At 68.2% G+C, this 47,838-nt stretch carries 47 protein-coding genes; 17 read left to right on the top strand and 30 right to left on the bottom strand.

Going from position 1 to position 47,838, the window contains the following annotated elements:
• From lipB to Q0672_RS02250, 3 genes are all read right to left on the bottom strand, one after another.
• The coding region (gene lipB / locus Q0672_RS02240; protein WP_298619269.1) for a lipoyl(octanoyl) transferase LipB at positions 1-505 on the bottom strand (505 nt) is incomplete at its 3' end.
• Complete coding sequence (locus Q0672_RS02245; RefSeq protein ID WP_153162826.1) at positions 502-771, bottom strand: DUF493 family protein; 270 nt, start codon at positions 769-771, stop codon at positions 502-504. The genes Q0672_RS02245 and lipB, both read right to left, overlap by 4 nt.
• 137 nt (positions 772-908) lie before the next feature.
• Positions 909-2,033: a D-alanyl-D-alanine carboxypeptidase family protein gene (locus Q0672_RS02250; RefSeq protein WP_298619271.1), complete on the bottom strand. Its 1,125-nt coding sequence runs from the start codon at positions 2,031-2,033 to the stop codon at positions 909-911.
• A gap of 116 nt (positions 2,034-2,149) precedes the next feature.
• Here Q0672_RS02250 and Q0672_RS02255 point away from each other — a divergent pair, with 116 nt between their 5' ends.
• The 5 genes from Q0672_RS02255 (at position 2,150) to Q0672_RS02275 (ending at position 8,642) form a co-directional block, all read left to right on the top strand.
• On the top strand, positions 2,150-2,464 hold the full coding sequence (locus tag Q0672_RS02255; protein ID WP_298619273.1) for a hypothetical protein: 315 nt from the start codon (positions 2,150-2,152) through the stop codon (positions 2,462-2,464).
• A 103-nt stretch (positions 2,465-2,567) separates the two neighbouring features.
• Positions 2,568-3,848, top strand: a complete 1,281-nt coding sequence (locus Q0672_RS02260) for a TolC family protein (RefSeq protein ID WP_298619275.1) — start codon at positions 2,568-2,570, stop codon at positions 3,846-3,848.
• Between the two features lie 14 nt (positions 3,849-3,862).
• A complete protein-coding gene (locus Q0672_RS02265) occupies positions 3,863-5,086 on the top strand; it encodes an efflux RND transporter periplasmic adaptor subunit (RefSeq protein WP_228111959.1) in 1,224 nt (407 codons plus the stop codon).
• Positions 5,083-8,181: a CusA/CzcA family heavy metal efflux RND transporter gene (locus tag Q0672_RS02270; RefSeq protein ID WP_298619278.1), complete on the top strand. Its 3,099-nt coding sequence runs from the start codon at positions 5,083-5,085 to the stop codon at positions 8,179-8,181. Before Q0672_RS02265 ends, Q0672_RS02270 begins: the two co-directional genes overlap by 4 nt.
• A 131-nt stretch (positions 8,182-8,312) precedes the next feature.
• Complete coding sequence (locus Q0672_RS02275) at positions 8,313-8,642, top strand: P-II family nitrogen regulator (RefSeq protein ID WP_153162821.1); 330 nt, start codon at positions 8,313-8,315, stop codon at positions 8,640-8,642.
• A 12-nt stretch (positions 8,643-8,654) separates the two neighbouring features.
• Here the strand turns inward: Q0672_RS02275 and Q0672_RS02280 are convergent, their stop codons facing one another.
• Together Q0672_RS02280 and Q0672_RS02285 are read right to left on the bottom strand one after the other, a co-directional pair.
• Positions 8,655-10,685: a TonB-dependent siderophore receptor gene (locus tag Q0672_RS02280; protein ID WP_298619280.1), complete on the bottom strand. Its 2,031-nt coding sequence runs from the start codon at positions 10,683-10,685 to the stop codon at positions 8,655-8,657.
• 155 nt (positions 10,686-10,840) lie between these two features.
• Positions 10,841-12,355 carry a DegQ family serine endoprotease gene (locus Q0672_RS02285; RefSeq protein WP_298619282.1) on the bottom strand — a complete coding sequence of 505 codons (1,515 nt, stop codon included), beginning with the start codon at positions 12,353-12,355 and terminating at the stop codon, positions 10,841-10,843.
• 226 nt (positions 12,356-12,581) lie between these two features.
• Between Q0672_RS02285 and Q0672_RS02290 the strand changes: the two genes are divergently transcribed.
• Positions 12,582-13,502, top strand: a complete 921-nt coding sequence (locus tag Q0672_RS02290; protein ID WP_298619284.1) for a hydrogen peroxide-inducible genes activator — start codon at positions 12,582-12,584, stop codon at positions 13,500-13,502.
• Here Q0672_RS02290 and Q0672_RS02295 read toward each other — a convergent pair.
• Positions 13,489-14,118, bottom strand: coding sequence for a 5-formyltetrahydrofolate cyclo-ligase (locus Q0672_RS02295; RefSeq protein WP_298619286.1), 630 nt, complete (start codon positions 14,116-14,118; stop codon positions 13,489-13,491). The genes Q0672_RS02290 and Q0672_RS02295 overlap by 14 nt on opposite strands.
• Before the next feature lie 82 nt (positions 14,119-14,200).
• Between Q0672_RS02295 and Q0672_RS02300 the strand changes: the two genes are divergently transcribed.
• The 4 genes from Q0672_RS02300 (at position 14,201) to Q0672_RS02315 (ending at position 20,586) form a co-directional block, all read left to right on the top strand.
• A complete protein-coding gene (locus Q0672_RS02300) occupies positions 14,201-16,150 on the top strand; it encodes a lytic transglycosylase domain-containing protein (RefSeq protein WP_298619288.1) in 1,950 nt (649 codons plus the stop codon).
• Between the two features lie 78 nt (positions 16,151-16,228).
• Positions 16,229-17,185 (top strand): complex I NDUFA9 subunit family protein, encoded by a 957-nt coding sequence (locus Q0672_RS02305; protein ID WP_298619291.1) that lies wholly within the window; start codon positions 16,229-16,231, stop codon positions 17,183-17,185.
• Between the two features lie 34 nt (positions 17,186-17,219).
• The gene (locus Q0672_RS02310; RefSeq protein WP_298619293.1) at positions 17,220-18,476 is read left to right on the top strand and encodes a multifunctional CCA addition/repair protein; all 1,257 of its coding nucleotides are present in this window, start codon (positions 17,220-17,222) and stop codon (positions 18,474-18,476) included.
• Positions 18,477-18,546: 70 nt separating this feature from the next.
• Positions 18,547-20,586 (top strand): transglycosylase domain-containing protein, encoded by a 2,040-nt coding sequence (locus tag Q0672_RS02315; protein ID WP_298619295.1) that lies wholly within the window; start codon positions 18,547-18,549, stop codon positions 20,584-20,586.
• On the opposite strand, the gene Q0672_RS02320 is transcribed toward Q0672_RS02315, so the two are convergent.
• Together Q0672_RS02320 and Q0672_RS02325 are read right to left on the bottom strand one after the other, a co-directional pair.
• Complete coding sequence (locus Q0672_RS02320; RefSeq protein ID WP_298619297.1) at positions 20,551-20,748, bottom strand: DUF2905 domain-containing protein; 198 nt, start codon at positions 20,746-20,748, stop codon at positions 20,551-20,553. The genes Q0672_RS02315 and Q0672_RS02320 overlap by 36 nt on opposite strands.
• 78 nt (positions 20,749-20,826) lie before the next feature.
• On the bottom strand, positions 20,827-21,660 hold the full coding sequence (locus Q0672_RS02325; RefSeq protein ID WP_298619299.1) for a hypothetical protein: 834 nt from the start codon (positions 21,658-21,660) through the stop codon (positions 20,827-20,829).
• Between the two features lie 272 nt (positions 21,661-21,932).
• On the opposite strand from Q0672_RS02325, the gene Q0672_RS02330 reads away from it, so the two are divergent.
• Positions 21,933-22,736, top strand: a complete 804-nt coding sequence (locus Q0672_RS02330) for an alpha/beta fold hydrolase (protein WP_298619301.1) — start codon at positions 21,933-21,935, stop codon at positions 22,734-22,736.
• Positions 22,737-22,943: 207 nt separating this feature from the next.
• Complete coding sequence (locus tag Q0672_RS02335; protein WP_284187750.1) at positions 22,944-23,162, top strand: hypothetical protein; 219 nt, start codon at positions 22,944-22,946, stop codon at positions 23,160-23,162.
• A 79-nt stretch (positions 23,163-23,241) separates the two neighbouring features.
• Here Q0672_RS02335 and Q0672_RS02340 read toward each other — a convergent pair whose 3' ends face one another.
• Positions 23,242-24,402, bottom strand: a complete 1,161-nt coding sequence (locus Q0672_RS02340) for an SAM-dependent methyltransferase (protein WP_298619352.1) — start codon at positions 24,400-24,402, stop codon at positions 23,242-23,244.
• Positions 24,403-24,547: 145 nt separating this feature from the next.
• On the opposite strand from Q0672_RS02340, the gene Q0672_RS02345 reads away from it, so the two are divergent.
• The 3 genes from Q0672_RS02345 (at position 24,548) to Q0672_RS02355 (ending at position 27,266) form a co-directional block, all read left to right on the top strand.
• The gene (locus Q0672_RS02345) at positions 24,548-25,297 is read left to right on the top strand and encodes a pteridine reductase (RefSeq protein WP_298619303.1); all 750 of its coding nucleotides are present in this window, start codon (positions 24,548-24,550) and stop codon (positions 25,295-25,297) included.
• An 82-nt stretch (positions 25,298-25,379) separates the two neighbouring features.
• Positions 25,380-26,306 carry a tRNA 2-thiocytidine(32) synthetase TtcA gene (gene ttcA / locus Q0672_RS02350; protein WP_298619305.1) on the top strand — a complete coding sequence of 309 codons (927 nt, stop codon included), beginning with the start codon at positions 25,380-25,382 and terminating at the stop codon, positions 26,304-26,306.
• A 96-nt stretch (positions 26,307-26,402) separates the two neighbouring features.
• A complete protein-coding gene (locus tag Q0672_RS02355; RefSeq protein ID WP_298619307.1) occupies positions 26,403-27,266 on the top strand; it encodes an FHA domain-containing protein in 864 nt (287 codons plus the stop codon).
• Positions 27,267-27,338: 72 nt separating this feature from the next.
• Here the strand turns inward: Q0672_RS02355 and Q0672_RS02360 are convergent, their stop codons facing one another.
• From Q0672_RS02360 to Q0672_RS02440, 17 genes are all read right to left on the bottom strand, one after another.
• Complete coding sequence (locus Q0672_RS02360) at positions 27,339-27,638, bottom strand: PsiF family protein (protein WP_298619309.1); 300 nt, start codon at positions 27,636-27,638, stop codon at positions 27,339-27,341.
• 115 nt (positions 27,639-27,753) lie between these two features.
• Complete coding sequence (hprK, locus tag Q0672_RS02365) at positions 27,754-28,689, bottom strand: HPr(Ser) kinase/phosphatase (protein ID WP_298619311.1); 936 nt, start codon at positions 28,687-28,689, stop codon at positions 27,754-27,756.
• On the bottom strand, positions 28,658-29,143 hold the full coding sequence (ptsN, locus tag Q0672_RS02370) for a PTS IIA-like nitrogen regulatory protein PtsN (RefSeq protein ID WP_298619313.1): 486 nt from the start codon (positions 29,141-29,143) through the stop codon (positions 28,658-28,660). The genes hprK and ptsN overlap by 32 nt, the downstream gene beginning before the upstream one ends.
• A 155-nt stretch (positions 29,144-29,298) precedes the next feature.
• Positions 29,299-29,622 (bottom strand): ribosome-associated translation inhibitor RaiA, encoded by a 324-nt coding sequence (raiA, locus tag Q0672_RS02375; RefSeq protein WP_153162804.1) that lies wholly within the window; start codon positions 29,620-29,622, stop codon positions 29,299-29,301.
• A 16-nt stretch (positions 29,623-29,638) separates the two neighbouring features.
• On the bottom strand, positions 29,639-31,096 hold the full coding sequence (locus Q0672_RS02380; RefSeq protein WP_298619316.1) for an RNA polymerase factor sigma-54: 1,458 nt from the start codon (positions 31,094-31,096) through the stop codon (positions 29,639-29,641).
• A 15-nt stretch (positions 31,097-31,111) separates the two neighbouring features.
• The gene (lptB, locus tag Q0672_RS02385) at positions 31,112-31,834 is read right to left on the bottom strand and encodes an LPS export ABC transporter ATP-binding protein (protein ID WP_298619318.1); all 723 of its coding nucleotides are present in this window, start codon (positions 31,832-31,834) and stop codon (positions 31,112-31,114) included.
• Positions 31,821-32,270: a recombination regulator RecX gene (gene recX / locus Q0672_RS02390; protein ID WP_298619320.1), complete on the bottom strand. Its 450-nt coding sequence runs from the start codon at positions 32,268-32,270 to the stop codon at positions 31,821-31,823. The genes lptB and recX overlap by 14 nt, the downstream gene beginning before the upstream one ends.
• 28 nt (positions 32,271-32,298) lie before the next feature.
• Positions 32,299-33,333: a recombinase RecA gene (gene recA / locus Q0672_RS02395; RefSeq protein ID WP_298619322.1), complete on the bottom strand. Its 1,035-nt coding sequence runs from the start codon at positions 33,331-33,333 to the stop codon at positions 32,299-32,301.
• A gap of 174 nt (positions 33,334-33,507) precedes the next feature.
• A complete protein-coding gene (locus Q0672_RS02400) occupies positions 33,508-33,993 on the bottom strand; it encodes a CinA family protein (RefSeq protein WP_298619325.1) in 486 nt (161 codons plus the stop codon).
• Positions 33,993-34,472 carry a phosphatidylglycerophosphatase A gene (locus tag Q0672_RS02405; RefSeq protein ID WP_298619327.1) on the bottom strand — a complete coding sequence of 160 codons (480 nt, stop codon included), beginning with the start codon at positions 34,470-34,472 and terminating at the stop codon, positions 33,993-33,995. Before Q0672_RS02405 ends, Q0672_RS02400 begins: the two co-directional genes overlap by 1 nt.
• On the bottom strand, positions 34,469-35,437 hold the full coding sequence (gene thiL, locus Q0672_RS02410; protein ID WP_298619329.1) for a thiamine-phosphate kinase: 969 nt from the start codon (positions 35,435-35,437) through the stop codon (positions 34,469-34,471). Before thiL ends, Q0672_RS02405 begins: the two co-directional genes overlap by 4 nt.
• Positions 35,438-35,466: 29 nt before the next feature.
• Positions 35,467-35,943, bottom strand: a complete 477-nt coding sequence (gene nusB / locus Q0672_RS02415; RefSeq protein WP_284187734.1) for a transcription antitermination factor NusB — start codon at positions 35,941-35,943, stop codon at positions 35,467-35,469.
• Positions 35,940-36,410, bottom strand: coding sequence for a 6,7-dimethyl-8-ribityllumazine synthase (gene ribH, locus Q0672_RS02420; protein WP_153162795.1), 471 nt, complete (start codon positions 36,408-36,410; stop codon positions 35,940-35,942). Before ribH ends, nusB begins: the two co-directional genes overlap by 4 nt.
• A 31-nt stretch (positions 36,411-36,441) precedes the next feature.
• Entirely contained in the window at positions 36,442-37,542 is a 1,101-nt protein-coding gene (ribBA, locus tag Q0672_RS02425; RefSeq protein ID WP_298619334.1) for a bifunctional 3,4-dihydroxy-2-butanone-4-phosphate synthase/GTP cyclohydrolase II, read from the bottom strand.
• Positions 37,539-38,150 carry a riboflavin synthase gene (locus tag Q0672_RS02430; RefSeq protein WP_298619337.1) on the bottom strand — a complete coding sequence of 204 codons (612 nt, stop codon included), beginning with the start codon at positions 38,148-38,150 and terminating at the stop codon, positions 37,539-37,541. The genes ribBA and Q0672_RS02430 overlap by 4 nt, the downstream gene beginning before the upstream one ends.
• A 115-nt stretch (positions 38,151-38,265) precedes the next feature.
• Positions 38,266-38,700 (bottom strand): cyclic nucleotide-binding/CBS domain-containing protein, encoded by a 435-nt coding sequence (locus Q0672_RS02435; RefSeq protein ID WP_153162792.1) that lies wholly within the window; start codon positions 38,698-38,700, stop codon positions 38,266-38,268.
• Between the two features lie 87 nt (positions 38,701-38,787).
• Entirely contained in the window at positions 38,788-38,925 is a 138-nt protein-coding gene (locus tag Q0672_RS02440; RefSeq protein WP_153162791.1) for a hypothetical protein, read from the bottom strand.
• Positions 38,926-39,115: 190 nt separating this feature from the next.
• Here Q0672_RS02440 and Q0672_RS02445 point away from each other — a divergent pair, with 190 nt between their 5' ends.
• The gene (locus tag Q0672_RS02445) at positions 39,116-43,855 is read left to right on the top strand and encodes a PAS domain S-box protein (protein WP_298619339.1); all 4,740 of its coding nucleotides are present in this window, start codon (positions 39,116-39,118) and stop codon (positions 43,853-43,855) included.
• A 47-nt stretch (positions 43,856-43,902) separates the two neighbouring features.
• Here the strand turns inward: Q0672_RS02445 and Q0672_RS02450 are convergent, their stop codons facing one another.
• Together Q0672_RS02450 and Q0672_RS02455 are read right to left on the bottom strand one after the other, a co-directional pair.
• Positions 43,903-44,919 (bottom strand): zinc-binding alcohol dehydrogenase family protein, encoded by a 1,017-nt coding sequence (locus Q0672_RS02450; RefSeq protein WP_298619341.1) that lies wholly within the window; start codon positions 44,917-44,919, stop codon positions 43,903-43,905.
• Positions 44,916-46,022 carry an alkene reductase gene (locus tag Q0672_RS02455; RefSeq protein WP_298619343.1) on the bottom strand — a complete coding sequence of 369 codons (1,107 nt, stop codon included), beginning with the start codon at positions 46,020-46,022 and terminating at the stop codon, positions 44,916-44,918. The genes Q0672_RS02450 and Q0672_RS02455 overlap by 4 nt, the downstream gene beginning before the upstream one ends.
• 102 nt (positions 46,023-46,124) lie before the next feature.
• Between Q0672_RS02455 and Q0672_RS02460 the strand changes: the two genes are divergently transcribed.
• The gene (locus tag Q0672_RS02460; protein WP_298619345.1) at positions 46,125-47,015 is read left to right on the top strand and encodes a LysR family transcriptional regulator; all 891 of its coding nucleotides are present in this window, start codon (positions 46,125-46,127) and stop codon (positions 47,013-47,015) included.
• Positions 47,016-47,066: 51 nt separating this feature from the next.
• Here Q0672_RS02460 and Q0672_RS02465 read toward each other — a convergent pair whose 3' ends face one another.
• Both Q0672_RS02465 and Q0672_RS02470 read right to left on the bottom strand, forming a co-directional pair.
• The gene (locus tag Q0672_RS02465) at positions 47,067-47,621 is read right to left on the bottom strand and encodes a hypothetical protein (RefSeq protein WP_298619347.1); all 555 of its coding nucleotides are present in this window, start codon (positions 47,619-47,621) and stop codon (positions 47,067-47,069) included.
• Positions 47,622-47,630: 9 nt separating this feature from the next.
• The coding region (locus Q0672_RS02470) for a hypothetical protein (protein WP_298619350.1) at positions 47,631-47,838 on the bottom strand (208 nt) is incomplete at its 5' end.

Genomic DNA, 47,838 nt, shown 5'->3' on the forward strand with positions numbered 1-47,838 from the left:
GCCCACTATAGCCGCAGGGATTGATCCAGGTAAATGGTGTCAAGTCCATATCGACGTTGAGGGACAGACCGTGGTAGGAGCAGCCGTTCTTCACGCGCAGGCCCAGCGCGGCGATCTTCGCGCCGTCGATGTATACGCCCGGCGCGCCGTCCTTGCGGCGGGCGTCGAGGCCGTAGTCGGCGATGCAGTCGATGATGGCCTGTTCGAGCAGATTGACCATCTCGCGCACCTTGAGCTGGCGGCGGTGGAGGTCGAGGAGCAGGTAGCCCACCACCTGGCCGGGGCCGTGGTAGGTGATCTGGCCACCCCGGTCGATCTTGACCAGCGGGATCTCGGTGGCGTGGATCAGGTGTTCGGGCTTGCCGGCCTGGCCGAGGGTGTAGACCGGCGGGTGCTGCACCAGCCACAGCTCGTCGGGGGTGGCGTCGTCGCGGGTGGCGGTGAATTCCTGCATCGCCCGCCAGGTGGGCTCGTAGGGGGCGAGGCCGAGGCGGCGGACGATCACAGGACGACCTTCACCATCGGGTGGGACGACAGCTCGCGGTACAGGTTGTCGAGCTGCAGCTGCGAGGTGGCGTTGAGGGTGCAGGTGATCGCCAGGTAGTTGCCCTTGGAGGAGGGGCGCATCTGCATCGAGCCGGGCTCGAAATCGGGGGCGTGGCGGAGCACGACCTCCAGCACCGTCTGGGCGAAGTGATCGACCCGCGCGCCCATGATCTTGATGGGGAACTCGCAGGGAAACTCGAGCAGGGTCTGGCGTTCTTCAGTCATGGCCTAGATAAGGAGGCGTGAAAGGGAGGCGTGAGGGGCGTTGAAGCGGCATCCGCGGACACCGGATGATCTCAAGATGGGTGCGAGGAGCGGAAAGTTCAAGGCCGGGATGAATCCCGGCCTTGTTCAGCGCTGGCTCAGAGGTTCTTGAACCACAGGCGGATGGCGTCCCACATGCGGCCGAACCAGCCGGCCTGGGGCACTTCGTCGAGGGCGACGATGGGGTAGTCGCCGATCGGCTTGCCGTCGAGGGACAGCTGCAGGGTGCCGACGGGCTGGCCCTTGGCCAGCGGCGCCATCAGCGGCTGCTGGCTGATCACGTTGGCCTTGAGCTTGGCAGCATCGCCCTTGGGCAGGGACAGCACGAAGTCGTTCAGGAAGCCGGCCTTGACGGTGTTCTCGCTGCCCTTCCAGACGCGGAACTCATTGACCGCCTGGTTGGCGCCGTACACCTTCACGGTGTCGTAGGCTAGGTAGCCCCAGTTGAGGAGCTTCTGGCTTTCCTGGGCGCGCACGCTGTCGCTGGTGGTGCCGACGACCACCGACAGCAGACGGCGGTCGTTGCGCTTGGCCGAGGCGATCAGGCAGTAGCCGGCGCTGTCGGTGTGGCCGGTCTTGACGCCGTCGACGGTCGGATCAATGAACAGCAGGCGGTTGCGGTTGGGCTGCTTGATCTTGTTGTAGGCGTATTCCTTGATCGAGTAGATCGGGTAGAACTCGGGGAAGTCGCGGATGATCGCGGCGGCCAGGATCGACAGGTCGCGCACGGTGGTGAGGTGCGACGGATGCGGCAGGCCGGTGGAATTTTCGAAGTGGGTGTTCTTCATGCCCAGGCGCGCGGCTTCCTTGTTCATCAGCTGGGCGAAGGCTTCTTCGGAGCCGGCGATGGCTTCGGCCAGCGCCACGCAGGCGTCGTTGCCCGACTGGATGATCATGCCGTGGATCAGCTCATCCACCGTCACCGGCTTGAGCGGCTCGATGAACATCTTGGAGCCCGGCACCTTCCAGGCCTTCTCGGAGACCGGGATGGTCTGGTCGAGGGTCAGGGTCTTGTTCTTGATCGCCGCAAAGGTGAGGTAGGCGGTCATCAGCTTGGTGAGCGACGCCGGCTCGATGCGCTGGTCGGGCTTCTCGGTGGTGAGGATCTGGCCGGAGCCCACGTCGAGCAGCAGCCACGCCTTGGCGGCCACGGGGGGCGGCGTCAACTGGGCGAAGGCGAGGGTCGGAAGGACCAGCAGGAGCAGGATGATGCGTTGCAGCATGGCGAGGGGCAAAAGCGGAAAAGGTGCGATTATAGACGCGCCGTTCGTCACGTTTGCCGCGGAATTTTCGGTTTCGGCGGGAACTCCCGGTAGACTGTCCGGTCTTGAATGTTGCGATGCACACTGTTCATCTGGTCCTCTTTCGCCTGCTTTCCTTTGCCCTGGCTGGCCTCGTGCTGGCATGGGCGGGTGCGGCTACGGCTTCGGAAGCCTTCGATTCGGCGTCCGAGCTGGTGGAGCAGATCAGCGAGCAGGGCAATCCCACCTTCACCCAGGATCCCGGGGTGGATGAACCGCTCGACTGCCCCGCCTTCGTCAGCGGTTTCACGCTGGTCTCCCCGGCGCTGGTCGAAAGCCGCCCGGTGGAGGCTCCGCCACCTTTCCGCTCGATTCTTCCCCGCCCCACGCCGCCGCCGCCCAGGCACGCCTGAGTTCTGTCTGTCTGCTCCGGAAGGAGCCGGCGGCCTCTGGCCGTGGCCTTCCGCGTCCTCCGTGAATCGATACCAGCGGCTTGCCAAGCGCTGAAGGATCAAAATGTTCTCCAAGTCCGTTCTGGCTGTTGCCCTTGTGGCGACGGCAGTTCCGGCCCTGTCGGCGCCTGCCGGCCGGGCCCCTGCGGCTGCGCCTGCCCGGGCGCCGGCGCCAGCCGCCTCGACCCCGGTCTATTCCCTGCCTGCCCTGCGTGAGCTGGCGCGGACCGGCCACCCGTCCCTCGCCGCAGCCCAGGCGCTGGTGGAAGCCGGCAGCGCCCAGGTGACCGCCGCCGCGGCCTATCCCAACCCCGACGTGGAATTCCTCGCCGGCCGCACCCAGGCCCGCGTGCCCGGGGCGACCGGCGGCAGCGCCCAGACCCTCACCATCCAGCAGCGCATCGACAACCCGTGGCAGCGCGACGCGCGCGTCGCCGCCGCCGGCCACGGGCTGGAAGCCCGCCAGGCCGAGCGCCGCGGGTTTGAGAACGACCTGCTGGCGCGCCTCGATCAGCGCTTCTTCGAGGTGCTCCGGCGCATCGCCGAGCTGCGCGCCGCCCGCGAGGATCTCCAGCTCGCCGAGCAGATCCGCAGCAAGGTGGCGGTGCGCGTCGATACCGGCGAATCGCCCCGCTACGAGCTCATCAAGGCTGACACCGAGCTGCTCAACGCCCAGAAGTCGGCCGAGAGTGCCAACCTGCGCGTGGCCCAGGCCCGGGCGGCACTGCGGGCGCTGGTCGGCCCCGGGTTGCCGGCGGACTTCCAGCTCGACGGTTCCCTGTCGGGGGCGGTGAGCGTGTCGCCCCTCGACCAGCTGCGCGCCGAAGTGCTGGCCCGCAACCCCGAGCTGCTGCGCAACCAGGCCGAAGTGCGTCGCGCCGAGCGCCAGCTGGAGCTCGAACGCCTGCGCCGCCAGCCCGAGGTGGCCCTGAAGGTGGCCGAGGATCGCGACCACGAGCTGCGCGACACCCGCCTCGGCGTGGTGGTGTCGGTGCCGATCTGGGATCGTCGCCAGGGCCCGGTGGCCGAGGCCGGCGCGCTGCTCAACCGCAGCCGCAGCGAGCTGGCCGCCCAGGAACTGGCGCTGATCCAGGCTCTGGAGGGCGCCTACCGTCAGTACGAGATCAACCGCAACCAGGTGAGCGCCCTGGAGAACGGCATTCTGCGCGAAGCCGAGGCGGCCCTGAAGGTGGCCGAGGCTGCCTACCGCTTCGGCGAGCGGGGCATTCTCGATTACCTGGACGCCCAGCGCGTCTTCCGCGCCGCCCGCAACGAACTCATCGCCGCCCGCTACGAACTGCAGCTGGCCGTCATCGACATCGAGCGCCTGCGCGCTGCTCCCTGAACCGGACCGTTCCCATGAAACCCCACGCTTCCCTTCAATCCTTTGCCCTGGCCGTGATGACGGCCGCGCTGCTCGGCCTGCCGCTGGCGGGCTGCAAGGATGCAGCCTCGCCCGCCGGCAAGAACGCCGGCAAGGCCGCTGCCCCCGCCACATCCGCCCTCACCGAAGGCGCGCCCGAAGACCCCGCTGCCCCGGCCGACCCGCTGCTGGTGGCCGTGCCGGCCAACTTCGGCGCCGAGATCCGGGTGGCGCCGGTGGGCTCGGCGGCGCTTTCCGACACCCTGCGGGTGGCCGGCAAGGTGGATTTTGACGAACGCCGGGTGAGCCGCATCGGCGCCACCGTGACCGGCCGGGTGATCGAGATCGATGCACAGCTTGGCCAACAGGTGAAGGTGGGCGACCCCCTGGCGGTGATCAACAGCACCGAGCTGGGCCAGGCCCAGCTGGACTACCTGAAGGCGCGCGCCCAGGCCGACCTGCAGTCGCGCAGCGTCGAGCGGGCGCGCCAGCTGTTTGCCGCCGACGTGATCGGTCGGGCCGAACTGCAGCGACGCGAGAGCGAGCTGTCGATTGCCTCGGCCGAACTGCGCGGCGCGGCCGACCAGCTGCGGGTGCTCGGCATGTCGTCGGCGGCGATCAGCCGGCTTGGCGGTAACGGGGCGATCAATTCGGTGACGCCGGTGGTGTCGACCATGGCCGGCACGGTGGTCGAGCGCAAGGTGGCCCAGGGCCAGGTGGTGCAGCCCTCCGACGCGCTGTTCATGGTGGCCGATCTTTCGCAGGTGTGGGTGACCGCCGAGGTGCCCGAGCAGCAGGCCGCGCTGGTCAAGGCCGGTCAGGCGGTGGAGATCGAGGTGCCGGCCCTCGGCGCGCGGCTCACCGGCAAGCTGATCTTCGTGGCCGACACGGTCAATCCCGAAACCCGCACGGTCACGGTGCGCAGCGCCGTGGATAACGCCAGCCGCCAGCTCAAGCCGGCGATGCTCGCCACCATGCTGATCCAGGCCGCCCCTGCCCAGACCCTGGTGGTGCCGGCCCAGTCGGTGGTGCGCGAAGGTGACGCCGACAACGTATTCGTCGAGGTCGGCCCCAACCGTTTCCGCCTCACGCCGGTGCGTCTGGGGCCGGACGCTGACGGGCGCCGGCCGGTGTTGTCGGGCCTCAAGCCCGATCAGCGCATCCTGGTGGCCGGGGCCTTCCATCTGAACAACGAACGCAAGCGGAAGGAACTGGAATGATCGAGTCCCTCGTCCGCGCCGCCCTCCAGCAGCGTCTGGTGGTGGTGGTGGTGGCGGTGATCCTCCTCGCCTTCGGCCTCAACGCCGCGCGCAAGCTGTCGGTGGATGCCTTTCCCGATGTGACCAACGTGCAGGTGCAGATCGCCACCGAAGCCAAGGGCCGCTCGCCCGAGGAGGTGGAGCGCTTCGTCACCGTGCCGCTGGAAATCTCCATGACCGGCCTGCCCGGGCTGGAGGAGATGCGCTCCCTGAACAAGCCGGGCCTGTCGCTGATCACCCTCGTCTTCACCGACGCCACCGACGTTTACTTTGCCCGCCAGCTGGTGATGGAGCGCCTGCTCGAAGTGGGCGCTCGGATGCCGGAAGGCGTGGTGCCGGTGCTCGGGCCGGTGTCCACCGGCCTGGGCGAGGTGTACCAGTACACCCTCGACCACCCCGACGACGGCGACCGGGAGCTCACCGAGAAGGAGCTCACCGAGCGGCGCATCGTTCAGGACTGGGTGGTGCGCCCGCTGCTGCGCTCGATCCCCGGCGTGGCGGAAATCAACTCCCAGGGCGGCTACGCGCGGCAGTACCAGGTGCTGGTCAATCCCGACCGGCTGCGCCACTACAAGCTGACGGTGCGCGAGGTCTATGAGGCGGTTGCGCGCAACAACGCCAACTCCGGCGGCGGCGTGTTGCCCCAGTACGCCGAGCAGTACCTGATCCGCGGCGTGGGCCTGGTGAAGAGCCTGTCCGACATCGGCGCCATCGTGCTGAAGGAGGTCGGCGGCACGCCGGTGTACGTCCGTGACGTGGCGGAAGTCACCTTCGGCCACGAGGTGCGTCAGGGGGCGGTGGTGAAGAACGGTACCACCGAGGCGGTCGGCGGCATCGTGATGATGCTGCGCGGCGGCAACGCCAAGGAGGTGGTGAGCCGGATCAAGGCCCGGGTGGCCGAGATCAACGACAAGAACATGCTCCCCGACGGGCTGAAGATCGTGCCTTACTACGACCGCTCCGAGCTGGTGGACGCGGCCCTGTGGACGGTGAGCAAGGTGCTCATCGAGGGCATCTTCCTCGTCGTGGTGGTGCTGTTCCTGTTCCTGGGTGACGTGCGCTCGAGCCTGATCGTGGTGGCGACGCTGGTGCTCACGCCGCTCGTTACTTTCATGGTGATGAACCGATACCACATCTCGGCCAACCTGATGTCCCTGGGCGGCCTCGCCATCGCCATCGGCCTGATGGTGGATGGCTCGGTGGTGGTGGTGGAGAACGCCTTCGGGCGCCTCGGCCACGCCGGCAAGGGCGAGAGCAAGGTGCGGATCATCTTCGACGCGGTGAAGGAAGTGGCGACGCCGGTGATCTTCGGCGTGGGCATCATCATTCTGGTGTTCCTGCCGCTGATGACCCTGCAGGGCATGGAAGGCAAGATGTTCGCGCCGCTGGCCTACACCATCGCCATCGCGCTGGCGGTGTCGCTGTTCCTGTCGCTCACCCTCACGCCGGTGCTGTCGTCCTACCTGCTCAAGGGCGGTGCCGAGCACGACACCTGGCTCATCGCCAAGCTCAAGGCGCCGTATCTGGCGATGCTCCACTGGGCTGTGGCCAACAGCCGCAAGACGGTGGTGGGCGGTGTGGTGCTGCTGGTTGCGACGCTGGCGATGTTCCCGCTGCTGGGCACCGCCTTCATCCCCGAGATGAAGGAAGGCTCGGTGGTGCCGGGCATCAACCGGGTGCCCAACATCTCGCTGGACGAGTCCATCAAGATGGAAATGCAGGCCATGAAGCTGGTGATGGAGGTGCCGGGCGTCAAGTCGGCGATCTCCGGCGTTGGCCGGGGCGAATCCCCCGCCGATCCCCAGGGCCAGAACGAGTCGACCCCCATCGTGAGCCTCAAGCCCCGCGACGAGTGGCCGGCCGGGTGGACCCAGGACACCATCGCCGAGGCCATGCGCGAGAAGCTCAAGGTGCTGCCCGGCGCCCAGGTGGTGATGGCCCAGCCGATCTCCGACCGGGTGGACGAGATGGTCACCGGGGTGCGCTCCGACGTGGCGATCAAGGTCTTCGGCGACGACCTCGACCTGCTCAAGAAGAAGGCCGAGGAGATCGCCCGGGTGGCCGGCGGCATCCAGGGCGCCACCGACATCCGCGTCGAGCGGGTGAGCGGCCAGCAGTACCTGTCCATCGAGATCGACCGCGCCGCCATCGCCCGCCACGGGCTCAACGTGTCGGACGTGAACGACGTGATCGAGGCGGCCATCGGCGGCAAGCAGGCCACCGAGATCTACGAGGGCGAGCGGCGCTTTGCGGCGGTGGTGCGCCTGCCGGAGAACTTCCGCGACAAGGTCGAGAAGATCGGCAACATCCTGGTGAGCGCTCCGGGCGGCGTGCAGGTGGCGCTGGAAAACCTGGCGACCATCCGCGTGGCCGACGGCCCGGCGCAGATCTCCCGCGAGCTGGCCAAGCGCCGGGTGGTGGTGGCGATCAACGTGAAGGACCGCGACCTGGGCGGCTTCGTGGCCGAGTTGCAGAAGACCGTCGGCGCCCAGGTGGAGCTGAAGGAAGGCTACTACCTCGAATGGGGCGGCCAGTTCCAGAACCTGGAGCGGGCGATGGGCCACCTGACCATCATCATCCCGGTGACGGTGGGGGCAATCTTCTTCCTGCTGTTCCTGCTGTTCCGGTCGCTCCGGCTTGCCAGCCTGATCATCCTGGTGCTGCCGTTTGCCAGTGTGGGCGGGGTGATCGGGCTGCTGATCACCGGCGAATACCTGTCGGTGCCGGCCTCGGTGGGCTTCATCGCCCTGTGGGGCATCGCGGTGCTCAACGGGGTGGTGCTGGTGAGCTACATCCGCAGCCTGCGGGGCGAGGGCACGCCACTTGCCGAGGCGGTGATCAAGGGCGCGACCCTGCGCTTCCGGCCGGTGATGATGACCGCCACCGTGGCGCTGCTGGCGCTGGTGCCCTTCCTGTTCGCCACCGGGCCGGGCTCGGAGGTGCAGCGGCCGCTGGCGATCGTGGTGATCGGCGGGCTGATCACCTCGACCCTGCTGACCCTGGTGGTGCTGCCGACCCTCTACAAGTGGTTCGACGACACCCCCTACGAGGCCTGATCCCCCCGGGCAATTGAAAACCCCTGTGTGACGCAGCCCCCGGCCGGATGGCCGGGGGAATGAATGCAGAACCGCACGGTTCTGTCTGGAGAAGACCGGGCTGCCCGGCGACGTTTTGAGAAGGACATGCAATGAAGGAGATTCGCGCCGTCATCCGCCCCCAGAAGCTGCCCCGCCTGCGCGAGGTGCTGCGGGGGCTTCCCGGTTTTCCGGGGATGACCATCAGCAAGGCGGTGGGCTGTGGCGCCACCGTGCGTCACGCGCCGAGCAACATCCGCGAGGAGCTCACCGATTTCACCGACAAGGTGCGCATCGAGATCGTCGCCCCCGACGAGATCGCCGACGAACTGGTGGAGTGCATCGTCCAGGTGGCCAGCACTGGCCAGACGGGCGACGGGCTGGTGTGGGTGACCGACATCCAGCGCGCGGTGTTCATCCGCAAGACGGTGGGCGCTGGCTGAGGGTCGCCGGGGTCAGAGTTCGACCGAGAAGGACAGCCAGCCCATCGGTGCCACCGGATTGACCGGTGAGCCCAGGTGGGCTGGCAGACATTGCTCGGAGCGGTCGGTGATTTCCTGGTGGCGGCCGCCCAGGTTCATGCCGTTGATGGACACCTCGGCCCTGCGGCCGTCGAGGCGGAAGGCCCGGGCGATGCGCAGGTCGCCGGTGGTGTAGGCCCGCGAGGTGTAGTCGCAGCCCGGCACGTAGCCGTAGCCGCCGGCCAGCGGCCCCATCCGCAGCAGGCTGGCGGTGCTGCTCCAGCCGTTGCCGTAATCCTGCAGCCAGGTGAGGCTGGCGGTATAGGGCGCGGTGCGCTTGGCGACTTCCGGGTCGTCGGTGTGACGGTCGATCAGCGTGTGGCTGAACAGCACCTCGGTGCCGGCCCGGGGCTTGGTCCGCAGCTGGTATTCGACACCCCGCAGCACCACCGGTGAGGAGAGATTCACGAACTGGGAGCTGGGCAGCGGCAGCACTGCGCCGCCGGAGGGCACGATGCGGCGGATCACGAAATCGCTGATCCGCTCGTTGAAGATGCGCACGTCGAGGGTCGCATCGAGGGTGTGAAAGCGCCCCAGGTAGCCGATCTCGACGGTGTCGACCCGCGGCACCTTCAGGTTGGGGTTGGCCTGGTAGGGCCAGGCGAGGAGCAGGCCGGGCGTGGCGGGGTCGTAGGCGCGCACGTCGCCGTAGAGCTCGAACAGGTTGCGCTGCTGCCAGGCGCGGGCATAGCCGGCGCGGAAGGTGTCGCTGGCGGTGGCATGCCAGTTCACGAAGGCGCGGGGGATGAACTGGGGCGCCACGGCGCCGTTCTTCTCGAGCAGCCCGCCCAGGTTGAGCTGCCACTCGGGCGTCAGGCGCCAGTCGAGGTTCGAGAAGGCCCGGTACAGGTCCATCGGCTCGGGCCGCCCGCCGGCGAACAGGAAGGGCGCGCGGGTCTCGTCGCGGCGGCCTTCCAGACCCCACACCAGGCGCGCCTTGCTGCCGAGGGCGAAGCGGTGCTGCAGCTCGATGTTGGTGCGGTCGCTGGAGCGGTTGCGGTCGAGGGGCACCGCCGGATAGCTCGGGGGCGCGGCGGCCAGCCAGCGGTCGATGCTGCGCTCGCGGTTGCGGTAGAAGCTGAGCAGCCATTCCTCGTCTTCCGAGACGACGCGCCGCCAGGCGAGGTGGACCGTGCTGCCCTCGCTGCCGGTGCTGCGCTCGCCGTTGTTGCCGAACACTGAATCCGGATAGCCCTGGTCGCGGTTCATCTGGTTGTAGCCGGCGCGCAGGGTGAGCTCGTTCTGGGCGTCCAGGCGGAAGTCGCTGCGCAGGCTGACGGTGCGGCTGACGTGGCTGTCCCGCAGGCTGCCGAAGCCCTGGTCGCGGTTCTGGGCGACGGACAGGCGCAGCCCGTGGCCGTCGCTGCTGCCCGTCCAGCTGGCGTGGAAGTCGGCGATGCCGTGGGAACCCAGGTTGGTCTGGGCCGAGGCGCCCTGATCCTGATGGCTGTGGCGGGTGATGATGTTGATCACGCCCAGGAAGGCGTTGGCGCCATAGGCGTTGGAGTTGGTGCCCCGCACGACCTCGATGCGCTCGATCTCCTGGATCGTGAGCGGCAGGGCCGACCAGTCGACGCCGCCGAAGGCGCTGGGCGCATACACCGAGCGGCCGTCGATCAATACCTGGATTTCGGTGGGGTAGTCGCTGCCCAGGCCGTGGTAGGTGACCCACTGGGCGTGGCCGCGTTCCTGGCCGATCTGCATGCCGGGCACCAGGCGCAGCAGGCGGGCGACGTCGCGGTAGCCGGTGGCGCGGATGAAATCCCGATCGAGGATGGTCACCGCCCCCGGGGCCTCGTTGAGGGCCTGGGGGAGGCGCGAGGCCGACAGGACGGTCGGCAGTTCCTCGAAAAACGGGGATTCCCCGCCTTCACGGTCGGCCGACTGGCTGGCGAAGGCGCTCAGCGCAGGCAAGGCCGCCACGATCGCGGCGAGCAGAATCCGACGTGACGGCGGCAAGGACATCGGGTGTTGTTGTTATTGATCCGGACGGGACGATGACCCGATTCCGGAAATTCCACGGTGCCCGGATTATAAACAGCCCTCCCGGGGCGGGCTGCTGAATCTTGTCACGTGGCGGAGGCGGTGCCGTCCGCCCGCCGCCCGCCCCGTGATGCCGCTCAGTCCATCCGCAGCGGCACGAAGATCCGGCTGTTGCCCCGCTGGACGAGCAGGGCAAAACGGCTGCCGGCGGATTCGATGAGCTTGCGGAAGTGGTCGATGCTGGTGATCGCCTGGTTGTTCACCCCGACGATGGCATCACCGGGCTGCAGGCCGGCCTTGGCCGACGGGCCGTTCACCGATTCGACCACCACTCCGCCGGGCACGCCGAGGCGCGCGGCTTCCTGCGCGGTCAGGGCCCGGCCGGTGACGCCCAGCTTGCCGCTGGCCGACGGGTTCTTCTTGTCCGGTGAACCCATCGCGGCAACCTTCTCGCCGGCCTGTTCGCCGAGGGTGACGTTCACCTCGCGGGCCTTGCGGTCGCGCCATACCGACAGGCGGACGACGGTGCCCGGCTTCTGCTCGCCGATGATGCGCGGCAGGTCGGCCGAGTTATCCACCTTCTGGCCATTCACCCCGAGCACCACGTCGCCGGGCTGGAGGCCGGCCTTCTCGGCCGGCGAGCTCGGCTCCACGCTGGAGACCAGCGCGCCGCCTGGCTTGTCGAGGCCGAAGTTCTGGGCCAGGTCGGCGTCGAGCCCCTGGATCGCCACGCCCAGCCGGCCGCGGGACACCTTGCCGTACTTCTGGAGTTGATCCTTCACCTTCATCGCCACGTCGATGGGGATCGCGAAGGAGATGCCCATGAAGCCGCCGGAGCGGGAGTAGATCTGCGAGTTGATGCCGATGACCTCGCCCGCCAGGTTGAACAGCGGGCCGCCGGAGTTGCCCGGGTTGATCGCCACGTCGGTCTGCAGGAAGGGCACGTAGTTCTCGTCGGGCAGGCGGCGCGCCTTGGCGCTGATGATGCCGGCCGTCACGGTGTTCTCGAAGCCGAAGGGCGAGCCCATCGCCACCACCCATTCGCCCACCTTGGCGCGCTCGGCGTCGCCGGTGCGCACCGCCGGCAGGCCGGTGGCGTCGATCTTGAGGAGCGCCACGTCGGTGCGCTTGTCCACGCCCACCACCTTGGCCTTGAACTCGCGCTTGTCGGTGAGGCGCACGGTGACCTCGGTGGCGCCATCGACCACGTGGGCGTTGGTCAGCACGAAGCCGTCAGCACTCACGATGAAGCCCGAGCCGACGCCCTGCTGGATCTGCTCCGGCACCCGGCCGCCACCACCGCCACCACCCGGCATGCCCGGCACCGGTACGCCGAAGCGGCGCAGGAAGTCATAGAACGGATCACCGGCGAAGGGGTCTTCGCCGCTGGCGCCACCGTTGCCGCGGGTCAGGCGCTGGGTGGTGCTGATGTTCACCACCGCCGGCCCGACCTGCTCGACCAGCGCCGAGAAATCCGGCAGGCCATGGCGTCCCGCCGGCACCTGGGCCGGCTGGACGGCCGGCGCGGTGGCCGGGGCGGCACCGTTGGCGGCGTGGGAGGGGGAGATCGCGCCGCCCTCCTGCAGGCAGCCGGCGAGCGCCAGCGCGATGGCGGAGGTGACGAGGGCGGATCGGACGACGGCAGGTTTCATGCAGGGCTCCTGTTTTGTCACGGGACGGTGGACGTTGGCCGTGGTGTGCTGTTCCCGATACAAACAAACGCTTACAAACCGGGGGCGACGCTGGGCGTCGGGATGCTCGAAGGTGGGGGCGGAGCAGGGTGATTGCAATCCCTTCCAACCCATTTTCCATTACCCGCTTCCCATGGCCGACTTCCGATGTATAGTTAATCACTATCGTGATTGCCGGGAGTGCTTCATGACGCTGACCGATCTTCGCTACCTCGTCGCGCTGGCCCGCGAAAGGCATTTCGGCCACGCGGCCGAACGCTGCAACGTAAGCCAGCCCACGCTCTCGGTGGCCATCAAGAAGCTCGAGGACGAGCTGGCGGTAACGCTCTTCGAGCGCAGCGCCGCCGACGTGAAGATCACCGACATCGGCGCCCGCATCGTTGCCCAGGCCGAAAAGGTGCTCCTCGAAGCCGGCCAGATCAAGGAGCTCGCCACCGCCGGTCGCGATCCGCTCTCCGGCCCGCTCAAGCTCGGCGTCATCTACACCATCGGGCCCTACCTGCTGCCGCACCTCATCCCGCGCGTGCATCAGGCGGCGCCGTCGATGCCGCTGCTGATCCAGGAAAACTACACCGCCCGGCTGGCCGAATCCCTCAAGCGTGGCGATCTCGACGTGATCGTCATCGCGCTGCCCTTCGAAGAGCCCGGCATCGTCACCCAGGCGGTGTACGACGAACCCTTCCGGGTGCTGATGCCCACCGGCCACCCGTGGGAGAACGACAGCTCGATCCCCGCCAAACGGCTGGCCGAAGAGCAGCTGCTGCTGCTGGGCGCCGGCAACTGCTTCCGCGATCAGGTGCTGGAAGTCTGCCCCCTGTGCCGCCCCGGTGAGGGCCTGCAGCGCACGCTGGAAGGCAGCTCGCTGGAAACCATCCGCCACATGGTGGCCACCGGCGCCGGCGTGACCGTGCTGCCCAGCACCGCCGCGGCGCCGATCCCCGGCGGCAACCCGCTCCTCACCGTGCGTCCCTTCGAGGCGCCGGAACCCTTCCGCCGCATCGCGCTGGCGTGGCGGGTCACCTACCCGCGCAGCGGCGCCATCGACGTGATCCGCCAGGCGATCCTCGCCAGCCCGCTCGACGGCGTGCGCCCGATCAATCCCCGCTAGATTTCGCCCGGACATCCCACCAGCCGGCCTCGGTGACCAGCCAGTCCATCGACTGGTCGTGGGGCTGCGGCCAGCAGGTGTCGGCCCGGGCCAGCTCGAAGGCCACCCCGGCGGTGGCCGGCGCCGGGTCGAGGGCCGCCAGCGTGCGGTCGAAATAACCGCCGCCATAGCCCAGCCGGAACCCCGCCCCGTCGAACACGTTGAGCGGCACCAGGATCAGGTCCGGTTCGATCCGCTCGTCCCCTGCCGGTACTGGAATCCCGTGGTGGTCTGTGGCCATCGGCGCCTCGGGGTGCCAGCGCAGGAAGATCATCGGCTGGCCCGCCGCGCGCACCACCGGCAGGGCCGCCTGACGGGCCGGATCGGCGGCCAGCCAGCGGGTCATCCACGGCACCAGATCCACCTCGCCCCGCCACGGCCAGCAGAAGGCCAGACGCCGGGGACGCAGGCGGTCGACCAGGGCGTCCAGATGGGATTCGATGTGCGCGGTGCGTGCGGCCCGCTCGGGTTCGGGCAGGGTTTCGCGGGCGGCGATCCGGGCATTCCGGAGGTTTTTGCGCAGCGCGGAAATTTCGGCTTCGGAAAGGCCCCCGGAAGGGGGGAGGGGCGGGGTCACTGTGCTATTCTCCGACGGCATTTTGGCGAGACGTAGAGCGATGAAGAATAGCGCGTGGGCCGTCCTGGCGGCAGTTTTGTGGATGGCCATGCCGGCCGGCGGCGATCCGGGGGACGAGCGCATCCTGCTGGCCCGGGACGCAGCCCGCAGCGGCGACCGCAGCCGGCTCAACCTCTACGCCCCGCCCACCGGCCACGTGCTCGATCCCTATCCCGAGTTCTGGGCCCTGTCCAACATGCTGGCCCGTCCCAACGACGTGGATTCGGCCCGCATCCGCGATTTCCTGCAGCGCTACCCGGGCAGCTGGCCCGCCGAAAAGTTGCGCGCCGACTGGCTGCGCTACCTCGGCAAGCGGGGCGATTTCGGCCCCCTGCTGGCCGAGTTCGGCAACCTCGAACAGCCCGACCAAGACATCAAGTGCTACCACCACCAGGCGCGCCTCAGCAGCGGAGATCCCGCCCTGCTCCCGGAAGTGCGCCCGATGTGGTTCTCGCTGGTGGATACGCCCGAAAGCTGCGTGCCGATCCTCCAGGCCCTGGCCCGGGAGGCGCTCGTCAGCCCCGACGAGATCTGGGGCCGTGTGCGTCGCCTGATGGAAGCCAAGCGCACCACCGGCGCCAAGGGCGCGGCCAGCTTGCTGCCCTTCGACCAGCAGCCCGCTTCCATCGACCTGGAGCGCGCCGGAGCCAACCCCTCCACCTGGCTCGACCGCCTGCCGGTCAACTTTGCCGCCAGCCGCCCCGGCCGTGAGCTCGCCCTGATCGCCCTCGCCCGCCTTGCCCGTGACGATCCCCAGGGCGCCTACGCGCGCTACGTGGGCCTCAACGAGCGCTTCTCCGCCGCCGAACGCAGCTACGCCCTCGGCCAGATCGCCTGGCAGGCCGCTGCCAAACTGATGCCCGACGCCAACGCCTGGTTCAAGGCCGCGGGCGACACCCCGATGTCCGAAGAGCAGGCCGCCTGGCGCGTGCGTGCAGCCCTGCGCGCCGGCGACTGGAAGGCCGTCCGCACCGCCGTCGAGGCCATGTCTGCCGACCAGCGCGCCCAGCCCGACTGGACCTACTGGCTCGGCCGCGCCCACCAGGCCCAGGGCAACCGCGAAGCCGCCCGCAAGGAGTTCGAGCGCATCGCTGGCCACCCCAACTTCTACAGCATCCTCGCCGACGAGGAGCTTGGCCGCACCTTCACCCTGCCCAAGAAGGCCCGCGCGCCCAGCGGCGACGAGTTCGAGCAGACCCGCCAGACGCCGGGCATCCAGCGCGCCATCGCCCTGTTCCGCCTGGATCTGCGCACCGAAGGCACGCGCGAATGGAACTGGACCCTGCGCAACCGGGACGACCGCTTCCTGCTCTCCGCCGCCCAGCTCGCCCAGCAGCTCGGCATCTACGACCGGGCCATCAACGCCGCCGACAAGACCCGCAACGAGCACGACTACAGCCTGCGCTACCTCGCTCCCTACCGGGAGCGCGTCGAGCCCAACGCGCGCAGCCGCGATCTCGACCCGGGCTGGGTGTATGGCCTGATGCGCCAGGAGAGCCGCTTCGTCACCGCCGCCCGCTCCGGCGTCGGCGCCCAGGGGCTGATGCAGATCATGCCCGCCACCGGCAAGTGGGTCGCCGGCAAGCTCGGCATGAGCGGCTACAACGTCGGCTGGCTGCAGGACCCGGACACCAACGTGATGCTCGGCACCACCTACATGCGGATGGTCCTCGAAGGGCTCGACAACCACCCGGTGCTCGCCTCGGCGGCCTACAACGCCGGCCCCGGCCGCGCCAAGCGGTGGAAGGACGTGAAGCCCCTCGAAGGTGCGATCTACGCCGAATGCATCCCCTTCAACGAAACCCGCGACTACGTGAAGAAGGTGATGGCCAACGCCGTCATTTATGCCGCCCTGTTTGAAGGCCGTGCGCCGTCCCTCAAGGCCAGGCTCGGCACCATCGCGGCGAGCGACGGCAGCACCCGCGGGCTGGGCAGTGCGGCCCCCGGCGCCGGCCTCGACGAGCCCACGCCGGGCGCCGGCAGCAACGAATAAGGGCGGGCAGGGAATTAGCTGCCCGCTGCGCACTCCAACAAGCTGATTCCCCACCCTTTCTTACCCCGGAGACCGGACATGCCCCTTCCCCGCAAGATCCTCCTCGTTGGCGGCAGTGGTTTTGTCGGTACCGCGATCGCAGAGCGCCTCACCCGTGACGGCGTCAGCCTGATCGTGCCAACCCGCCGGCTCGCCAATGCCAGCCACCTGCGCGTCCTGCCCGGCACCGAAGTGGTCGAAGCCGACGTCTTCGATCCCGCCGCGCTGGCCCGCCTGATGAACGGCGTCGATGCCGTGGTCAGCCTCGTCGGCGTGCTCCACTCAAGCCCCGGCACACCGTGGGGCCCGGCCTTCGCCCGCGCCCACGTGGAGCTGCCGACCAAGCTGGTCGCCGCTGCCCGGGCGGCCGGCGTCGGGCGCATCGTGCATGTGAGCGCCCTCGGCGCCGATCCCGCCGGGCCGTCGGAATACCAGCGCTCCAAGGCCGCCGGCGAAGCCGCGATCCGCGCCGGCAGCCCTGATTTGGCGTGGACCATCCTGCGTCCATCGGTGATCTTCGGGCCCGGCGACAGCTTCCTCAATCTCTTCGCCGGCCTCGTGCGGCGCTTTCCGCTGATGCCCCTGGGCGGCGCCAGCGCCCGCTTCCAGCCGGTTTATGTGGGCGACGTGGCCGACGTGGTGGCCGAATGCCTCGAGCGCCAGGATGCCGTCGGCCAGACCTTCGAGCTCACCGGCCCGCAGGTCTACACCCTGCGCCAGCTGGTCGAATACGTGGGGCTGCTCACCGGCTGCCGGCGCCCGGTGATCCCGCTGCCCGAAGGGCTGGCGATGCTCCAGGCGGCTGTCCTCGAATGCCTGCCCGGCACGCTGATGAGCCGCGACAACGTGCGCTCGATGCGCGCCGACAACGTTGCCAGCGGCGCCCCCCAGCCCTGGGGGCGGAGGCCCACCTCGCTGGAAGCCATCGCGCCGTGCTACCTGGGCACCGCCAACAAGCGCGGCCGCCTCGATGCGGCGCAGTTGCGGCGCGACTAGGCCCGCTCCGATCCTGCAACCCCCCGTCTGATCCATGGAAATCTACTGCGTCGGTGGCGCCATCCGCGACGAACTGCTCGGTCTGCCGGTCAAGGACCGGGACTGGGTGGTCGTCGGCGCCACCCCTGAAACCCTCGTCGCCGAAGGCTACAAGCCGGTCGGCAAGGATTTTCCGGTCTTCCTCCATCCGCGCACCCACGAGGAATACGCGCTGGCCCGCACCGAGCGCAAGACCGCGCCGGGCTACGCCGGCTTCGTCTTCCACACCGACCCGTCGGTGACGCTCGAAGAAGATCTTGCCCGCCGCGACCTCACCATCAACGCCATCGCCCGCGGCGCCGACGGCGTGCTGGTCGACCCCTTCCACGGCCGCCGCGATCTCGCCGACGGCATCTTCCGTCACGTGAGCCCGGCCTTTGCCGAAGATCCGGTGCGCATCCTGCGTCTGGCGCGCTTCGCGGCCCGCTTTGCGGAGTTCCGCGTGGCGCCCGAAACCCTTGATCTGATGCGTGGCATGGTCGCTGCCGGCGAGGTGGACGCGCTGGTGCCCGAGCGCGTGTGGCAGGAGATCGCCCGCGGCCTGATGGAAGCCCGGCCATCCCGGATGATCCAGGTGCTGCGCGACTGCGGCGCCCTGGCCCGGCTGCTGCCCGAGGTGGACCGGATGTTCGGCGTGCCCCAGCCGGCCCAGTATCACCCCGAGGTGGACTGCGGTGCGCACCTGCTCCTGGTGCTCGACGAAGCCGCCGCCACCGGCCAGCCCCTGGCGGTGCGGCTCGCCTGCCTGCTCCACGACCTGGGCAAGGGCCTCACCCGTCCCGATCTGCTGCCCCACCACTACGGTCACGAGGCGGTGAGCGAGCGGCTCGCCAGGGTGGTTTGCGAGCGCCTCAAGTGCCCCGCCGACTGCCGCGATCTGGCGCTGATGACCGCCCGCGAGCACGGCATCGTCCATCAGGCCATGGTGCTGCGCGCCGCCACCGCGGTGAAGCTCGTCGAACGCTGTGACGGCCTGCGCCGGCCGGAGCGCTTCGCAGCGTTGCTCGACGCCTGCGCCTGCGACCACCGGGGCCGCGCCGGGCTCGCCGGCCGGCCTTACCCCCAGCGGGATCGCCTGCTGGCGGTGCTGGCCGCGGTGCGCGGGGTGGATGCCGGCGCCATCGCCCGCAGCCTTGCCGACAAGTCGCAGATCCCGGTCGCGGTTCATGCGGCCCGGGTGGCGGCGGTGCGCAAGCTCGGTCTGGATGACGAAACGAATGTTGACAGATTGTCGCCGGAGGCCCGGCAGTAATCCCGCGGCAACCCTGGCGACGGGGGGCATACAATGCCGCCCAGACATGTCCTCGAACCTGGTTTTTTCCGTGCTTCCGGCCCCATTCCGGCGATTTGCGCTGATCCTGCTGATCGTCGGCGCGGCCACTGCGGCTCACGCCAACCAGCCGATCCCGGCCTTTGCCGAAGTGAAGGCCGGCGCCACGCCGTCGGTGGGGGTGCTGCTCGCCCGCGACGGCACCCCGCTGTCCGAGCGGCGGCTCGACCCGCGGGTGCGGCGGCTGGAGTGGGTCGGCCTGGCCAACCTGTCGCCAGCCCTCAAGGAAGCCCTGCTGGCCGCCGAGGACAAGCGCTTCTTCGAACATTCGGGCGTCGACTGGCGGGCCTTTGCCGGCTCGCTGTGGCACAACCTGTGGTACGACCGCAAACGGGGCGCCTCCACGCTGTCGATGCAGCTCGCCGGCCTCCTCGACCCCGAGCTGGCCCTCGGCCGTGACGGCGCGCCGCGTCGCTCCATCGGCCAGAAGTGGGACCAGGCCCTCGCCGCCCAGGCCCTGGAGAACCGCTGGACCAAGGAGCAGATCCTCGAGGCCTACCTCAACCTGGCGCCCTTCCGGGGCGACCTGCAGGGCGTGCATGCGGCGTCCCGCGCGCTGTTCGGCAAAACCCCGGGCGAGCTCGGCCGGCCCGAGGCGCTGGTGCTGGCGGTGCTGCTGCGGGGCCCCAACGCCAAGGCGGATGTGGTTGCCCGCCGGGCCTGTGTGCTGGCCGAGCGCATCGGCAACCCGTCGGCCTGCGGCCCCGCCCAGCGCATCGCCGATACCACCCTCGACCGCCAGCATATCGGCCCGCGCTGGGAGCTGGCGCCGCATCTCGCCCGCCAGCTTCTCCAGCAGCCCGGCGAGCGCCTCGTCACCACCCTCGACGCCGACGCCCAGCGCCTGACCCTGGCGGCCCTGCGCCGGCTCGGCCCGACCGACGCGGCCGCGGTGGTCATCGACAACGCCACCGCCGACGTGCTCGCCTACGTGGGCGCGCCGGATGCGGCCCAGGCGGATCACGCGGCGATCCTGCGCAGCAGCGGCAACCTGCTCCTGCCCTTCGTCTACGGCATCGCGATCGAGCGCCGTCAGCTCACCGCCGCAACCCTGCTGGACGATTCCCTCTCCAACCACGCGCCCACCAACCCCGACGAACGCCTGTGGGTGAGCGCCCGCCGGGCCCTTGGCGAGAACCTCTCCGAACCCTCTCAGGCGGTGCTGCGGATGGTAGGCGAACAACTGCCCGAGCGCTTCCGGGTGGCTGATCTGGATGTGGGGCGCAGTGGCCAGGCCGAACTCGGCCTGCTGGCCATTGCCGGCCTCTACCGCAGCCTGGGCAATGGCGGGCTATGGCTGGCGCCGCGCAGCACGCCCGGCGGCGAGCGGGTCGCCCGGCGCATGCTGCGGCCCGAGGCGGGGTTCATCGTCGGCGACATCCTCACCGAGGCCGACGTCGAAGGCATGCCCCAGCCCTTCGTGCTCCGCCAGTACGTGCCCGACGGGCGCGAGACGCTGGTGGCGGGCTTTTCAGACCGCTACACCGTGGCCCTGTGGTCGGCGGGCACCCGTGGCACGCCGGCGCTGGCCAGTGCCGCCTGGCACGAGATCCTGCGCGGCCTGCACCGCAACCAGCCGGCTGCCCGGCCGGCGCCGCCGCCGGGCGTGGTGTCGACGCTGGTGGTGTTCGAGCCGCCGGTGGAAAGCCCGCGCCGGGAGTGGTTCATCCGCGGCACGGAAGTGGAACGGGTGGCGCTGCCCCGCAGCCTGCCGCGGATCGCCTGGCCTGCCAACGGCATGCTGGTAGATGCGATGGCGCTGGCGGGCGATCCGGGTTTTCGCATCCATTTCGAGGGCAGCCGCCTGCCGCCCGGCGCCTGGTGGCGTCTGAACGGCGAGCGGGTGGGCAACGGAAACGGCAGCACGAACGGCAATGGCGGGCGGGCCAGCTGGCGGCCGGTGGCGGGCCGTCATGTGCTGGATCTGATGGCCACCGACGGGCAGCTCCTCGACAGCGTCACCTTCGCGGTGCGCGCGCCTCTCGACGACGAGCCGTCAAAGCCAGCGGACCAGCAGCCAGACCGCCAGTGACATCAGCAGCGTGCTGGTGAACGGGATGTGGATGTGACGTCCGAAGACGTCGAAATGCAGATCACCGGGCAGATGCCCGATGCGCCAGCGCCGCAGCGGCAGGCCGGAGCTCAGCCCCGACACCACCGCCAGCACCACGATTGCCAGCAACCACTTGAGCATCGGCCCTCTACCTGCCGTCGAAAATGAAGCGTCGGGCAGGCGCAACGGGCACCGGCCGACAACGCGGGAGCCCGGACCTTACCGCGTTTCCGGCCGCCCGTGTTGCCAGCGCAGACGGCGACGGCGGTTGAGCAGCGCGCCGCCGATGGCCATCCCGGCCAGCCCGACGACCGCCGGTTCGTTGATCGCCGAAGGTGCGGGCGCAGAGGCCGGGGATGACACCGAGCCGGCGCTCACTGCCGCCCAGCGCAGGGTGCCGCCGGCGTAAAGCGCCTCGCCCAGCCCGTCGCCATAGAAAGTGACGGTGGAGAAGGTGCGGCTGTCGTCGATGGCTGCCACGAAGTTGGTGAATGCGTAATCGGTGGTGCCGTCGCCGTCGTAATCCTTGTTGCCTGGGTTGGAATCGGCGTTGATGGCATTGGCCACGATGCGGGTGGCGCCCCCGTCGAAGGAGATGAACAGGTTGGAGCCGACCGGCGCGCCGGTGTCCGGGTGGAGCACGCTGGTGCAGCAGGTGGCCCAGTCGGCGATTTCCAGGCCGAAGGCGTTGACCGGCGTGGCGAAGGTGAAGGTCAGCCCGGAGCCCGACGCCGGCACTGCCGGGGCGATCGCGATGGTCGCGCCACCGACCGCGTATGACCGGCCCGCCGCGCGATAGCCGTTGTAGTCGCCATAGACGAAGCGGTCGGTGTTGTCGGTGGCGCGGATCGTCAATCCGGGCAGCGTCCAGCTCGAGGCGTTGGACGTCAGGCCGGAGAGCGCCAGCGTCTGCACCGTGCCGCCGACGCCGGTGATCGTGCTGTCGAAGGCCGCCCGGCCACTGAGCACGTCATTGTTGTAGATGACCGGCGCCGCGATGGCGCCCAGGGACAATAAACTGCCAACGGCACTGCAGGCCAGCTTCCTGCGCATTTCTGCCTCCGTGAAAAATTTCACGAATTTCAAGCAAAATTTACGCCCAAAATGGTTTGTTTATGTAAAACAATGGCTTGGGTTTGGTGCTGAAATAATTCGCCACAAAGTGTAAAGACACCCGACAGTGCCGCTGCGGTGTTCGGGCGTGTCTTTTGCTTTTCTCTACTCCCCGGCTGGGGTAAGTTCTCCGCCTGAACACTTCCAACGCCCGAGCCGATGACCTTTTCCCCCGCCCGCAGCCCCCTCCGCCTGACCGCAGGATTCCGTCCATGAACCGCTCCCGCTTCGGCGATCTGGAAGTGCTGTGTCACACCCCCTCCGGCCCGGTCCGCGAGACGCCTCTCCTGTTCGTGCACGGCGCCTACACCGCCGCGTGGTGCTGGGAAGAGCAGTTCCTGCCGTGGTTCGCCGCCCAGGGCTATGCGTCGTATGCGGTGTCCCTGTCGGGCCACGGGCGTAGTCGCGGCCGGACCTACCTGGACAGCTTCTCGATCTCGGATTACGTGGATGACGTGGCGGAGGTGGCCGGCAAGCTGCCCGCGACGCCGGTGCTCATCGGCCACTCGATGGGCGGGATGGTGGTCCAGAAGTACCTGGAGCGTCACACGGCGCCGGCGGTGGTGCTGATGTCGTCGGTGCCGCCCCAGGGCCTGCTTGGCTCGGCCTTCGGGCTGGCGTTCTCCAAGCCGCACCTGCTGGGCGACCTCAACCGCATCATGGGCGGCGGCCAGCCCCAGCTGGAAACCCTGCGCCACGCGCTGTTCCACGAGACCATCGAACTCGAGCGCCTGCAGCGTTACTACCACCTCTGTCAGCCCGAATCCCATCGGGCGATCTGGGACATGTCGCTGTTCGACCTGCCGTCCCTGGCGCGCATCGAGTTGCCGCCGATGCTGGTGCTGGGCGCCGAGCACGACGTGCTGATCCCGCCCGACCAGGTGCGTCTCACCGCCCGCCGCTACGACGTCGAACCGCAGATTCTGCCGGGCCTCGGCCACGGCATGATGCTGGAGAGCGACTGGCGGGTGGCGGCCGATCCAATCCTGGCGTGGCTGAAGTCGCTCGATCTGTGACGGGTCGTGCCAATCGCGCGGGGCCGTGAACTTCGTCATTGCGGACGCCCATTTTGTGTTCCATCCTGAAATCGTGCGACTGGCGGTGATTTCGGAGCGTTGAAGCGGGCTTCCGGTGTCGTCTGCCGGATTTCCTTCAACCTTTGGAGGCCACAGCCGTTAAGAAAAACAGGGGGACACGTCTCTCACCCCGGAACGGAGGCCGAAATGGTGATCTTCATGGATATGGAAAGCGGTGAACGGAGCTACCTCGAGCCCGAGATGTCCGACGGGCCGGCCTATGATGACGAAGTGCTGAACGCCAACCTGCTGCCGCCCGAGCTCGCGCTTGGCCTGCAGGAGATCCCGGCCGCCAGCCACGAGCGTCACGCGGTGCCGACCGACGTGGATGCCTTCCTGAGCGCGGTGTATCGCTTCCAGGAATAATCAGCCCCAGCGTTTCGATCAAATAAACAGCCCGCCGGCGTGATGCGCCGGCGGGCTGTTTGCATGTGGACCGGCCGCCTTACAGGCTGTGCAGGCGGTCGCCGCGCAGGAAGCCGATCAGCGGCTGGCCGATGTTGCGCGACAGGGCGATCACCTTGAAGAGCTCGCCCATCTCGTGGGGGCCGGTGAGCCGCTGCACGGCCTTGGACGCGCGGATGTAGTCGGCGCTGTCTTCGGGCGCCCGGCGGGCGAGGCAGGCCAGCACGCCGCAGTTGAACAGGAAGTTCGCCTGGTCGGCGTAGCCCATCACATCCAGCCCGGCCTCGAAGCCGGCCTCGGCGATGGCGGTGAAATCCACGAAGGCGGTGATGTCGTTGAGCCCCGGCCACAGGAAGGGATCGCCGTGGGCGTGGTGGCGGTAGTAGCACAGCAGCGTGCCGGTGCTGCGGCTGGGCAGGTAGTACTCGGCGCGGGGGTAGCCGTAGTCGATCAGGATCATCGCGCCCTGTTCGAGGCGCGCGGCCCATTCGGCCACCCAGGCCCGGCCGGCGAGGTTGATCTCGCTGACGTATTCGCCTTCGGAGGGCAGGGGTAGCGCGAGGGCCTCGGCCGCCTCGGCCACCCGGCCGGCGACAGGGCGGTCGGCCCACACGAAGCGCCCCTCGCCATCGAGGCTCACGCCGCGCTCGAAGATGCCTTCCGGGCGCCACGCCACCAGATGCACCGGCATCACGTCGAGCACCTCGTTGGCCACCAGGGCGCCGGAGAAACGCTCCGGCAGGGTGTCGAGCCAATGCACGCGGCCGGCCAGATGTGGCACCTTGGCGGCCAGGGTGTCGAACTGGCGTTCGCGCAGCTCGCCCGAGACCTCGAGGATGCCGTAGCTTTCGGGCAGCGCGCCCTGGAGCTCGAGTTCGAGGAGCAGATCGGCAGCGAGCAGCCCGGTGCCGGCGCCGGCTTCGATGATGTGGGGCGCCGACAGGCTCATCACCTGCTGCAGCTGGCTGGCCAGCGCCTGACCAAAGAGGGGTGTGAGCTCCGGTGCGGTGATGAAATCCCCGCCCGGCCCGAACTTGCGCGAGCCGCCGCTGTAATAGCCCAGCCCGGGGGCGTAGAGGGTTTCGGCCATGTAGCTGGAGAACGGGATCCAGCCCCCTTCGGCAGCGATCAAGGCCTGCAGGCGGGCGACGAGGGCGGCGCTTTGTTCGAGGGCTTCGGCTGACGGCTGGGGCAGGTTCATGGCGGCGCTGGCGTGTAAAATCCGCATTTTACCCTGCCGCGCTACCGTGCCGCGGCGCGGGGATGCCGCACGTCGCAAGACAGCGCCATTTCGGCCAGCGGCACCGTATGATATCGCTCCCCGTAGAACCCCTTTTCAGGCAGTCATGAATCAACCGGCAGCTGCGCCTGTCGCCCTCGTGACCGGCGCAGCCCGGCGCGTCGGCGCTGAAATCGCCCGCCACCTGCATGCCGCAGGCGCGCAGGTCGTGCTCCATTGCCGCCAGTCGCGGGATGAGGCCGATGCCCTCGCCGCGGCCTTCAATGCCGCGCGGCCCGATTCGGCGCTGGTCGTGCAGGCCGATCTGCTGGATACCGGGGCGCTGGGCGGTCTGGTCGATGCTGTTGTTGCCCATTATGGGCGTCTGGATGCGCTGGTCAACAACGCGTCGAGCTTCTTTCCCACCGCGATGGGCGAGATCGACGAGGTGGCGTGGCTGGACCTGATTGGCTCCAACCTCAAGGCGCCGCTGTTCCTGGCCCAGGCGGCCAATCCCTGGCTGCAGGCAGCCCAGGGGGCGATCGTCAATATCGTCGATATCCACGCCGAGCGCCCGCTGAAAGGCTACCCGCTTTACTGCGCCGCGAAGGCCGGTCTGCTGGGTCTGACCCGTGCGCTGGCCCTTGAACTGGCGCCGCGGGTCCGGGTCAATGGTGTTGCCCCCGGCGCGATCGAGTGGCCCGAGGATGGTCAGTTTCCGCCCGCCGAGCGCGACGCCGTGGTGGCCCACACGCTGCTGCAGCGGGTCGGCGCGCCGTCGGATATCGCCCGGACAGTCCGTTTTTTGCTCTTCGATGCGCCCTACGTCACAGGTCAGATCATTCCGGTCGATGGCGGGCGCAGTGCGCATTTATAACGTATTTAACATTTATCACCGTCGGATCGTCTTTTCGCCCGACTTATAATCATCGAACATCTGGAAAACAATGGAACACGCAGTGGCAGTCCCCGCGCCGGTGGCAGACGACTCTCCCGAAACGGAATCCCGTTTCTCCAATTCCTTCCTGCGCCTCAAGAAGTTCCTGATGCGCAAGACGGGGGAGGCCATCGTCGACTACGGCATGATCGAGGAAGGCGACGTGGTGATGGTCTGCGTGTCCGGCGGGAAGGATTCCTTCACGCTGCTCTCGCTGCTGCTTGAACTGCGCGAGCGGGCGCCGATCAACTTCCGAGTCGTGGCCATGAACCTCGACCAGAAGCAGCCCGGCTTCCCCGACCACGTGCTGCCGGCGTACTTCGAATCCATCGGCGTCGAATACAAGATCGTCACCGAGAACACCTACAAGATCGTCAAGGACAAGATCCCCGAGGGCAAGACCACCTGCTCCCTGTGCTCCCGTCTGCGTCGCGGCATCATCTACCGTACCGCCAAGGAAGTTGGCGCCACCAAGATCGCCCTGGGCCATCATCGGGATGACATGATCGAGACCATGTTCCTCAACATGTTCTTCGGCGGCAAGATGAAGTCCATGCCGCCCAAGCTGGTGAGCGACGACCGTCAGAACGTGGTGATCCGCCCGCTGGCCTACTGCTCGGAGAAGGACATCGAACGGTTTGCCCGGGGCATGGAATATCCGATCATCCCGTGCAACCTGTGCGGCAGCCAGGAAAACGCGCAGCGCAAGCAGATCAAGGCTATGCTACGCGATTGGGATAGTCGCTTCCCCGGTCGTATCGTATCCATCGCCACCGCGATGAAGAACGTCGTTCCGTCCCATCTGGCGGACGGCAAGCTGTTCGATTTCCTGAACGTCACGCGCGGCACGGAAGTGGAGCAGGGCGACATCGTGTTCGATACTCCCGAACTTCCGCCAGTCGCGCAAGAAGATGCCTCAGCGATCCCCATCGGGATCTGGAGAAGTTAGAGCTTATGGATCGCCCACCCAGCCTCCCGTGCACGTCTGAGGGATTCACCGTGACTGTCTCCCCCTGTCAGACGGGGATCACCGGAGCATGCCACGATGAATGAGCGTGCCGCCACCCGGTGCCTGCTGTATGCAGACGTGGCAGGTCGTGTCCGTTTGTCCGTCAAGCTGGGTGAGGCGGAGGCTGGCTACGCCGTCGAGCGTTGCCTTAACCGCATGTCCCGCTGCGCGGAGGCCTATTCGGCCGAAGGGCTGGAGCTGCGTCCGGAAGTGATTGTTGCCCGTTTCGGCGATGCAGATTCTGCCCTGCTGGCGGCCCGCGAGATGCGCGAACGGGTACGGGCGCTGCCGCCGATGAGCGGCATCAAGCTGGTGCTGCGGGCCGGGGTGGTGCTGGAGTCCGAAGGGGGCGACGAAGAAGGCGCTGCGGAGAAGATGGCCGCCCGCCTGGTGGATGGCTGCAATCCCGACACCATCACCGTCTCCGAGAGCCTTTCCGAGCTGCTCTCGCCGTCCATGCGGCGCCTGCTCGGCAAGCTCGACGACGCAGCCAGCAACGCACCCTTTCCGGCGCTTGAGCTGGGCAACGCGCCGCCGCCCACGCCGGCCGAGCTCCGCCAGGAAGCGATGCAGTCGGTCAGGCAGCTGCGGGTCAGTTTCCGGGGCCAGAAGTGGGTCATCGATGCGGCCCATCCGACCTTGCTGTTCGGTCGCGAAACCGGCAACGACATCGTCGTGTCCGACCCGCGGGTTTCCCGCCAGCACGCCCGCATCGAGCTGCGCAACGGCATGTTCTATCTGGCCGATTCCAGCACCAACGGCACTTACCTGCTGGAGGAGGGGGCGGCGGAGCACTGCATCAAGCGCGGCGAGTTCGCGCTGTCCGAGAAAGGCCACATCGGCTGCGGTTTCTCGGTGGGTGACAACATGTCCGACGCGGTGGCGTTCGCCCTCGACTGATCCTCGGCGGCAGGCGCAACCCAGTGAAAAGGGCCCTCAGCGGGCCCTTTTCTGTCATGGCGCCGGGGCGTTTCAGCCCTTCAGACAGGTGCTCATGAACTTCTTGCGATCATCGCCCTTCAGCACCTTCTCGCCGGCCTCCTTGTTGCAGGCCTTCATCTTTTCCTGCTGCGGGGTGCCCTTGGCTTCGGCGGCGGCGGGTTTGGCGGAGAGGCATTCCTTCATGAAGGCCTTGCGCTCGTCGCCCTTCTTGTCGGCGGCGGATGCGTTGCATTCCTTCATCTTGTTCTGCTGGGTGGAGGCCGCGAAGGCGGCGGGTGCCAGACCGGCGGCAAACATCGAAACAGCGACACTCAGGATCAATTTTTTCATCTGGCCACTCCTCGTATGGGCGGGTTGTCGGAACTGCAACATCATCATAAACGGTGCTTGGGTGAATCCGTTGACGGCCCGGTCCGCCGGGGCGGTCGGATGCCGTGTCTTTTGGTTAAAAGCCGCCGTCTTCCATTGCCCGACGCTGGCGGTCGACGAACTCCTGGGTCGAGTCGATGCCCCGCAGCAGCAGGATCGTCGAGCGCACTGCGGCTTCCAGGAGCACCGCCAGGTTGCGGCCGGCCGCCACCGGCAGCACGACGCGGCGGAGCGGCACGCCGAGGATGAGCTGCTGCTCGCCTTCGAGGGACAGGCGTAGGGGATCCTGGTCGCCGGGCTGGCGGCGCTGGAGGTGGACCACCAGCTTGAGCTTCATCTTCCGCCGGCAGGCGGTCTCGCCGAAGATCGTGCGGATGTTGAGGATGCCCAGGCCGCGCACTTCGATGACGTCCTGGAGCAGGGCCGGGCAACGGCCTTCGAGGACGGTCGGGGCGATGCGGGAGAACTCGACGATGTCGTCGGCAACCAGGCCATGGCCCCGGGAGATGAGTTCCAGGGCGAGCTCGGACTTGCCGGCGCCCGAATCCCCGGTGATGAACACGCCCAGGCCCAGCACGTCCATCATCACCCCGTGCAGGGCGACCCGTTCGGCGAGTTTGCGCGACAGGTAGCTGCGCAGCAGGTCGATGACGTTGGCCGCCGGCAGTGGGCTGGCGAAGAGGGCCACGTCTTCGTTGGCGCAGACGGTGCGGATCAGGCTGGGGATGTCTTCGTCGTCGGCGACGATGATGGCTGGCGGGCCGTAGGAGAGGATCTCGCGGACATGGTGGATCACCTTGTCGCGGGTCTGGCGGCGGGCCCAGGCGAGCTCGGACGAGCCGAGGATCTGCAGGCGGTCGGGGTGGATCAGGTTGAGGTGGCCGACCATGTCGGCGGGCCAGATGCGGTCTTCGGAGACCGAGATGCGGGTGTCGAGGCTGCCGCAGATGTGGCGCAGCCTCAGGCGGTCGAGGTTGTCGTCAAACAGCCGCGCTACTGTTGTCTGGCGCATCGCTGCCCCACTGGGCAAAGAGGGAGTGGGCCGCGAGGGCGTCCGGGGCGGTCAGGAGCTGATCGCGGAAGCTGCGATCGCTGAACATCTGGGCGAGTTCGGAAAGGAGCTGCAGGTGGTGTTCGTTGGCCTGTTCGGGCACCAGCAGCACGAACAGCATCGAAACGGGGCGGCCGTCCGGGGCGTCGAAGGGGACGGGTTCGGCGAGACGCATGAAGGCGCCCAGCGCGTCCTTGAGGCCCTTGATGCGTCCGTGGGGAATCGCGATGCCCTGCCCGAGACCGGTCGAGCCGAGCTTCTCGCGGGCAAACAGGCTGTCGAAGACGGTGCTCCGGGCGATGCCGTGATTGTTCTCGAACAGCAGGCCGGCCTGCTCGAAAGCACGCTTCTTGCTGCTCGCCTCGAGGCCGACGACCACATTGGCTGGAGGCAGAAGTTTGGCGATGAGGTTCATGGGCGGGACGCTCCTGTACGCGGTGGGACCGGGACAGGTTTCCGGGAACGAATCTGGAAAATCCGGGGGCGGGTGCCGCCGGGGCCGTTGTGTCAGTTGGGGCGCATTATAGCCACAACGGTCCCGGGGAGAAGGGGATTACTTGGGGCCGAAGATCAGGATTCGGCGAGGTGCTGCTTCAGGGAGTCATGGCCGTGATCGGAGGCCTTGTCCTTGTACTTCAGAACCTGGCGGTCGAGCTTGTCGGTCAGGGCGTCGATGGCGGCATACATGTCGGCATCCTCGCTCTCGACGTGGATGTCCTTGCCACGCACGTGAACGGTGACTTCGGCCTTCTGACGCAGCTTTTCCACCGAGAGGATCACGCCGACGCTGGTGACGTTGTCGAAATGACGGATCACGCGATCGAGCTTGGAGGTGACGTATTCGCGGATGGCCGGCGTAACTTCGACGTGATGCCCCGTGATGTTGAGGTTCATGGTTCTTACCTTTCTGTCAGATGGTTTTGCGCAGACTGACCGGCGGGATATCGAGGGACTCGCGACACTTTGCGATGGTCCTGCGTGCCACGACGATACCCTGCTGGCCCAACAACTCGGCAATCTTGGCGTCGGACAAGGGTTTCTTCTTGTCTTCCGCGGCTACCAGCTGGCGAATCAGCGCCCGAATCGCCGTCGAGGAAGCCGCCCCACCGGTGTCGGTGGCGACGTGACTGCCGAAAAAATGTTTGAACTCGAAAATGCCTCTTGGTGTGGCCATGTACTTCTGGGTGGTCACCCGCGAGACGGTGGACTCGTGCAATTCCAACTGTTCGGCGATTTCACGCAGTGTCAGAGGGCGCATCGCCACATCGCCATAATCGAAGAACTGACGCTGCCGGTCAACGATCGCTTGCGACACACGCTGGATGGTGTCGAAGCGCTGCTGAACGTTCTTGATGAGCCAGCGGGCTTCCTGCAGGTGATTGGACAGGGAGCCACTGGCGCCGCGGTTGTCCCGCAGGATCTGGGCATAAAGCTGGTTGATGCGCAGCTTGGGCATCGCATCCGGGTTGAGGTTAACAACCCAGGTGTTGCGGACCTTGCGGACGATGACATCCGGAACCACGTAGCGGATGTCGGACTGGGCGAAGCGGGCGCCGGGCCGGGGGTTGAGGTCGAGGATCAGGGCGTGGGCTTCGCGCAGCTCGTCGTCGGTGCAGCGCAGGGCGCGCTTGAGCTTGAGGTAGTCGCGGGCGGCGAGGAGTTCGAGGTGTTCGGCGACGATGGCCAGCGCCAGCTCGCGTTCGCGGCTGGGCGGCAGGGCGCGCAGCTGCAGGCCGAGGCATTCGCCGATGTCGGCAGCGCCGATCCCGCAGGGGTCGAGGCTCTGGATGTGGCGCAGGGCGATCGTGAGGTCGTCCAGATCCACTTCGAGCTCGGGCGGGAGTAGCGGAAGGAGGTCTTCGAGGGCCTGGCTGAGGTAGCCGTCGTCGTCGAGGGCCTCGATCATGAAGCGGGTGAGGGCGCGATCCCGGTCGGACAGCTGGGTGAGGGCGATCTGGGCGTCCAGGTGGTCGCGCAGGGTGGTGACCGTGGCCTGGAGATCCTGGAAATCGTTGTCGTCATCATCGTCCCGCGAGCCGCTGCCGGAGCCCTGCCAGTCGCCGCCTTCGGCGAAGTCGAACTCCCGGTCGGTGTCGCGCTCGCGCTGGTCGGATTCGCGGGCCTGCTCCTGCTCGCGCTCATGGGCGGCCTCGCTGCCGGCGGGGGCGGCCGGGCCGGGGGCTTCGAGACGGCTGGAGCCGAGGTTCGATTCCGGCTCGTCCCGCTCGATCATCGGGTTCTCGAGGAGGATCTTCTCGATCTCCTGGTTGAGCTCGAGGGTCGATAGCTGCAGCAGCTTGATGGACTGCTGTAGCTGCGGGGTGAGCGCGAGATGTTGGGAGAGTTTGAGCTGGAGGCTGGGCTTCATGACAACAATGATGCCTTAAAGCCGGAAGTGCTCGCCGAGGTAAACCTGACGGACCTGTTCATTCCGGACGATGTCTTCCGGGCGGCCGCTGGCCAGCACTTCCCCGGCATTGATGATGAAGGCGCGGTCGCAGATGCCGAGGGTTTCGCGGACGTTGTGGTCGGTGATGAGGACGCCGATGCCCTTTTCCTTGAGGAAGCGGATGATCTTCTGGATGTCGATCACGGCGATCGGGTCGACGCCAGCGAAGGGCTCGTCGAGGAGGATCAGCCGCGGGTCGGAGGCGAGGGCGCGGGCGATCTCGCAGCGCCGGCGCTCGCCGCCGGAGAGGGAGATCGCGGTGTTGTCGCGCAGGTGTTCGATGCCCAGCTCGCCGAGGAGCTGTTCGAGGCGTTCGGCCATTTCGGCCTTGCTGAGCTTCTGCAGTTCGAGCACGGCCTGAATGTTCTCGGCCACGGTGAGCTTGCGGAAGACGCTCATCTCCTGGGGCAGGTAGGACAGGCCGAGGCGGGCGCGCTGGTGGATCGGGCGATGGGTCAGCACCTGGTCGTCGAGGGTGATCTCGCCGCCATCGGCGACCACCAGGCCGACGATCATGTAGAAGCAGGTCGTCTTGCCGGCGCCGTTGGGGCCGAGCAGGCCGACCACTTCGCCACTGCCGACGTCGAAGGAGACGTCGTGGACGACGGTGCGGGCCTTGTACTTCTTGCGCAGGTTGCTGACTTTAAGCAGGCTCATCGCCGGGGTGTTCTTTCAGGACTCTACGAATGATTTCGGTCGAGAAGCCGCGACCTTGAAGAAAACGCGCCTGGCGCGCCCATTCTCGCGCGTCTGCCGGTGCTGCGGCGAACTTTCGGCGATGGATGTCGCAGGCGCGTTCGAATTCACTTTCCGGACAGTTGTCGGCAATGGCCAGGCCGATCTGCTCGGCGTCGACGCCGCGCCGGGCGAGCTCGCTCTTGAGCCGGGAGGCGCCGAAGCGGGCCGCCTTGGCGCGCACGTAGGCATCGGCGAAGCGGGCGTCGGAGAGGAGGCCAAGCTCGACCAGACGGTCGAGTTCGGCGCTCACCTCTTCCTCGCTGCCGAGGGTGCCCAGCTTGCGGGCGAGCTCGGCGCGGGAATGCTCCCGCTGGGCCAGGCAGCGCAGGGCCCGCTCATGCAGACTGGTGGCCATGGACGACGGTGTTTCCTGCCGGAGACGTTCAGGCTGCCGCGGCGGGGGCGGCGGGCGTGATCACGGCCATCTCAGGCAGCCCGACGGCGACGCGGATCTTGTTTTCGATCTCGCGGGCGATGTGCGGGTTGCTCTTGAGGAATTCGCGGGCGTTGTCCTTGCCCTGGCCGATCTTCTCGCCGTTGTAGGCGTACCAGGCGCCGGACTTGTCCACGAACTTGTGCTGGACGCCCAGGTCGATGATCTCGCCCTCGCGGGAGGTGCCTTCGCCGTACAGGATGTCGAACAGGGTTTCGCGGAACGGGGGCGCGACCTTGTTCTTGACGACCTTGACCTTGGTTTCGGAGCCGATCACCTCGTCGTTCTTCTTGATGGTGCCGATGCGGCGGATGTCCATCCGCACCGAGGCGTAGAACTTGAGGGCGTTGCCGCCGGTGGTGGTCTCGGGGCTGCCGAACATCACGCCGATCTTCATCCGGATCTGGTTGATGAAGATGACCAGGGTGTTGGTGCGCTTGATGTTGGCGGTGAGCTTGCGCAGGGCCTGGGACATCAGGCGGGCCTGCAGGCCGGGGAGCTGATCGCCCATCTCGCCTTCGATTTCGGCCTTCGGGGTGAGGGCTGCGACGGAGTCGATCACGACCACGTCAACGCCACCGGAGCGCACCAGCATGTCGGCGATCTCGAGGGCCTGTTCGCCGGTGTCGGGCTGGGAGATCAGGAGGTCGCCGATATTGACCCCGAGCTTCTGGGCGTAGGTGACGTCCAGCGCGTGTTCGGCGTCGATGAAGGCGGCGGTGCCGCCGAGCTTCTGCATTTCGGAGACGACCTGGAGGGTGAGGGTCGTCTTGCCGGACGATTCGGGACCGTAGATTTCCACGACCCGGCCGCGGGGCAGACCGCCGATGCCGAGGGCGATGTCGAGGCCCAGGGAGCCGGTGGAGACGGTCTGGATGTCGCTTTCGACTTCGCCGTCGCCCAGGCGCATGATCGAGCCCTTGCCGAACTGCTTTTCGATCTGGGAAAGCGCGGCGGCGAGGGCCTTGGCCTTGTTGTCATCCATCTGTCGTGATCCTTGTAAAAAGGGTTTTGGAGATTATGGCACAGAGTTTGCGTGCGGGTGATCGCGCGTCGTCACGAGAGGTATCGGAGCGAAGAAAGTCGCGCAGACTGGTATTTTATACAGTTGCAGCGGAACGTCTACCGGATTTGCCAAGACCTTGATGCGGATGGGATTTCAGGCGTAGCGGCGGATGAGTTCGGTGAGGGCGAACACCACTGCCTGGCGGCGGACGGCCTCCCGGTCGCCGTCGAAGCGGCAGGTGGCGGTCTGGGGGGATTCGCCGGTCCGGCCCCAGCCGAAGCACACGGTGCCGACGGGTTTGTCGGCTGATCCGCCCCCCGGGCCGGCGATGCCGGAGATCGACAGGGCGAGGTCGGCCTCGGCCCGTTCGAGGGTGCCGCGGACCATCGCCGCGGTGGTCGGCTCGCTGACCGCGCCGTGGCGGGCGAGGGTCATTGGCGAGACGCCGAGCAGCGCGCACTTGGCGTCGTTGGAGTAGGTGATGAAGCCGCAGTCGAACCAGCCGGAGCTGCCGGCGGTGACGGTGACGACCTCGGCGACCCAGCCGCCGGTGCACGATTCGGCGGTGGCGAGGCGCCAGCTGCGGGCGGCGAGGTGGTCGCCGACGAGGCGGGAGAGGGTTTCGAGCTGGGCGTCCATTAACCGAGGAACCTCACGAGCAGGGCCAGCGCGAGCAGGGTGTAGCCGGCGGCGATGAGATCATCGAGCATCACGCCGAAGCCGCCGCGGGTGCGGTCATCCACCCAGCGGATGGGCTGCGGCTTGACGATGTCGAAGAAGCGGAACAGCACGAAGGCGGTGAGCTGCCAGCCGAGGCCTTCGGGGGTGAGCCACAGGACCAGCCAGATGGCGACGATCTCGTCCCACACGATGCTGCCGTGGTCGGCGACGCCGAGGGCGCGGCCGGTGCGTTCGCAGGCGAGGATGCCAAACAGGATGCAGGCCACCAGCAGCCCGGCGAACAGGCCGTCGGTGAGCGGCGCGCGCACAAGGGGAAACAGCAGCCAGCCGGTCAGGGTGCCAGCGGTGCCGGGGCCCTTGGGCCACAGGCCGGAGCCGAAGCCAAGGGCGACGAAGTGGGCCGGATCGGACAGCAGGAAACGGACGTTGGGCTTCATGCGCCGTTGCCGAAGTGGTCGTAGCCTCGGGCGGCGAGCTCGCGCAGGGTGCCGCTGGTGTCGCGCAGATGCAGGCCACCGGTGGCTGGGGTGATGCTGCCGATGCGGTGCAGGGGCAGGGCCAGCCGGGCGGAAAGGTCGGCCAGGGCGGCGCGCTGGGTGGGCGGAGCGGTGAACAGCAGCTCGTAGTCGTCGCCGCCGCCGGTGCAAGCGGCGAAGGCCCGGGCGGGATCGCCGCAGGCGGCCACGAGGGGCGCGAGGGGCAGGTTGGCTTCGTCGATCACCGCGCCGACCGCGGAGCTTTCGAGGATGTGGTCGAGATCGCCCAGCAGGCCGTCGGAGACATCGAGCATGGCGCTGGCGATGCCGCGCAGGCCGAGGCCGAGGGCGACCCGCGGCTGAGGCCGGTGCAGGGCGGCGAGGCAGTCGTCGCGGTAGGTGTCGGCGAGGTGGGTGTCGCCGCGCAGGTGGGCCAGGCCCAGGGCCGCGCGCCCCGGGGCGCCGGACACCCACAGGTCGTCACCGGGCCGGGCGCCGCTGCGGGTGATGGCGGTGCCGGTGGGCACTTCGCCGAAGATCGTCGGGCACAGGTTGAGCGGGCCGCGGGTGGTGTCGCCGCCGATGGCGTCGATGTCGAAGGCTTCGCAGCAGGCGAAGAAGCCGCCCGCGAAGGCTTCGATCCAGGCTTCGTCGGCGCCGGGCAGGCTGGCCGCCAGCACTACCCAGCGGGGCTGGGCGCCCATGGCGGCGAGGTCGGAGACGTTGACCGCGAGGGTCTTCCAGCCGAGATCGGTGGGGTCGGTGTCGGGGAAGAAATGCGTTCCGGCCACCAACATGTCGGTGGAGATGGCCAGCTGCATGCCGGGGGCCGGGCGGATCAGCGCCGCGTCGTCGCCCACCGCCAGATCGGTGTGGCGGGCGGGACGGGTGAAGTGCCGGCGGATCAGGGCGAACTCGGACGGCATCGCGCGGGATGGTTCCGGCAGCTGGCGGGTCAGGCCGGCTTGTTGCCGCGGGCGGCCTGGCGCTCGCGGGCGTTGGCTTCGACCTCGTCGGCGCGCAGGCGGGCGGCGAGCTTGTCGAGCACGCCGTTCACGAACTTGTGGCCGTCGGTGCCGCCGAAGCCCTTGGCCAGCTCGATGGCCTCGTTGATGATGACCCGGTAGGGGGTTTCGGGGCGGTGGGCGAGCTCGAAGGTGGACATCAGCAGGATGCCGCGCTCGACCGGCGACAGCTCATTGAGCGGGCGCTCGATGTAGTTTGCGAAGCCGACCTGGAGTTCGGGCGCGTTGGTGATGGTGCCGCGCAGAAGGCCGACGAAGAGCTCGCGGTCACATTTGTCGAAGCCGGCGACTTCGGCCAGCTGGGATTCGATGGAGGTGACGGGCGACTGGTTGAGCAGCCACTGGTAAACGCCCTGCAGGGCGAACTCGCGGGCGCGGCGGCGGGGGGATTTGTTGGCGGGGCTCATGCCAGGGCCTTCAGGAGTCGGGCCATCTCGACGGCGGCCTGGGCGCAGTCGGCGCCCTTGACCTGCATGCGGGCGAGAGCCTGGTCGTCGTCTTCGGTGGTGAGGATGCCGTTGGCGACGGGCACGCCGGTGTCGAGGGCGACGCGGGTGATGCCGGCGCCTTGCTCGTTGGAGACGAGCTCGAAGTGGTAGGTCTCGCCGCGGATCACCGCGCCGAGGGCCACCAGGGCGTCGAAGCGGCCGCTCCGGGCCATCACCTGGAGGGTGAGGGGGGCTTCGAGGGCGCCGGGGACGGTGGCGATGGTGATGTCGTTCGCCGCGACGCCGAGGCGCTGCAGTTCGGCGGTGCAGGAGGACAGCAGGCCTTCGCACACGTCGAGGTTGAAGCGGCACATGACGACGCCCACCCGCAGGCCGCGGCCGTCGAGGTTGGGTTCGATTTCGGGGATGTTGTCGTAACGGGGCATGGTGTTACCTGAAAATGGAGTGGAGGCCGGGTCAGGCGTCGAGGGCCGCGTGGCCGACGACGGTGAGGCCGAAGCCGGTCATGCTGGGGATCTTCCGCGGGCTGGCCATCAGACGCATCTTGCCCACCTGCAGTTCGCGCAGGATCTGGGCGCCGACGCCGAACAGGCGCGGATCCCACTTCAGGGCGGCGCGCGGTGCGGTGGGGTCGGTGGCGAGCTGGGCGAGGAGTTCCTGGCCGCTCTGGGGGCGGTAGAGCAGGACGATCACGCCGTTGCCGTGCTGGGCGATGCGCTTGAGCGCGGCGTCGATCGGGAAGGTGTGGCGGCCGCTGGCGGGGTCGAGGAAGTCGAGCACCGAGACGGGTTCGTGGACGCGCACCAGGGTTTCGACCTCGGGCGAGATGGCGCCGTAGGTCATGGCGAGGTGAACATCGCCGGAGGTGCGGTCTTCGAAGGCCGACAGGCGGAAGTCGCCGTGGGGGGTGCTGACGGTCTTCTCGCTGACCTTCTCGATGAGCTTCTCGGTGCGGGCGCGGTATTCGATGAGGTCGCGGATCGCGCCGATCTTGAGGCCGTGGTGCTGGGCGAACTCGATGAGTTCGGGCATGCGCGACATGGTGCCGTCGTCGTTCATGATCTCGCAGATCACCGACGCGGGCTCGAGCCCGGCGATGCCGGCGAGGTCGCAGCCGGCTTCGGTGTGGCCGGCGCGGATCAGCACGCCGCCGGGCTTGGCCATGATCGGGAAGATGTGACCGGGCTGGACGATGTCGGCGGGCCGGGCGTGGCGGGCCACGGCGGCCTGCACGGTGCGGGCGCGGTCGGCGGCGGAGATGCCGGTGGTCACGCCTTCGGCGGCTTCGATGGACACCGTGAAGGCGGTGGAGAACTGGCTGCGGTTGTCGCGCGCCATCTGGTTGATGCCCAGTTGGCGGCAGCGCTCTTCGGTGAGGGTCAGGCAGATCAGGCCGCGGGCGTGCTTGGCCATGAAGTTGATGGCTTCAGGCGTGATGTGCTCGGCGGCGATGACGATGTCGCCTTCGTTCTCGCGGTCTTCCTCGTCCACGAGGATGACCATCCGGCCGGCCTTGATGTCGGCGATGATTTCGTTGATGGGGGCCAGCGCGCTCATGCGGGGCTTCCTTCCTGCTCGTTGCGCCAGGCCTGCATGCGCTCGACGTAGCGGGCGATGAGGTCGATCTCGAGGTTGACCGTGCTGCCGGCGGCGAGGCGCTTGAGCGTGGTGACCTGGACGGTGTGGGGGATGAGGTTGATCGAGAAGTCGCAGCCCTTCACCCAGTTGACGGTGAGGCTCACGCCGTCGACGGTGATCGAACCCTTGCGGGCGATGTAGCCGGCGAGGCTGGCGGGGGCGCGGATGATGAGCTCGTGGCTTTCGCCGACCGGCTCGAACTTCTGCACGCTGCCGATGCCGTCCACATGGCCGGTGACCAGGTGGCCGCCGAGGCGGTCGGCCAGGCGCAGGGCCTTTTCGAGGTTCACCTCGCCCGGGGCGTCGAGGCCGACGGTGCAGTTGAGGGTTTCGCGGGAGACGTCGAAGCTGACGACCTTGCCGTCCTGGGCGATGACGGTGAGGCACACGCCGTTGTTGGCGATGCTGTCGCCGAGCTGGACGTCGTCGAGATCAAGGGTGCCCACATCGACGGCCAGGCGCACGCCGTCTTCAAGGGGCGTGACGCTCAGGATGCGGCCGGTGGCGGCAACGATTCCGGAGAACATGGGATTGGGCTGACCAGAGGGGAAACCGCAATTTTAGCGCGATTTGCGCTGATTTCCGCGCCGGCTTGACGGCTGGGGGCACCTCCGGGCGGGACGCGCCCCCGGCTGCGGGGGATCAGAGAATCTCGGCGATGTGGTCGCGCTCGACGAGTTCCTGCTCGAACTGGTGGATTTCGAGGCCGAGGGCGTTGCGTGCCGACACCATGCCCACCGGCTTGCCGTCATCGACTACCGGCACGTGCCGGAAGCCGCCTTCGAACATCATGTGCAGGGCGTGGGCGAGGGGCTTGTCGGGGCTGGCGGTCTGGAGCTTGGTGGTCATCACCGCCGCGAGGGGCGTGGCGTCCGGGTCGAGGCCGCGGGCGACGACGCGGTTGAGCACGTCGCGCTCGGTGAACAGGCCGGCGAGCTTTCCGGCGGCGTCGACCACGAGGATCGCGCCCACGTTGTTGCTGGCCATCGAGATGGCGGCGGCGCGGACGGTGGTATCGGCCAGGGCGGATACGAGGGTCTGGCCTTCAACGACCTGACGCAGGGTTCTGTGGGGCATGGGTTGTCTCCTGATGGGCTTGGAATGGGCAGAGGCGATCATCGCGAGGGGCGCTGTCGCGCCCTCACTGTTATGTGGTGTCCGGGATCAGGTGCTCGGCTTCGGGGTGGCCGGCTTGCTCATGTCGGGTTTGCCGCTCTTGGCGCCGTTTTCGCCGCACGCCTGGGCGCCAGCGGCAAAGCCCAGGGCCAGGGCGAGAAGAAGTGCAATCTTGCGGATCATCATGTCATCTCCTGCAGGGCGGTGATTTCATCATGGAACGTCCGGGCTGCTTTCGCAAGGACCGCACGTGCTTTCCGGCCGGCCGCGCCGGTTCTGCCGAATTGCGTCAACTACCGCACAAAACGCAGTCGACCGGCGCGGCTTCGGCTTAACATGGCTGTCTGAGCGTGGTGGCTCATGGTCCGGTGAACAGATGACCGACGAAACGAAAAAAAGCTCCCCAGAGTTCGATCAACAACAATCCGCTGCCCAGGCGGGCGAGCCGGCCGAACCGGATACCACTGGCGCCACGGGCCACGACGCCCAGGCCTTCCAGGCCATCCTGAGCCTGGTGTCCCGCGAGAGCGGCGTGGACATGCGCTGCTACAAGGAGAGCACGCTGCTTCGTCAGACCCTGCGCCGCAGCCGGGCCCTCGACATGGCCGGGCTCGACGCCTATCTGGCGCACCTGTGCGTGAGCGCGGACGAGCTGGACCGGCTGCAGCAGAGCTTCATGATCTCGGTGTCGTCGTTCTTCCGCGACCCGGAAGTCTTCACCGAACTGGCCCGGGCCCTGCAATCTGTTGTGGATGGCAAGCAGGCGGGCGAGACGCTGCGGGTGTGGGTGCCGGCCTGCGCCACCGGTGAGGAGGTCTACTCGATCACCATCGTGCTCGCCGAGATCCTCGGCGAGCGCTTCAGCCAGCTGGACATCCGGGTGTTCGCCACCGACATCGACGAGGAAGCCCTCGACGTGGCCCGGGCGGGCCTGTATTCGGCGGCGGAGGTCGCCGGCCTGTCGGCGGAGCGGCTGGCCCGCTGGTTCACCGCCGAGGGCGATGGCTGGCGGGTGGCCAAACAGCTGCGCGAGATGTGCGTCTTCTCGGTGCACGATCTGGTCGGGCATCCGCCGCTGGTGCGGATGGATCTGGTGAGCTGCCGCAACATCCTGATCTACTTCAAGCCCGGCCGGCAGGCCGAGCTTTTACGCAGTTTCCACTTTGCACTCAAACCCGGTGGCCTGTTGCTGCTGGGCAAGTCCGAATCGGTGGGCCTCGACGGCGACGGTTTCGAGTCGCTGGACGCCAGCGGCAAGCTTTACCGTAGCTGCGCGCTACCGGTGGCGCGGCCCCACGTCACCCATCTGGCGGCGCCGGCCCGGCCGGTGGTTCCGCGGCCGCCCAGCGCGGTGCGGCGCGACTCCCTGGTGGATGTCAGCCGTAAGGTGCTGCTCGATGCCTACGGGCCGCCGGCGGTGCTGATCGACGCGAGCTTCGAGCCGCTGCATTTCTTCGGCGCGTCGCGGCGCTACTTCACCCTGCCGGCGGGCAGCGCCGATTTCTCGGTGTTCGGCCTGTGTCTGCCCGAGCTGCGCAGCGAGCTGCGCGCCCTGTGTTTCCGGATGCGCCAGGAGCAGCTCCAGGAGCTGCAGGGCCTGGGCACCCTGGTGCGCTTTGGCGACGAGACCCTGAAGGTGCGTCCGGTGGTGCGGCGCGTCGAGAGCGGCGGGACCGATCCCCAGTGGGCGTTCCTGATCGGCTTCGAGGAAACCCGGACCACGCCCACCGTGCGCGCCACGGGCGTCGTCGAGGTGCTGCCGCCGGGCGAGGCGGCCGACGAGATCGGCCGGCTGCGCCAGGAACTCGCCGACACCCGCGAGCACCTGCAGGCGGTCATCGAGCAGCTCGAAGCCTCCAACGAAGAACTCCAGTGCCTCAACGAGGAGCTGCAATCCGCCGGCGAGGAGCTCCAGGCGTCCAACGAAGAACTCCAGGCCACCAACGAGGAGCTCACCAGCCTCAACGACGAGTTGCAGGTGAAGTCGGTCGAGTACGCCCGCCTCAACGCCACCCTCGGCAACATCCAGAACTCCATCCGCACCAGCCTGATCGTGGTCGACCGGGATGGCCGGGTGACCCGCTTCAACCCGCTGGCCTCGCGCATTTTTGGCCTGCTGCCCAACGACATCGGGCAGTTTCTGTATGGTGTGCCGTGCTATCTCGATCTGCCGCGCCTGCGGGAGTGGGTCGAGGGCGTGGTGGCGCGCAGCGAGTCCACCGTCGAGCACGTTCATCAGCGTGGCTTCCACTACCTGATGCAGATCGACGCCTACCGAGACGAGAACGGCCGCAACGCCGGCGCGGTGCTCACCTTCACCGACATCTCCGATCTGCACCGGGCCGAGGAAGCCAAGGCCCACAGCGAGGCGCGCTTCCGCCAGGTGTGGGACACCAGCGTCGACGGCCTGGCCGTGGTGTCGGGCGACGGTCATATGGTGCTGGTCAATCCGGCCCTCGAGCGGATGTTCGGCTACCTGCCGGGCGAGCTCACCGGCGCGCTGGTCGAGCAGCTGGTGCCCGAACCGATGCGCGTCAACCACGCCATCCAGCGCGACATGTTCCGGGCCGTGCCGGGCCAGGCCCAGATGCTGATGAACCGGCGCAACCTCTTCGGCCGCTGCAAGGATGGTTCCGAGCTGGCCGTCGAGATCAGCCTCGCCGGCCTGTCGCTGGACGGGGTCGAGCACATCCTCGTCACGGTCACCGACGTGACCGAGCGCAGCCTCTCCGAAGCGCTGCTCCGGGCCAGCGAGCGGCGTCTGCGGCTGGCCCTCGACGCCGCCCGGGCCGGCTCGTGGGAATGGTTCATCGACAGCAACAACCATTTCTGGTCCGACGAACTGTGGGCGCTCTACGGCCTTCCGCCCGACGGGGTGATCCCGTCGTCCGAAACCTGGTGGCAGACCATCGACCCGGACGACCTGGACCGGGTCATCTCCGTCGTCACCGAGGCCCGCCAGACCGCCGCGGCCTTCGAGACCGAATGGCGGGTGATGCTGCCGCCCGACACCCCGCCCCGCTGGCTGCTGTGCCGCGGCCAGCCGGTGTTCGACGATCAGGCGCGGCTGATCAGCTACATCGGCATTGTGCTCGACGTGACCGAGCGCCGCCTCGGCGAGGAGCGCCGCCGTCAGAGCGAGGAGATGCTCGCCACCATCCTCGACAACGTGGGTGCCTACATCTACATCAAGGACGTGGACTATCGCTACACCTACGCCAACCGCGAGGTATGCGCGCTGTTTGGCGCCGACCGCGAGGCGGTTGTCGGCAGGTCGGACGACGTGTTCTTCGACAGCCCCACCGCCGCCCGGCTGCGCGAGAACGACCGCCGGGTGATTGCCGGTGGCGAGCGGATCGAACTCGAGGAGACCAATCGCGACGTCAACAGCGGGCAGACCCGGAGCTTCCTGTCGGTCAAGCTGCCGCTGCGCCGCGAGGATGGGACCATCTACGCCCTGTGCGGCATCTCCACCGACATCACCGAGCGCAAGCTCGCCGAGGAACAGCTGCGCATGCTGTCCACGGCCGTCGAGCAGAACCCGGGCAGCATCGTCCTCACCGATCTGGACGCGTGCATCCTGTACGTCAATGCCGCCTTCGAGCAGGTCTCCGGCTACACCCTCGAAGAAGTGCGCGGCAAGAACCCGCGCATCATGCAGTCCGGGCAGACCCCGCCGGAGGTCTTCCGCCAGATGTGGCAGTCCCTCACGCGGGGTGATTCGTGGCGCGGCGAGTTCATCAACCGCCGCCGCAACGGCGACGTGTATGTCGAGTGGGCGGTGATCTCGCCGGTGCGCCGGGCCGACGGCAGCATCTCCCACTACCTGTGCATCAACCGGGAGATCACCGAAGAGAAGCGCATCGAGCAGGAGCTCGAACGCTACCGCCTGCACCTGGAGAGCCTGGTCGAGGAGCGCACCCGCGAGCTGGCCCTGGCCAAAGATGCCGCCGAAAGCGCCAGCCGCGCCAAGAGCGCCTTCCTGGCCAACATGAGCCACGAGATCCGCACGCCCCTCAACGCCGTGCTGGGCATGGCCCACATCATGCGGCGCGAGGGCGTCAGCGCCCAGCAGGCCGAGCAGCTCGACAAGATCGACAGCGCCGCCCAGCATCTGCTCGGCGTCATCAACGACATCCTCGACCTCTCCAAGATCGAGGCCGAGAAGTTCCTGCTCGAAGACAGCGAGTTCGCCCTCGACAGCATCGTCTCGGGCGTGGCCTCGATGCTCAACGAGCGGGTCAGCGCCAAGGGCCTGCGGATGGAGCTCAACATCGAGAGCCTGCCCAGCCTAGTGCGCGGCGACGCGACCCGCTTCACCCAGGCGATCCTCAACCTCGCCAGCAATGCGGTCAAATTCACCGAGAAAGGCACGGTGTCCCTCGGCGCCCGGGTGCTCGAACGGCGCGACGGGCGCATCAAGCTGCGGGTCGAGGTGCGTGACAGCGGCGTGGGCGTGCCCCCCGAAGTGCTGCCCAAGCTGTTCGGCGCCTTCGAGCAGGGCGACGCCTCCAACACCCGCAAGTACGGCGGCACCGGTCTCGGGCTGGCCATCACCCGGCGCCTGGCCGAGCTGATGGGCGGCGAGGCTGGCGCCGAGAGCACCCAGGGGGTCGGCAGCGTCTTCTGGTTCACCGCCTGGGTGGCGGTTGGCCGGGCGGTCAATGCCCAGGCGGCGCTGCCCTCCGAGGCGGGTCAGGCCGACGTGATCCTGCGTCGCGATTTTGCCGGCGCCCACGTGCTGCTGGTGGAGGACGAGCCGGTCAATCAGGAGGTCGCGCGCCTGTTCCTGCTCGACGCGGGGCTGGACGTGGCGATCGCCGGCAATGGCGCGGTGGCGGTGGACATGCTCGGCAACGCGCCCTTCGATCTGATCCTGATGGACATGCAGATGCCCGAGATGGACGGCCTCGAAGCCACCCGCCGGATCCGGCGGCTGCCGGGCCGCGAGCGCGTACCCATCGTCGCGATGACCGCCAACGCCTTCGCCGAGGATCGCGCCCAGTGCATGGCCGCGGGGATGGACGATTTCCTCTCCAAGCCCGTCGAGCCCGACCGGCTGTTCACCACCATCCTGCGCTGGCTGCGGCGGGGCGCCAGCAAGCCGTCAGACTGACCGCGGCAGGCGGGGTCGGGTTTTGGCCCGGCCCGCCGGGCTGCGGCTTACGCAAACCCTTCCAGCACGATCTTGCCCACCGCCGTGCCGCTCTCCAGCAGCGCGTGGGCCTGGCGCAGGTTGGCCGCGCAGATCGGGCCGAGCTTCGCCTGCACGGTGCTGCGGATCGCGCCCTGATCCACCAGATCGGCGATGGCGTTCAGCAGGCGGTGCTGGGCGTCCATGTCGTCGGTGTGGAACAGCGACCGGGTGAACATCAGCTCCCAGTGCAGGCTCAGGCTCTTGCGCTTCATCAGGCGCACGTCGATCGGCTCCGGGTCGTCGATCAGGGCCAGCTTGCCCTGGGGCGCCAGGGCGTCCACCAGCTGCGCGAAGTGCTGGTCGGTGTGGGTCAGGCTGATCGCGTAATCCACCGGCGGCACGCCGAGGGCTTCGATCTGCGGCACGAAGGGCTGGCGGTGGTCGATCACATGGTGGGCGCCCAGCGCCAGCGCCCAGGCCCGGCTCTCTGGCCGCGACGCGGTGCCGACCACGGTGAGCCCGGTGCGCTGGCGGGCCAGTTGGATCAGGATCGAGCCCACCCCGCCGGCGGCGCCGACGATGAGCAGCGTGCCGGGGCGGCCTTCGCCGGCCAGCGGCACCTTCAGGCGGTCGAACAGCAGCTCCCAGGCGGTGATGCCGGTGAGCGGCAGCGCCGCGGCGTCGGCCGGGGAAAGGCTGGACGGCTTGCGGCCGACGAGGCGCTCATCCACCAGCTGGAACTCCGCATTGCTGCCGGCGCGGTCGATGGCGCCGGCGTACCACACCGCGTCGCCGGGGCGGAACAGGGTCGCGTCCGGCCCCGTCTCGCGGACGATGCCCACCGCGTCGTAGCCCAGCACCTTGTACTCGCCCTCGGGCGGGGCGGCGCTCCGGCGCACTTTGGTATCCACCGGATTCACCGCAACGGCCTGCACCTCCACCAGCAGGTCGCGGCCGGTGGGCACGGGGCGGGCGATCTCGATGTCGATCAGGGCGTCGGCGCGGTCGATGGCGCCGGGTTGTTGGTAGCCGACGGCTTTCATGCGGGCTGCTCCTCGGTGGTGGTGTGGGTGGGGTAGTCGATGTAGCCACGGGCGTCGCCGCCGAAGAAGGTGGCGGGTTCCGGCGTGTTGAGGGGCCAGCCGTGCTGCAGGCGGGCGGGCAGATCCGGGTTGGCGATGAAGAGCTTGCCGAAGGCCACCAGATCCACGTCGCCGCTGGCGAGCACCGCGTCGGCGCGCTCCCGCGTGTAGCCGCCGGCCACGATGATCGGGCCGGGGAAGGCGGCGCGCAGCTGCTGGCGCACCTCGGTGGCTTCCGGGCTGTCGTCGCCCGGCTCGTTGGTGTGCAGATAGGCCACGCCGCGCTCGGCCAGCCGGGCGGCGGCCTCGACGGCGGTGGGAATGCTGTCCGGGCAGTCCATGCCATTGGCCCGGTTGCGCGGCGACAGGCGCACGCCGGTGCGGGCCGCGCCGATGGCGCCGGTCACCGCGTCGGTCACTTCGAGCAGAAAGCGCAGGCGGTTCTCGCGGCTGCCGCCGTACTGGTCGCTGCGCTGGTTGGACGTGCTGCGCAGGAACTGGTCGATCAGGTAGCCGTTGGCGGCGTGGATCTCCACCCCGTCAAACCCGGCCTCGATGGCATTGAGCGCCGCCTGACGGAAATCCGCCACGATGCCGGCGATCTCGGCTGTCTCGAGTGCGCGGGGCGTCGGGCACGCCACCATGCCGCCTTGGGCATACTGCCCGGCCTTCCAGATCTGCCCCGCGAAGGCCACCGCCGACGGCGCCACCGGCAGCGCACCGTTGTGGAAGTCCACGTGGGACATCCGGCCGCAATGCCAGATCTGCAGGAAGATCCGCCCGCCCTGGCGATGCACGGCGTCGGTCACCAACTTCCAGCCGGCGATCTGCGCTGCGCTGTGCACGCCCGGGGTGAGGGAATAGCCCTTGGCGTCCGCCGAGATGTCGGTGGCCTCGGCGATGATCAGCCCGGCGCTCGCCCGCTGGGCGTAGTAGGCGGCGTTCATCGCGGTGGGCACGTTGCCCGGCTGGGCCGCCCGGGCGCGGGTGAGGGGCGGCATCACGATGCGGTTGGGGAGGGTCAGGTCGCCGATGCGGGTCGGCTCGAAAAGCGGAGAGGTCATGGCGGCAACACTCAGTTGGGGAAGATGGCCGAAAGTCTAGGGTGGGCGATCTGCTTTGATAATTGGTCTATCCTTTGACGCAATATCAAACGAGATTTGAAGATGCTCCACCTGCCCGACGTGCAACTCTTCATCCGCGTGGCCGAACTCGGCAACATCAGTGCCGCCGGCCGTGCCCTGAACATGAGCCCTGCCGCCGCCAGCGCGGCGATCAAGCGGCTCGAGCAGCGGGTCGACAGCCAGCTCATCGAGCGCTCCACCCGCTCGCTGCGGCTCACCCAGGCCGGCGAGACCTTCCTCGCCTACTGCCAGCAATCCCAGCTGGCGCTGGAGGAGGGCCTCTCCGCGCTGCGCCAGGGCCGCGAGCAGCTCTCCGGCGACATCCACCTGGGCGCGCCTTCCGACCTGGGCCGCGACCGGCTCGATACGCTCCTCGAACCCTTCCGCCAGCGCCACCCCCAGGTGCGGCTGGTGATGCACCTGTCGGACGGGCTCATCGACCTCTACCGCAACCCCATCGATCTGGTGCTGCGCTACGGCCTCAGCGAGGATTCCGGCCTCGTCGGCCGCAAGCTGTGCGACAACGGCCGCGTGCTGGTCGCCTCGCCGGACTACCTCGCCCGCCACGGCCACCCCGAAAGCTTTGAGGCGCTGGCCCGGCGCAACTGCATCTGTTTCTACCGCAATGGCGAGCTCTTCAACCGCTGGCGCCTGTTCCACGGGGGCCAGCACCGGGAGATCGTGGTGACCGGCGACCGTGCCGCCGACGACGGCGCCCTCGTCCGCCAGTGGGCCGTCGCCGGCCACGGCATCGCCTACAAATCCCGCATCGACGTGCAGGCCGACCTGGACGCCGGCCGCCTCGTCGACCTCTTCCCCGACGCCATCTACGACCGCACCCCGCTGTACGTGGCCTATCCCAGCCGACGCTACCAGCCGGCCCGGATCAAGGCGCTGCTGGACTGGCTGGAGGTGGGGTTTGGGGGCGGCTGACCTGGGCTGTGTCTCCCGGAGCTGTGCCGGTCGCGCTGGCGGGGGGCGGGTTCAGGTTCTGCTGTTCCTGTCGCCTGCGTTGTCGGAAGCCTTGCCGCGCGTGGTTGAGCTGATCAGCAGGTCGAGCCCGTAGGGCAGGAGCAGGTAGGGCAGGTAGAAGAGGGGCGTGAAGATGACCGCCACGCCCATGGTTGACGAACTGTCCGGGCCGGTGGGAAGGCTGGCGAGGTAGAGCGAGAACCCCATCATCGCCAGCCAGCCCAGCGCGCCGCCCAGATAGGTGGGGAGGGGGGAGCGGTCGGCGAGGGTTCTTGTGCGGCGCATGACCAGGGCCGCCAGCCCCACGAAGGGCAGCGTGGTGCCGATGGGGTCGATCCAGTAGGTTCTGTGCTCGCCGCCGCCGGTGTCCAAATGACTGCCCCTGAAGGTGATGTGCAGGGCGAGCGGGATGGCGATACAGAACACCAGCAGGAACAGGCCTTCAAGGCGGGCACGGTTTGGCCGGGAGATGTGCATGGGCAGCCTCGGCGGGTGGGTGGCGGGTTGCGAGAAATTGTAGGCCGCTTCCGGCTGCCTGCCACCCGAGCTGGTCAATCTGTTCGCCATGCCGATGCTTCACCGCCCCCGCCGCGTCCCGTCCCCCTCAAACAGCCCGCTGCGGATCGCCATCAGGTCGGATTCGTTCAGCCCCATGTCGGCGAGCGCCGCGGGGGTGAGGGGGTAGTCGTCGGTGGGCCGGCGGTGGAGGCGGGCGCGCAGGGTGGCGAGCCAGTGGGTGAGGAAGCCCGTGGCCGGCAGGCTGACGGCGGCGTGGGTGGGGTGC

Origin of the sequence: uncultured Zoogloea sp., from assembly GCF_937894855.1 — a bacterium.
Classification (GTDB): Bacteria; Pseudomonadota; Gammaproteobacteria; order Burkholderiales; family Rhodocyclaceae; genus Zoogloea; species Zoogloea oryzae.

Coding starts and splice junctions, on each gene's coding strand:
- Q0672_RS02245 (WP_153162826.1), bottom strand. CDS start 771: ATGACTGAAGAACGCCAGACCCTGCTCGAGTTTCCCTGCGAGTTCCCC.
- Q0672_RS02250 (WP_298619271.1), bottom strand. CDS start 2,033: ATGCTGCAACGCATCATCCTGCTCCTGCTGGTCCTTCCGACCCTCGCC.
- Q0672_RS02255 (WP_298619273.1), top strand. CDS start 2,150: ATGCACACTGTTCATCTGGTCCTCTTTCGCCTGCTTTCCTTTGCCCTG.
- Q0672_RS02260 (WP_298619275.1), top strand. CDS start 2,568: ATGTTCTCCAAGTCCGTTCTGGCTGTTGCCCTTGTGGCGACGGCAGTT.
- Q0672_RS02265 (WP_228111959.1), top strand. CDS start 3,863: ATGAAACCCCACGCTTCCCTTCAATCCTTTGCCCTGGCCGTGATGACG.
- Q0672_RS02270 (WP_298619278.1), top strand. CDS start 5,083: ATGATCGAGTCCCTCGTCCGCGCCGCCCTCCAGCAGCGTCTGGTGGTG.
- Q0672_RS02275 (WP_153162821.1), top strand. CDS start 8,313: ATGAAGGAGATTCGCGCCGTCATCCGCCCCCAGAAGCTGCCCCGCCTG.
- Q0672_RS02280 (WP_298619280.1), bottom strand. CDS start 10,685: ATGTCCTTGCCGCCGTCACGTCGGATTCTGCTCGCCGCGATCGTGGCG.
- Q0672_RS02285 (WP_298619282.1), bottom strand. CDS start 12,355: ATGAAACCTGCCGTCGTCCGATCCGCCCTCGTCACCTCCGCCATCGCG.
- Q0672_RS02290 (WP_298619284.1), top strand. CDS start 12,582: ATGACGCTGACCGATCTTCGCTACCTCGTCGCGCTGGCCCGCGAAAGG.
- Q0672_RS02300 (WP_298619288.1), top strand. CDS start 14,201: ATGGCCATGCCGGCCGGCGGCGATCCGGGGGACGAGCGCATCCTGCTG.
- Q0672_RS02305 (WP_298619291.1), top strand. CDS start 16,229: ATGCCCCTTCCCCGCAAGATCCTCCTCGTTGGCGGCAGTGGTTTTGTC.
- Q0672_RS02310 (WP_298619293.1), top strand. CDS start 17,220: ATGGAAATCTACTGCGTCGGTGGCGCCATCCGCGACGAACTGCTCGGT.
- Q0672_RS02320 (WP_298619297.1), bottom strand. CDS start 20,748: ATGCTCAAGTGGTTGCTGGCAATCGTGGTGCTGGCGGTGGTGTCGGGG.
- Q0672_RS02325 (WP_298619299.1), bottom strand. CDS start 21,660: ATGCGCAGGAAGCTGGCCTGCAGTGCCGTTGGCAGTTTATTGTCCCTG.
- Q0672_RS02330 (WP_298619301.1), top strand. CDS start 21,933: ATGAACCGCTCCCGCTTCGGCGATCTGGAAGTGCTGTGTCACACCCCC.
- Q0672_RS02335 (WP_284187750.1), top strand. CDS start 22,944: ATGGTGATCTTCATGGATATGGAAAGCGGTGAACGGAGCTACCTCGAG.
- Q0672_RS02340 (WP_298619352.1), bottom strand. CDS start 24,402: ATGAACCTGCCCCAGCCGTCAGCCGAAGCCCTCGAACAAAGCGCCGCC.
- Q0672_RS02345 (WP_298619303.1), top strand. CDS start 24,548: ATGAATCAACCGGCAGCTGCGCCTGTCGCCCTCGTGACCGGCGCAGCC.
- Q0672_RS02355 (WP_298619307.1), top strand. CDS start 26,403: ATGAATGAGCGTGCCGCCACCCGGTGCCTGCTGTATGCAGACGTGGCA.
- Q0672_RS02360 (WP_298619309.1), bottom strand. CDS start 27,638: ATGAAAAAATTGATCCTGAGTGTCGCTGTTTCGATGTTTGCCGCCGGT.
- hprK (WP_298619311.1), bottom strand. CDS start 28,689: ATGCGCCAGACAACAGTAGCGCGGCTGTTTGACGACAACCTCGACCGC.
- ptsN (WP_298619313.1), bottom strand. CDS start 29,143: ATGAACCTCATCGCCAAACTTCTGCCTCCAGCCAATGTGGTCGTCGGC.
- raiA (WP_153162804.1), bottom strand. CDS start 29,622: ATGAACCTCAACATCACGGGGCATCACGTCGAAGTTACGCCGGCCATC.
- Q0672_RS02380 (WP_298619316.1), bottom strand. CDS start 31,096: ATGAAGCCCAGCCTCCAGCTCAAACTCTCCCAACATCTCGCGCTCACC.
- lptB (WP_298619318.1), bottom strand. CDS start 31,834: ATGAGCCTGCTTAAAGTCAGCAACCTGCGCAAGAAGTACAAGGCCCGC.
- recX (WP_298619320.1), bottom strand. CDS start 32,270: ATGGCCACCAGTCTGCATGAGCGGGCCCTGCGCTGCCTGGCCCAGCGG.
- recA (WP_298619322.1), bottom strand. CDS start 33,333: ATGGATGACAACAAGGCCAAGGCCCTCGCCGCCGCGCTTTCCCAGATC.
- Q0672_RS02400 (WP_298619325.1), bottom strand. CDS start 33,993: ATGGACGCCCAGCTCGAAACCCTCTCCCGCCTCGTCGGCGACCACCTC.
- Q0672_RS02405 (WP_298619327.1), bottom strand. CDS start 34,472: ATGAAGCCCAACGTCCGTTTCCTGCTGTCCGATCCGGCCCACTTCGTC.
- thiL (WP_298619329.1), bottom strand. CDS start 35,437: ATGCCGTCCGAGTTCGCCCTGATCCGCCGGCACTTCACCCGTCCCGCC.
- nusB (WP_284187734.1), bottom strand. CDS start 35,943: ATGAGCCCCGCCAACAAATCCCCCCGCCGCCGCGCCCGCGAGTTCGCC.
- ribH (WP_153162795.1), bottom strand. CDS start 36,410: ATGCCCCGTTACGACAACATCCCCGAAATCGAACCCAACCTCGACGGC.
- ribBA (WP_298619334.1), bottom strand. CDS start 37,542: ATGAGCGCGCTGGCCCCCATCAACGAAATCATCGCCGACATCAAGGCC.
- Q0672_RS02430 (WP_298619337.1), bottom strand. CDS start 38,150: ATGTTCTCCGGAATCGTTGCCGCCACCGGCCGCATCCTGAGCGTCACG.
- Q0672_RS02435 (WP_153162792.1), bottom strand. CDS start 38,700: ATGCCCCACAGAACCCTGCGTCAGGTCGTTGAAGGCCAGACCCTCGTA.
- Q0672_RS02440 (WP_153162791.1), bottom strand. CDS start 38,925: ATGATGATCCGCAAGATTGCACTTCTTCTCGCCCTGGCCCTGGGCTTT.
- Q0672_RS02445 (WP_298619339.1), top strand. CDS start 39,116: ATGACCGACGAAACGAAAAAAAGCTCCCCAGAGTTCGATCAACAACAA.
- Q0672_RS02450 (WP_298619341.1), bottom strand. CDS start 44,919: ATGAAAGCCGTCGGCTACCAACAACCCGGCGCCATCGACCGCGCCGAC.
- Q0672_RS02455 (WP_298619343.1), bottom strand. CDS start 46,022: ATGACCTCTCCGCTTTTCGAGCCGACCCGCATCGGCGACCTGACCCTC.
- Q0672_RS02460 (WP_298619345.1), top strand. CDS start 46,125: ATGCTCCACCTGCCCGACGTGCAACTCTTCATCCGCGTGGCCGAACTC.
- Q0672_RS02465 (WP_298619347.1), bottom strand. CDS start 47,621: ATGGCGAACAGATTGACCAGCTCGGGTGGCAGGCAGCCGGAAGCGGCC.